Genomic DNA, 56925 nt, shown 5'->3' on the forward strand with positions numbered 1-56925 from the left:
CAGGAGGTGGGTCTCGTAGACCAGCGGGGCGAGCCCGGAGGCGGCGACGAGGCCGTGCAGATCGCGCCCGTAGAGCAGGTCGGGGACGCCGCGGCGCAGGATCTCGGCGCGCAGCCGGCGGGCCCGGAGCCAGACGCCGATCCCCGGTACCGAGGGCAGGGGGAGTGTGCGAATGGGGAAGCGGTTGCGGGTGCCGTAGTAGGCGTGGACGTCCTCCGCGGGGGCCGAGCCGGGCAGGGCGTACAGCTCGGTGTCGTGCCCGGCGTCGGCGAACGCGTCGCACATCCGCATCACGTGCACTCCGTTGGCATAGACGGAGGGAATGCTTCCAGAGTGCAGGTAGGCGATCCGCATGGCTGGGCGACCTCCGGAGCGGGCGTGGCGGCTGCCGGCGCGAACCGCCGGCCTCTCATTGCGCTCCGGGGGGCGCCGCTGCGGAAGACCGCGAACGAGCCAGCCTCACGAACGAGCCAGCTTCGTGATCGAGCCGGCCTCGTGATGAACCCGGCCCCGCGATGAAGCCGGCCCCGCGATGAGGCCGACCCCGCGATCAGGCCGGCCCCGCCCCGCGGTCACTCGCCCCGGAAGAGCTCCAGCAGGTCCTGCCGGCCGAACACGCCCGCGGCCTCGATGGCCGAGGGCGCCCCGGCGGCCGGGTCGGCACCGTGCGCCAGCAGCGTGCGGACGACCTCGTCCTCGCCCTTGAAGACGGCGCCCGCGAGGGGCGTCTGGCCGCGGTCGTTGGCCCGGTTCGGGTCCGCCCCGCGCTCCAGGAGGGCGAGGACGGCGGGGAGGTGGCCGTGGTAGGCCGCCAGCATCACCAGGGAGTCGCCGCGGTCGTTGGTGAGGTTGGCCGGCACGCCCGCGTCCACGTAGGCGGCGAGGGTGTCGGTGTCGCCGTGGCGCGCCAGGTCGAAGACCTTGGCCGCGAGCTGGAGCACCTCGGGGTCGTGGGCGGGCTCGGTCTCGGGGGTCTGCTCGGTCATGGTCTGCGGTCCTCCGGTTGGGCGCCTGGACAGCACGCGATGTCGGTGCAGCACCCACCCTATGTACGGTCACGGCACGGTGTCCGGCAGGCACGGACGCGCCCGTTCGGGTGAATCGGGAATCGCTCGCCCAGGGGCCGCCACCGCTGGCCGGTTTCGTTCCCCGGGATGCGGCCCGGGGCCGCGGGCAGGCGGTTTGTCCCTCCGCGGCGAAGATCCGCCCCTTGCCGATCAAGACTTCCGGCCGGTGATCGAACTGCGATGTCCTTCTTGTCGCATTAATACTTTCTGTGAGTCTTGAGGAGCTCATGGTGAACCCCTCGACCACTCAGGAGAACGTCATGATTCTGTCCATCTCCGGCGTCGTGCTGTTCGGCATCATCGTCTTCCTGTTCTTCCGCAAGGACAGCCTGAAGGCCAGCCACGCCATCGTCTGCGCCCTCTTCGGCTTCTACCTGTCGAGCACGGCCATCGCCCCCAGCATCAGGGCGGGCAGCGCGAGCCTCGCCGGCCTCCTGGGCGGCCTCAAGTTCTGACCCGCCCCGCATCCGCCGCACCGCCCGCAGGAGGAGACCGACGTGGACCCACGACAGCTCCCCCGCAGCCTGACCGACCGCCGGCCGATCGCCCGCGGGCAGGACCTCGCACGCTCGGCGGCCGACAGCGCGGCCGACATATTCCACCCGCTGATCATCATCGCGCGCGGGCTGCGCGCCCTGGCGGCCGGCGCGTGGCGCAGGTGGCTGGAGACGCCGGGCGACCGGCGCGGGCCCACCCTGCTGCTGGTGGGGTCGTGCATCGCCATCGTGGCGCTCCTGCCGTACGGGCCCGTGCTCGCCGGCATCACCCTGATGACGCTCGCCGCCTGGGCCGGGCGCGACCGCGACCCCGCGCACGAGACGGTGGTCCGCGAGGGCGAGGACGAGCGGCTCCAGGCCCTGTACGAGGCCCTGGTGCCCTACCTGTCCGTCCCGGAGGACCCCGCGCCGCTCTACGCGCACGACGGCGACCGGGAAGAGGCGTTCGTGGCCCACGCCTTCGACCACGGCGGCCGGCTCGTCTCCCTGGAGCTGCGCTATCCGGCCTACTTCACCGACGGCGAGCCGGAATCGCGGGCCAGGATCGAGCAGTTGCTGCAGATGAAGGCCGGGCGGGGGCGGGAGTACCGGTTCGACTGGTACGAGGAGGCCAACCGCCTCCACCTGCACGTCCTGCCCCCGCTGCCGACCGACGTCTTCGCCCAGCGGTTCGTGACCGCGCCCGGCGAGACCGTCCTGGGCTTCACCGACCCCGGCGCCGTGCACCGCACCCTGCCCGTCCTCCTCGACGACGCGGACTGCAGCGACGAGCCGCCGGTGCTGTGGCGTACGGGCCAGCGCTCCACCGAACCGCACCTGCTGGTCCTCGGCCGGCCCGCCGCCGGCACCAGCACGCTGCTGCGCTCGCTCGCGCTACAGGCCCTGCACCAGGGCGACATCCTGGCCGTCGACGGCAGCGGGTCCGGCGAGTTCGCCTTCCTGCGGGGCCGGGAGGGCGTCCTGGCCGTCGAGTCCTCGCCCGCCGGCGCCCTCGCCGCCCTGGAGTGGGCCTCCCACGAGACGGAGCGGCGCCTCCTCACGGCCAACCACGCCCGCCGACAGGGCCATCAGGCCCCCGAGGACGTCCGCCGCCCCCTGTGGATCGTCGTCGACCGGCCCACCGCGCTCAGCCACCTCGCCGCGGGCGAGGGCAGGACCGATCCCCAGGAGCTGCTGCAGGTGCCGCTGCGGCACGGGCGGATCGCGAACGTCACGGTCGTGGTGGGCGACCACCTGGACGACGCCGCGAGCACGTCCCAGCTCGCCGAGCCGGTGCTCACGCACACGCGCGCACGCGTGGTGCTCGGCGTCGTCACCGGCGAGCAGGTGCGGTCCGTGCTCGGCGCACCGCCGCAGAGCACGCCGCCGCCGGAGGCCCCGCCGGGGCGCGGCTACGCCCGCCTGGGCTCGGGCCCGGTACACCGGATACAGGTCCCGTCGACGCCCGACCCGTACGACGAGGACACCTCCGACCGCGAACGGCAGGCGATCCTGGAGCTCCTGCCCGGGGCGACGGGGACGACGGGGACGACCGGGGCAGCACCCACGGGGACGGCGCCCGACCCCTGGCCTGCGGCCGGCAACGACTGGGCCGACGACGAATACGCCGAGGCCCCCACACACCCGGGCGGCGAGAACGGCCCCCTGTCGATACAGCCCACGTAACCCACCTCGCACAACCCGCGCACGGCGCGCCCCGAAGAAGCCGCACGCCCCGGCCGGCCCGGCACCGCCGGACACCTCGTCGCCGGTTACTCACCGCCGCGACGGAAAGAGGCCGCAGGCCCGGCAGACCGCGCGCCACCCAACGAATCCCACAAGCGCCCACACCCATGACCCGCCACGGCGGAAAGAGGGCACCGGCCCGGCAGGCCGTCCGCCACCCGGCGTTCAAACACCCACCTCCTGCTTCCGCCGCGGCGGCGCCCAACCCCCACGGCGCAGTTCCGGCGGTGCCAGGCACACCCCAGGCCAGCCCGGCACCGCCGGACCCCTTGTCGCCAGTTGCTCGCCGCCGCGGCGGAAAGAAGGCACCAGCCCCGGCAGGCCGTCCGCCACCCGGCGGATTTCGCGGGCGCCCACGCTCATGGCCCCGCCGTGGCGGAAAGAGGCCGCGGGCAGAGCAGGCTGCTCGCCGCCCGGCGCTCAAAGCCCCCCGCTTCCGCCGCAACGGCGCTCAACCCCCGCGGCGCGGATCCGGCGGTGCCCGCACACGCCTCAAGCCGGTACGGCACCGCCGAACAGATCGTTGCGGGCCACCGGTGGGACGAAGGCGCCGGCCCGGCAGACCGGCGCCTTCAGGCGGGCGCCTTCACGCCACATACGTCCGCGGTGCCTCCACCGCGGCGGTCGCGCCGCTCGCCACCAGGCGGGCGGCCTCCGCCAGGCGGGAGGCGGCCTCCTCCGCGACCGCGCCGGTGACGGTGAACGGCAGCCGGACGTAGCCCTCGAAGGCGCCGTCGACGCCGAAGCGGGGGCCCGAGGGCACCCGTACGCCGAGGCGTTCGCCCGCCTCGGCGATCCGCGAACCGGACAGACCACCGGTGCGCACCCACAGGGTGAGCCCGCCGCGCGGCACGGTGAACTCCCACTCGGGCAGGTGGCGCCGGACCGCCGCGACGACGGCGTCGCGGCTCTCCCGCATCGTGGTGCGCCGTATGTCGAGGGCGGCGTCCCAGCCCTCGGTGGTCAGCAGCCAGTTGACGGCGAGCTGTTCGAGCACGGGCGTGCCGAGGTCGGCGTAGGCGCGGGCGGCGACCAGACTGCGGATGACCTCCGGCGCGGCCCGCACCCAGCCGATCCGCAGGCCCGCCCAGAAGGACTTGCTGGCGGACCCCACGGTGATGACGGCGTTGCCCGCGGGGTCGAAGGCGCAGACGGGGCGCGCCAGTTCCAGGCCCGGCTCCAGGCAGAGGTCGGCCATGGTCTCGTCGGCGACGAGCAGGGTGCCCGCGGCGCGCGCCGCTTCGACGAGCTGCCGTCGCTGCTCCTCGGTGGCGAGGGCACCGGTCGGGTTGTGGAAGTCGCCGATGACGTAGGCCATGCGGGGGGCGGCGTCGCGCAGCACCTGGCGCCAGGCGGGCAGGTCCCAGCTGCCGAGCCCGTCGGCCATCGCGACGGGCACGAGGCGGGCGCCGGCCTCGCGCATGAGCTGGAGGACGTTGGCGTACGAGGGCGAGTCGACGGCGACGCGCTCGCCGCGCCCGGCGATGAGCCGGCAGATGGCGGCGACGGCCCCCATGGCCCCCGTGGTGATCATGATCTGCTGGGGCATGGTGGGGACGCCGCGGGCGGTGTAGCGGTCGGCGATGGCCTGGCGCAGGGCGGGCAGGCCGGCGGGGTAGTCGCCGTGGGTGGCCGCATAGGGCGGCAGCTCCTCCAGCGCGCCCTGGACGGCGCGGCCGAGCCAGGGCTCGGGGGCGGGCAGGGTGGCGCAGCCGAGGTCGATGACCGAGCCGGCGGCCTCCGGGGGCAGCGGGTCCAGGGCGCGGGTGGGCAGCGGGTTGCCGGCGGGCACCGCGGTCCAGCTGCCGGCGCCGCGCCGGGACTCCAGGAAGCCCTCGCTGCGCAGGGCCTCGTAGGCCGCGGCGACGGTGGTGCGGCTGACGGAGAGCGCGGCGGCGAGCTCCCGCTCGGCGGGCAGCCGGGCGGCGACGGGGATGCGGCCTTCGAGGACGAGCAGGCGGATGCCGTCCGCGAGCGAGCGGTAGGCCGGGGCCCGGCGGCCGCCGAGCGGTGTGACGGTGCCGCGGCCGCCCTGCGTCTCGCGCTCGCGCTGCGAGCCGAGGAGACGGGCGAGCTTCTGCGCTCCCACCGAGGAGGTCCAATGACTCATTCGAATCGGTCCACCTTCCGAAGATTGGCCATGGATCTTGCGTCCACCTGTTGTCCAGACTGTCATGCGGCAGGCCACTTGCACCACTGCAGGTGGTCGCGACTTATGCCGTCCACACCGCCTTCGGGCCGTGCCGAGTGTCAGGAGAAACCGTTGTCCGCATCAGGGGGACCGTCGGAAGGACCGTCGGAAGGCGCGCCCGAGGGGGCGTCGGGAGAGGCGTCCGGAGGGGCGCCCGGGCGGACGCCCGCAGGGGCGTCCCTCGCCCGCCGGCTGCTGCAGCTCTACGTCGGACTCGCGCTGTACGGGGCGAGCGCGGGGCTGCAGCTGCGGGCAGGTCTGGGGCTCGCGCCGTGGGACGTACTGAACCAGGGCGTCGCGAAGCACATGGGGATGTCGATCGGCACGGCGTCGATCGCGATCGGCGCCCTGGTGCTGCTGCTGTGGATCCCGCTGCGGCAGCGCCCCGGCCTGGGCACGGTCTCCAACGTCCTGGTCATCGGCCTGGCCATGGACGCGACGCTGAGCCTGGTGCCCGACCCGCGGTCGCTGTGGATACGGATCCCGCTGCTGGCCTTCGCGGTGGCCCTGTGCGCGGTGGCGACCGGACTGTACATCTCGGCCAGGTTCGGCCCGGGCCCGCGCGACGGGCTGATGACGGGGCTGCACCGGCGGACGGGGCGCTCGGTGCGGCTGGTGCGGACGTGCATCGAGGTGGTCGTGCTGGCCACGGGGTTCGTGCTGGGCGGCTCGGTGGGCCTGGGCACGGTCTTCTACGCCCTGGCCATCGGCCCGCTGTCGCAGTTCTTCCTGCGCCTGTTCGCCCTTCCGGAGCCTGCCGCTCCGGCCCCCGTGCACCCGGCCGCGCACCCTCCCGTACGCCCGGCCGAGCGTGAAGTTCCGGACCTGGTTTAGGCCCGGACGAAGCGGGCCGGTAGTGTACGCCTTCGACCCACCGAACGAACCGTTACTGCACGCTAAAGCGACAGAAACACAGGGTGACATCCGTTGCCAGATGTGACAAAACGGGCGTTGGTGGGTACAACAAGGGGCGGCACGACGGGCGACGCATGTCCCTAAACGGGAATCTTCACCGCCGACCGGACGTTGACCGGATGACGACGACAGCGACACCTGTCCTGTGGGCGACTAAGCCCGGGAGGCACGATTCATGAGTGAGCGAGCTCTCCGCGGCACGCGACTTGTGGTTACCAGCTACGAGACCGACCGCGGCATCGATCTGGCCCCGCGCCAGGCGGTGGAGTACGCATGCCCGAACGGCCATCGATTCGAGATGCCGTTCTCGGTAGAGGCGGAGATTCCGCCGGAGTGGGAGTGCAAGGCGTGCGGCGCCGTGGCACTCCTGGTGGACGGCGATGGTCCTGAGGAGAAGAAGGGCAAGCCTGCGCGTACGCACTGGGACATGCTCATGGAGCGGCGTACTCGCGAGGAGCTGGAGGAGGTGCTGGCCGAACGGCTGGCGGTCCTGCGCTCCGGCGCAATGAACATTGCCGTTCATCCGCGGGACACCCGCAAGTCCGCCTGACCGGCGGGAGCGATTGCAGATTGCATTGACAAGGGCCCGGGCCACTGCTTCACGCAGTGGCCCGGGCCCTTGTCATGCGCCGGTGCGACCGGCGCGGGACGGGCTCGGGCCTTCCAGGCGCTCCGGCGGGCCGGCTAGCGGGGCAGCTGGGGGCCGCCGGGGTGCGGAGCCGGCGGCTCGTCGTCGCGGATGACCTCGCCCTGGACGACCTTGCCGCCGGGCCCTCCCGCACCTCCCGCGCCTCCCGGACCACCCATGCCGCCCATGCCGCCCAGATCGGCACTGCGGGCCTGCCGGAAGGCGTCCCCGAGGGTGCCGGGGGCCGCCGGGCGGTTGAGCCACCGCTCCCCCGTCTTGCGCAGCAGGGCGCGGGTGGGCGGGAAGAGGCACAGCAGGCCGGCCACGTCGGAGAGGAGCCCCGGCAGGATGATCAGCAGGCCACCGAGCATCGTGAGGGCGTTGCCGCCGTTCTCCTGGGCGCCGGGCTCGGCGGTCGCGCCGCCCGGCTGCAGGGAGACCGTGAGCCGCTTCCAGGCCCGCCGTCCCGCCCGCTTGATCACGTAGGAGCCGAGGACGACGCCGCCGGCCAGCAGGGCGAAGACGGTGAGCCCGCCGGCGGCGCCGGCCACCAGCGTGAGCAGCCAGATCTCCAGGACGACCCAGAGGGCCACTCCCAGGGGGATGAGCTTGCGGGCGCGCCGCCGCTGCGGCGGGCGGCCGTTCATCGTCTGCTGTGCTCCGAACGTCATGCCTCAAGTGTGCCTGGCCTGCGGCGGAACCCGGGGGCGGAGTTTATGGGGCGCTTACGGCGCCAGCCGGGCCGACCGGCCCGCCGGGCTACTTGCCGACCCGCCCGCCGGGCTACTTGCGGCCGAGCGCCTTGCCGACCCGGGAGCCGACGCCCCAGGAGGTGACCCGCCACAGGGCCTCGGCGACGATGTCGCGGCTCATCTTGCTGTCGCCGAGCTCGCGCTCGACGAAGGTGATGGGCACCTCCACGACGTGGAAGCCGGCTTTGACCGCGCGCCAGGCCAGGTCGACCTGGAAGCAGTAGCCCTGAGAGGCCACGTCCTCCATGCCGAGGCCCTCCAGCGTCTCCCGCCGGAAGGCCCGGAAGCCGCCGGTGACGTCGCGGATCGGCACGTCGAGGAGGAGCCGGGAGTAGGTGGAGCCGCCGCGGGAGAGGAACTCGCGCGACTTGGGCCAGTTCACCACCCGGCCGCCGGGCACCCAGCGCGAGCCGAGCACGAGGTCGGCGCCCTTGAGGGCGGTGAGCAGGCGGGGCAGCTCCTCCGGCTGGTGGGAGCCGTCGGCGTCCATCTCGACCAGGACGCCGTAGCCGTTGTCGAGGCCCCAGCGGAAGCCCGCCAGGTAGGCGGCGCCGAGCCCCTCCTTGCCCTTGCGGTGCAGCACCTTGACGTGGTCGTCCTCGCCCGCGAGCTCATCGGCGAGCTTGCCGGTGCCGTCGGGGCTGTTGTCGTCGGCGACGAGGACGTGCGCCTCCGGCACGGCCGACCGCACCCGGCCGACGATGCTCTTGATGTTCTCCGCCTCGTTGTAGGTCGGGATGATCACCAAGGTCGTGCCGAGCGGACCGTATCTGCGCTGCCCGTCGTCGTTCACTGCTGGCCCCTCTTATTCCGCTCGTCCGTACGTCCCTGTCCCCGACGGCCGATCAGGAGCGCGGCCGCGCAGGACAGAAGCCCCACCATAGCGAGCGCCCATTCGGGCCCCGCACCCACGCGGTCGGCAACGGTCGTCCCGTCCCTCAGGGGGATGGTCGCGCTGATGACGTCCTGGGTGAATTCCTCGCTCCGCTGCTGCACCGTGCCGTCCGGGGCGACCACGGCGCTGATGCCGCTCGTGGCGGCGGTGACCACGGCGCGGCCGTGCTCGACGGCCCGCAGCCGCGACATGGCCAGCTGCTGCTCCGGCTGGCCGGTGCGGCCGTAGGTGGCGTTGTTGGTCTGGACGACCAGGGCCCGGGCGCCGTCCTTGACGGTGTCGCGGACGATCTCGTCGTAGGCGACCTCGAAGCAGATGACGTCGCCGAGCCGGGCCGGGCCGGTCTGCATCACGCCGGTGTGATCGCCGGGGTAGAAGTCGCGCTGGACGCGCTGGAGGCGGGTGATGACCTTGCTCAGCGCGCTCCGGAAGGGCACGTACTCGCCGAAGGGCACGGGGTGCTGCTTGGCGTAGGAGGCGCCGGGGCCGGTCTTCGGGTCCCAGACGATGCCCTTGTTGTCGATGTAGCCGCTGCGGCCCGGGTGGTCCACGAGGGCGCCGACGAGCACCGGCACTCCTATGGCCTTGACCGCCTGGTCGATGCGGTCGTACGCCTGCGGGTACTGGAAGGGGTCGAGGTCGGAGGAGTTCTCCGGCCAGATGACGAGGTCGGGTCGCGGCACCTTGCCCGCCTTGACGTCGCGGGCCAGCTGAAGGGTGGCCTCGGCGTGGTTGTCGAGGATCATCATCGGGCGGCCGAGGAAGTCCATGCCCGCGTGCTGGACGTTGCCCTGGACGAGGGCCACCTTCACCTCGTCGTCGGCCTTCGTGGGCACGGGCACGGCGTATCCGGCGAGCAGGAGGGCGGCGGCCAGCGCGAGCGCCTCGACGCCCGGGAGGGCGGCGCGGACCGTGCGGGTGCCCGCCGGGCGCAGCCGCCACAGCGCGGCCACGGCGTACGCGAGGAGGCCGCCGGACAGGGCGACGGCGAAGGTCACCAGCGGGGCGCCGCCGAGCGCGGCGAGGGGCGTGAAGGGCGAGGCGGTGTTGGCGAAGGCCAGCCGGCCCCAGGGGAAGCCGCCGAGCGGCAGCCGGTCGCGGGCCAGCTCCTGCGCGACCCACAGGCAGGAGCCCCACAGCGGCCATGCGGGCAGCCGCGATACGAGGGCCAGGGCCGCGCCGAGCACGGCGATGAACAGGGCCTCGACCAGCGACAGGCCGAACACGGCGTCGTAGCCGACCACGTGCAGCCAGCGCAGCAGCACGAAGAAGAAGGGCAGCGCGAAGGCGAAACCGGTCCACGCCGCCTGGCGGGCGGTACGGCCGCGGGTCAGCAGGGCCAGCGCGGCGACGGCCGCGACCGACAGCGGCCAGACGTCGTACGGCGGGAAGGACAGCGCGAGCGCGACGCCGGCGAGCACGGCGGCGGCGGTGCGGGGGGCCTCGCGGCGCGCGAGCCGGGCCAGGCGCACGGCACGGCCGGGGCGCTCCTGCGGGGCGGACGCGTCCTCCGGGGTCTTTGGCGGGCGCTCCTCGCCGGCGGAGGCGGATGCCTCGTCGGCTCCGGCGGTGGTTTCGGGACCCGGGGGCACGGGCGAGCCTTCCTGCTGACTTGCGGTGATGAGCCCGACGGTACATCGCTCGGGGCATCATGCCCGCCCTGGGTACGCAGAGAAGGCCTGGGAAGGGGGTGGGGCGCATGGGGCGGGGCGAATGGGGGCCCGGCGTCCTTCGGGCCGACCCGGGACCCGCTGGCTGCGGGTCGACCTAGAGCCGTTGTCTACTGAACGTCCGGGCCCCACCCGGGTCGCACCTGCCGGCCCGGCAGCACCTCCCTCGCCCCCGTGCGCTGGAACCTGGCTGCCAGTGGCGGTGACCGCTCCCCGGCGCACCGCCCCATGGCCCAGCTGCGTTCGACGACTGTGTGGAAGTGCACCGGCCGGACGTCCTGTGGTGGACTCCGCAGAACCTACCGGCCGCCGCCCGCACCCTGTCAACACCTCCGCGACCTGGAGGTATGCACCAAATCAGCAGGTCAGTACGGCGAGTGATCACGGGCGGCGACAGGCCGGTCTCTCATCGTTCGGCGGTACGCGCCGGGTACGGAGTCACCCGTTCGGCCGCTCGTAGACGGTGTGCCCGCCCACGACGGTGCGCAGGCAGACGGGGAGCGGGCCGCCGGGGGTGAGGTCGGGCAGGCCCGGGGTGCCCGAGCGCGGGTCCGTGGACCAGCTCGAAACGCGCTCGTCCGGCACCTGCACCACGAGGTCGCCGGCCTGCCAGACCGCGTAGTCGGCGGGTGCGCCCGGCACGAGGACGCCGGCGTCGTCGCGGCCGATCGCCCGCCAGCCGCCGCGCGTGTGCGCGGTGAACGCGGCCCGGACGGAGATGCGGTGCCCCGGGGTGCGGTGGAAGGCGGCGGCGCGGACGGTGCCCCACGGGTCGAGCGGGGTGACCGGGCTGTCGGAGCCGAGGGCGAGCGGGACGCCGGCGCGCAGCAGGGCCGCGTACGGGTTGAGGGTGCGGGCCCGCTCGACGCCCAGGCGCTGGGCGTACATGGCCGTGTCACCGCCCCACGTGGCGTCGAAGGCCGGCTGCACGGAGGCCGTGAGGGCGAATTCGGCGAAGGCCGCGATGTGCTCGGGAGTGAGCATCTCGGCGTGCTCGACGCGGTGCCGGGCCGCGCGGACGCGGGCCAGGCCCAGCTTGTCCGCCGCGGCGCGGACGCCTTCCACGACGGCGGTCAGCGCGGCGTCGCCGATGGCATGGAAGCCAGCCTGGATGCCCGCCTCGGTGCACGCGGCGACGTGGGCGGCGACGGCCGCGGCGTCCAGGTGGGAGGTGCCCGTGCTGCCGGGCAGGTCGGCGTACGGCTCGTGGAGGCACGCGGTGTGCGAGCCGAGGGAGCCGTCCACGAAGAGGTCGCCGGCGGCGCCCAGCGCGCCGAGCTCGCGGATGCGCCCGGCTTCGTTCGCAGACGTGATGGCCTCGGCCCAGTAGCCGACGACGCGGGGGCCCGGCCGGCCGGCCGCCAGGCTCAGCAGCCCGGTGAGGTCCTCGGCGCTGGAGATCTGCGGCCCGGCGCACTCGTGCAGGGAGCCGATGCCGAGGGAGACGGCGCGGTCGAGCGCGGCGGCCTGGGCCTCGGCGCGCTGCGCGGGGGTGACCGCGTCGTACGCGGCGGCGCGCACGGCGTGGTGGGCGTCCCCCGTCAGCGGCCCGTCGGGGTGGTATCCGCCGAGGCCGGCGAGGCCCGGCACGAGGTCGAGCAGGGCCGTGGTGACGACGGCGGAGTGGACGTCGGAGCGGGTGAGGTAGAGCGGCCGGCCCCCGGTGGCCTCGTCCAGCTCGCGGCGGGCCGGGGGCCGCTGCTCGGGCCAGGCGCTGGCGTCCCAGCCGTGGCCGAGCAGGACGCGGTCGGCCGGGCGGGCGTCGGCGTGGGCCCGGATCCGGCCGAGCGCCTCGGCCAGGGAGGTGGCGCCGGTGAGGTCGAGACCGGTGAGCGCGAGGCCGGTCGCGGTGGTGTGCACGTGTGCGTCCGTGAACGCGGGGGTGACGAGCGCGCCCTGGAGGTCGACCACGTCGTCGACGCCGTCGGCGAAGGAGTCGGCGGCGCCTTCGGAGCCGACCCAGGCGACGGCGCCGCGCTCGACGACCATGGCCGTGGCGAACGGGTCGGCGGGGCTGTGCACGTCGCCGTTGCGCAGCAGAACGGTGCGCGGGGTGTCCTGGGATGCGTAGGGCTCGGTCATAGGGATCAGTCTCTCCCCTGGCCCGCCCCGTCCCCTACCCGGGGCTCCGCCCCGGACCCCGGTGTCCTCAATCGCCGGACGGGCTCCAAAACAAGGCCGTCAGCCGACGCGCGGCGGCCGCGCCTCGTACGGCGTGGACAGCACGATCGTGGTCCGCGTGGACACCCCGGCCAGCGACCGGATCCGCGCCAGCAGATGTTCCAGCTCCAGCGGCGTGGCGACGCGGACCTTGAGGATGTAGTTCTCGTCGCCGGCCACGCTGTGGCACGCCTCGATCTCGGGGATCTCGGCGAGGCGGTCCGCGATGTCGTCGGGAGCGCTGGGATCGAAGGGCTTCACCGAGATGAACGCGGTGAGCGGCAGCCCCACCGCCTCGGGGTCGACCACCGCCGCGTAGCCTCGGATGACGCCCCGCTGTTCGAGCCGGCGCACGCGCTGATGCACCGCCGAGGTGGACAGGCCCGTAGCCTTCCCCAGGTCGGTGTAGCTCATCCGCCCGTCCTTGACGAGCAGTTCCACGATTTCTCTGTCCAGCTCCTCCACGCGGATCAACCTACTGGGTTCCGGCCGGAGCGGCACAGTCGACGGCTCGATGGGGGCGCATGCCCACGCACAAAGACATGTGACGAACAACACAGATATGCACCCGTGTCCTCCGTGATGCGGCGATTACCCGGCTCGTGGCGCGGGAAGTGCTTGCTTTGGCCGAGGCCGCGACGCCTGGCCGGCCAATCCGAGGGGGAGAAAGACTATGCCCAGCCTGGAACGCCTGAACGACGGCGACGGCAGCCCGTACGAGCCCTATGAGGTCGATACCACCACGATGTTCCGGGTGACCTGCCCGGACTGCGCCCGCCCGATCGCCCTGCTCCCGGACGAGGACGTGCTCCCGGAGCACGCACTGTGCCCCTCGCCGTGGAATCCCTTCGGGCTCACCGTGTGCCCCGGCTCCGGCCGCGCCATGGAGGAGGCCCCCGCGGCGGACGAGTCGCTGGAGGGCCAGGAGTTCGACACGGCGCTGCTGCTCACTCTGCCGGAGAGCCTGGACTGGAGGACCCAGCCGTTCTCCCACATCGGGGGCCCCGGATCCCGCCCGGTCCGCGTCCCGGAGATGCGCCGCCCGTCCTGACGCCTCCACCCTGACGTCCCGCACCTGACGTCTCACGCCTGACGTCCATCCTGACGTCTGTCCTGACGCCCGACCTGACAGCGGGGCGTCTCCGGCGGGCGGGCCCCCGAGAGCCCGCCCGCCGCGCTGCCGCTCAGCGGCTCTCGGGCCCCGCCAGGTGACGGGCGATCACCATGCGCTGGATCTGGTTGGTGCCCTCGACGATCTGCAGGACCTTGGCCTCGCGCATGTAGCGCTCGGCGGGGAAGTCCGCGGTGTAGCCGTAGCCGCCGAGGAGCTGGACGGCGTCGACGGTCACCTTCATCGCCGCGTCCGTGCAGAAGAGCTTGGCCATCGCCGCCTGCCGGGAGAACGGCAGGCCGGCGTCGCGCAGCCGCGCCGCGGCGAGGTAGAGGGCGCGGCCCGCCTCGATCTGGGTGGCCATGTCGGCGAGCATGAAGCGCAGGCCCTGGAAGTCGGCGATCGGCCGGCCGAACTGCCGCCGCCCGGCGGTGAAGGCGAGCGCCTCGTCCAGCGCGGCCTGGGCCACGCCGATCGCGCAGGCGGCGATGCCCAGGCGCCCGGAGTCCAGCGCGGACAGCGCGATCGTGAAGCCCTGCCCCTCCTCGCCGATGCGGCGTGCGTCCGGCACCTGCACCCCGTCGAAGTGCAGCTGCGCCGTCGGCGAGCCCTTCATGCCCATCTTGCGCTCGGGCGGTGCGGCCGACAGCCCGGGGGCGTCGCCGGGGACGAGGAAGGCGGTGATGCCGTGGGCGCCCTCGCCTCCGGTACGGGCCAGGACGGTGTAGAAGTCCGCGACGCCGCCGTGGGTGATCCACGCCTTGGTGCCGTCGAGGGTCCAGGTGTCGCCGTCGCGGGTGGCGCGGGTGCGCAGCGAGGCCGCGTCGGAGCCGGAGGAGGGCTCGGAGAGGCAGTACGCCCCGAGGAGGCCGCCGCCGAGCATGCCGGGCAGGTGCTCGGCCTGCTGTTCCTTGGTGCCGAAGCCTGCGACGGCGTGGCAGGCGAGGGTGTGCACGCTGACGCCCAGGCCCACGGTGAGGCGGGCCGCCGCGAGCTCCTCCAGGACCTGGAGGTAGACCTCGTAGGGCTGGTCGCCGCCGCCGAACTCCTCGGCGTAGGGGAGGGCGAGCAGGCCCGAGGCGGACAGCAGCCGGAAGACCTCGCGGGGGAAGCGCCCGGCTTCCTCCTCCTCGGCCGCGACGGGTTCGATCTCCCGCTGCACCAGGTCGCGTACGAGCGCGAGCAGGTCGCGGGACTCCTCGGTGGGCAGCTGTCGCTCCACCGGCTGCGGGCCGTGGTCGGTCATGACGGCGCTCTCCTCCCTGTCAGGGCGCTGCGACGACGGGCGCGCAAGGGTGTGGCGCCGCCGTCGGGGGTGCCCCAGCCGATGCTCCCGCGCCGGGTCGCGGCACGGGATGACCTGCGGCTGTGGCGGCTTGGAGTATGCCCGATCGGCGGGCGGACGTCACGGGTTGACAAGTCGTGCACCAGGGACGACGTGCTCCTGACGGAGTTGTGAACGGGGTTGGTCCAAACCATTGACCCAACTGGTCTAGTCCTTCTATGGTCCTGCCACCGCTCAGCGCGTCCATGCCAATCGCTCATGTCCATCGCTGCTGCGGCGTGAACGCAGGCACGAGTGCAGGTCACCCCCCGAGAGCTCTCCCCACCCCACCGAGGAGAACCGATGCCCGCACGATCCCGCACCATCCGCAGAGCCCGCCCGCTCCTGGGCTCGGCCCGTACGCTCCTGGCCGCCTTCGCCGCCGCCGGGGCCCTGATCACCACCACGCTCCTCGGCGGACCGGCGTCCGCGTCGCCCGCAGCCGCGGATCCCGACGACACCGCCGCCGGAGGCAAGGTGGTCGGCTACTTCACCAACTGGGGCGTCTACGAGCGCAATTACCACGTCAAGAACATCGAGACGTCCGGCTCGGCCGCCAAACTCACCCACATCAACTACGCCTTCGGCAATGTGGCGGGCGGCAAGTGCACCATCGGCGACGCCTACGCCGACTACGACAAGGCCTACGACGCGGCCGGCAGCGTCGACGGCAAGGCCGACACCTGGGACGACGGCGCCCTGCGCGGCAACTTCAACCAGCTGCGCAAGCTCAAGAAGCTGCACCCCGGCCTCAAGGTGGTCTGGTCCTTCGGCGGCTGGACGTGGTCGGGCGGCTTCGGCGAGGCGGCCAGGAACCCGGCCGCGTTCGCCGAGTCCTGTTACGGCCTCGTCAAGGACCCGCGCTGGGCCGACGTCTTCGACGGCATCGACATCGACTGGGAGTACCCCAACGCCTGCGGCCTGACCTGCGACACGAGCGGCCGCGAGGGGTTCGTGAAGCTGATGGCCGCGCTGCGCGCGAAGTTCGGCACGCGCAACCTGGTCACGGCCGCCATCACCGCCGACGCATCGAACGGCGGCAAGATCGACGCCGTGGACTACGCGGGCGCGGCCCGCTACGTCGACTGGTACAACCCCATGACCTACGACTACTTCGGCGCCTGGGAGGCGAAGGGACCGACGGCCCCGCACTCCCCGCTGACCTCCTACAGCGGCATCCCCAAGGCCGGCTTCGACACCGACGCCACCATCACCAAGCTCAAGTCGCTCGGCGTCCCCTCCTCCAAGCTCCTGCTCGGCCTCGGCTTCTACGGCCGCGGCTGGACGGGCGTGACCCAGTCGGCCCCGGGCGGCACGGCGACCGGCCCGGCCAAGGGCACCTACGAGGACGGCTTCGAGGACTACAAGGTCCTCAAGACCAAGTGCCCGGCGAGCGGCACGGTGGCGGGCACGGCCTACGCCAAGTGCGGCAGCGACTGGTGGAGCTACGACACCCCGTCGACGATCGCCGCGAAGACGGCGTACAAGAACCAGCAGGGGCTGGGCGGCACCTTCTTCTGGGAGCTGAGCGGCGATACGGCGAACGGTGAGCTGATCAAGGCCATCCGCTGACGCCGGACACCCACGATCCCGCGGTCCGCCCCCCTTCTCCCGTGAGGGCGGACCGCGCTCTCGTAGACCGTGCTCAAGGAAAAGCCGTTGCCTGTCCGGCCGGGCGATACCTAAGATTCCCGCAACGACGGCGTGTAGATCAGTCAGTAGATCACCGGGCTCCTTACCCGGAGGGCGCAGGTGCGATCCCTGCCACGCCGGCTTATGAACGAGCAGGATGAGCGGCACGAGCCGAAGCAGACCGTAGACCTGGGCATCCACGCGGGCTACCCCACGGGCCAGTTGGCCCGGGCCTTCACCACCGCGGCCGCGCACGAGGACCCCGGGGCCCGCCGCCGCGCCGAGCGGCGGATCGGCCGCTGGCAGGACGTGCTGGCCGGCATGGCCGCCGGGACGCTGACCGTCGGATCACGCACCCCCGTCGCCGGACTGCCCGCCTGGGTCACCCCGGAGGTCGTCCGGGGCGGCTTCGCCACCGGCGCCGCGAGCGCCGGCGGCCCGCTCCTCCCCCACGAGACCGCCACCGCGCGGCGGGCCGGCGTGCGCGCCGACCGGGCCGCGCTGTTCGCGTACTGGCTGAGCGACGCCGGCCTCGCCGAGCTGACCGCGCTGCTCGACAGCGGGGCGTACGAGGTGGCCGTGCCCGAGGAGGCCGCGCTGCTCACCGTCGCGTGGCTGCTCCGCTCCGGGGACCGGCTCGGCGCGCTGCGCCTGCTGGAGACGCTGCAGCCGTTCGCCGGGCGGCTGCGCTTCGCGCCCCGGCCGGGCACCGCGCCCGCGCCCTCCGATGCGGCCGTCGCCCACCGCCTCACGGTCGGCGAGGCCGGCACGGCCGTCGGCCGGCGCCGCCCCAACCCGGGCGTCGAGGCCATGCGGGAGGCTCTGGCCGTCTGGAACCCGTTCTTCGACGAGATGCTCGCCCTCTGGCTGGAGACCGCCGCCGGGTCAGGAAGCGAAGGGTCCGGCACCGCAGGAGCCGACACCACAGGGGCCGACACCGCAGGGTCCGGGGACGCCGGCCGGGTCGGCCGCGTCCTGGCCCGCACGCCGGACAAGGACTGGCTGCGGCGCGCTGCCGCGATGCTCCGGCGGTACGAGCGGCTGGCCGCCCGGCACACGCTGTGCACCAAGCACCGCAAGGCCGGGGAGAATCCGCTCTCCCTGCGCCTCGCGCTGGAGGAGTACGTGACCCGCCGGGCGCTGGACCCGGCCCGCTTCGGGCGGCTCCAGCACGCCGTCGACTCCATGGTGCGGCGGCGCGGCCTGCCCGGCTCCGGGCGTCACCAGGAGCTGCGCGCACGTCAGGCGGCCGACGCCGCACGCCCCTCGCATCACGCCCTGGCCCAGCTCGTGGCCCGGCGCCTGTCCGTTCTCCCTCAGGACACCGGCACGCCCGACGTGGCACCCCTCGTCGCACCCGTCACCGACGAGGAGGCGCAGGCGAGCGGGCTGACCGCCGGCGCCGCGATACCGGAGGTGGTCCGGCGGACGGTCGAGTCCGCCCTGAGCGCCCCGCTCGCCACACTGGTCGCGCGCGGCGTCGTGCCCTCGGCGGAGGTCCTGGCCGGGCTCGTGCCGCAGCTCGTCGCCTCGACCACCGCCCTCGCCTACCCCGACGAGGCGCTGCGGACGCTGATGGCGGCCACCTACCGGGCCTTCCGCAACCGCCGCTCGCTGCTCCTGCTCAACCTCGAACGCCAGGTGCGCATCGAGGAGCTGCCGTGGGTCGCGGCGGTCGCCGGGCTGCGCCGGCAGGGCGAGGCGGGCCGCAGCGCCCGTACGGCGCTGGTGCACCTCGCGGAGGTCTCGCTGCAGGGCTTCCCCGCGACGATCCTGCCGAACCCGCTGGTCCGGGAGCTGTCCACGCTGGCCCGGCAGGCGGGCGAGGACGTGCCGTTCGTGGAGGAGCTCGCCGCCGACATCTTCATGGGGACCTTCTCCGGGAAGTTCCTCAAGGCGGCGGCGGGCGCCGGGCGGCTGCTCGGCGGCTCGCTCTACGAGCGGTACTACGGCCTCGACTACGAGCTGGTCGTGGCGCTGGAAGAGTCGGCGCACGGCCGCGGTCCCCTGGAGCCGGGAACGTCTGCGCAGTCCGCGCGGTCCGCGCAGCAGGACTTCGCGGACCTGTGCCACGCGTACGCCGGCGTCCGCCCGCGTACGTGGTCGGTGGCGGCCAACGGGAAGGTGATCGAGCAGGCCCAGATCCTGACCACCCACAACCTGGCCGCCGTCGCCGGCCCGCTCGGCGCCGCCCCGGCGCCGGGCTGGGCCGACCTGGCCCGGCGCTGCTTCACCACGGTGTGCAGGCTGACGGCGCAGGTCCCGTACAACCCGCGCCCGCTGCCCACGATCAAGGACGCGGCGTACGCGTGGCGGCAGATGCTCTTCCACCTGTCGCTGTGCGCGGCGGACGAGCGGGCCGCGGTGCTGGCGGCTCTGGACGGCGAGACGGCACGGCACCCGTCCCATGTCGCGGACCGCCTGGCGCCCGCGCTCGCCGGGCTGCGGCTGGTCGCCGCGGGCGGTTCCTTCGAGGCGGACGGCACGGCGGAAGGCGGTGCCGCGCGCCGCTTCCTGGGCTGGACGACGGAGCGCCACTGGCTGCGGGACGCGCCTCTCGGCTCACTCGGCTCACCGAAGGAACGTCAGCACCTCCTGTGACACGGCGTCGTCGCCGAGCAGGTCGTTGTGCTTGAGGCAGCCGGCCGCCCGGTGGTTGGCCGCGCCGTCGAGGGAGGTGCTCGACACGGGTGCGATCTGCTCGTCGCACGACGACCACCAGGTCGCGTAGCGCGTGGGGCCGGGGGTCTCGTCGCCCGCGTTGAGGTGCGACAGGACGTAGGAGCCCGGCGTCATGTCCTTGCACCCCTGGTCCCACAGCGCACACAGATAGGCCAGGTTCGTCCCGTGGTTGGGACCGCCGAGCGAGACCCAGTGCGCGACCTTGCCCGTACCGCCGCCGAACGCGAGGTACCAGCGTGTGGGCAGCGCGCCCAGGCTGTGGGTGACGACGTCGACCCGCGCCGCGCCGGTCCGGGCCAGAACACCGTCGACGTAGGCGGCGAACTGCCCCGCGAGGACTTCGTTGGACGACTTGCCCGTGTCGTACGACCAGGCGTACAACCGCTCCCGCGCATACCCCGCGGCAACGAAGTCGTCCTCCATCCCACCCCACACCCCGGGCCCGGCGTTCCGCCCGTGCACGAAGACGACGGGATCGGGCGGCGATCCGGCCCGGGCGGGGACGGGGGCGGCCCCGAGGGCGCCCGCGCCCAGGACGACCGCCAGTAAGACCAGAGCGAGCCGACGCATGGGGCCACCTCTCCACCGGACCGGACCGGACGGGAGCGGCACTATGGCAGATCCGGCTCGCACCCGGAACCCCTTGCTCACCACCCGCGCACCACCCGCGCCACGCGCCTCGATCGCCCCCGCCCCGGCTCCGGCCCCGGCCCCGAACCCGGCACTGACGCACGACCGGCGATCACACGGACGAGGCTCCCGCACTACGCTGAGGCGGGCCGGGTCCGTACCTGTGTGTCCATGCGTCAGCAGGCCTGCGCACCGGCGTACTTGCATGTCCTTGCGACGAGGAGCCACCGCACATGACCGTCCCGCTCGACCTGGACTTCTTCCGCCGCTTCCTCGATCGCGCCACGCGCGTGATCGTCGCGGAGTCCGCGTACCTGACCGACCTCGACGCCGCCATCGGCGACGCCGACCACGGGGCGAACCTCAAGCGCGGTTTCACCTCCGCCGCCGAGGCGGTGGCCGCGGAGCCGCCGGCCACGCCGGGGGCCCTGCTGACGGCGGTCGGTGTGCATCTGACGAACACCGTGGGCGGCGCGTCGGGGCCGTTGTACGGGACCGTGCTGCGGCGGATGGGCAAGGTTCTCGGCGAGGATCCTGTCGTCGAGCCGGAGACGCTGGGGCGTGCGCTCGGGGCCGCCGTGGCGAGCGTGCGGCGGCTCGGGGACTCGGCGCCCGGTGACAAGACGATGGTCGACGCGCTCCAGCCGGCCGCCGACGCGTACACGGCCGCCCTGCCGCAGGGCGTCGTGGCCGCACTCGACGCCGCCGCGCGGGCGGCCCGCGAAGGTGCCGGGGCGACGGTCCCGCTGCAGGCCCGCCGCGGCCGGGCGAGCTATCTGGGCGAGCGCAGCATCGGCCACCAGGACCCGGGCGCCACGTCGTCGGCGATGCTGGTGACGGCGCTGTACGAGGCGACCGACCCGGAGCTGTGCGCGGCGGCGCCGGAGCAGGAGCCCGCGGAAGCCGGCGTCGCGGCCGAGGCGGAGGCCGAGAGCAAGGCTCCCGAGGAGGCCGCGCCCGCCGGCCGGGTCGGCATCGTGCTCGTCTCGCACAGCCGCGAGGTGGCCGCTTCGACGGCCGAACTGGCGAAGGCTCTGGTCGGCACGGGCGACCCCGCTCCGGCCGCGCCGGCCGGCGGCCTGCCCGACGGCTCGGTGGGCACGAGCGCCGAGCTGGTGCGCCGGGCGGTCGCGGCGGCGGACCAGGGCGCGGGCGTGGCGGTCTTCTGCGACATGGGCAGCGCGGTGCTCACGGTCAAGGCGCTGCTGGCGGAGGGCTTCGGCGGCGCCGAGGTGCGCATCGCCGACGCCCCGTTCGTGGAGGGCGCGGTGACCGGCCTGGTGACGGCGTCCGCCGGCGGCGACCTCGCCGCCGTCCTCGCCGCGGCGGACGACGCCCGCACGTACCGCAAACTCTGAGTCAAGAGGCGGCGGCGCCAAGATCGCATCGATGGCCGAGAGGCGTCACCCATGCCAGGGTGTAATGGCACAAATGCCCCTATGAGCCTCGTTCCGGCGTGGAGGTCCCGCCACGGTGTCGTCGTCGCGCAGACTGCCCTTCGCGCTCGTCCTGGCCTACCTGGCGGGCATCGTGTGCGTCGACCTCATGACGCCGTCGAACCTGCGCCTCGACGTCTTCGCGGCCCTGGCCCCGATGACGGCCGCGGCGCTGTGCACGTACCGGCAGACGGTCTTCGTGGGCGTCCTCGACTTCTGCCTGATGGTGGCGCACCACGGCGTGGCCGACGGCGAGGTGGCGGTCAACCGGGTCGGCTCGTTCGTCGGCAACGCCCTGATGGTGGGCGCGAGCATCGCCGTGGCCCGGCTGCGGCGCGACGGAGACGCCCTGCTGGAGCGCGTACGGGCCACCGGGGAGGCCGCGCAGCGGGCGCTGCTGCGGCCGCTTCCGCTGCGTACGCGCAGTGTGGTCGTGGACGGCTTCTACGTGTCCTCGCAGCGGGAGGCCCTCGTCGGCGGCGATCTGTACGAGGTGGTCGACACGCCGTACGGCACGCGCGTGCTGATCGGTGACGTGCGGGGCAAGGGCCTGGGCACGCTGGGCGCGGGGGCTGCGGTGCTGACCGCCTTCCGCGAGGCGGCCTACCACCGGCGCGACCTGGAGAGCTCGGTGCGGGCGATGGAGCAGGGGCTCTACCGCTACCACCGGTCCGCGGAGTACCAGGCGCGGCTGCAGCCCGGCCGGCACGGCGGGCGGCCGGAGGACGCGCGGATGCGGGCGGCGGAGGAGTTCGTGACGGCGCTGGCCTTCGGCACCGAGGAGAGCTCCGAACGACCCGGACCCGGCGACGGGTCCGGGCCAGGGCCCGTTGCCGGCGACGGCCCGGTGCCCGTCGCGTTCGTGGACTGCGGGCACGTGGCGCCGTTCCTGATCGACGCGCAGGGCGGCGCCCGCGAACTGGAACCGGCCGACGCGGGCCTGCCGCTGGGCCTCGGCGACCTGGCCGCCTCGCCCCGGACCGTACAGCGCGTCGCCCTGCCGCCCGGCTGCCGGGTACTGGCCTGCACCGACGGCGTGACCGAGGCCCGGTCGCCGGACGGCGGCTTCTATCCGCTGGCGGAGCGGCTGGACGCGTGGGCCGCCCTGCCCACCCCCGAGCTGCTGGGACGGCTGCGCGCCGACCTCGACGCGCACACGGGCGGGCGGCTGCAGGACGACGTGGCGGTACTGGTGATGGAACGGGCGTCGGAGTACCACGGGACGCGCGACGAGGCGGCTTGCCCGGAGGGGGCGGCGGAGGGGGTCCCGGTGGCGTAGGACCGTAGGACGGGGGCGGGTCCGCAGGGCAGGTCCGCAGGGCCCGCCCCGCCGCCCCTCCCTGCCGTCCCTCCCTGCCGTCCCTCCCTGCCGTCCCTCCCTGCCGTCAGCGGTTGAAGAGCTCGAAGGCGACGCCCGGCCGGCCGCCGAACCGCGCCGCGACGCCCTGCATGGCGCCCTCCAGGAACGTGCGGCAGTACGTCTCCGGGTCCTCCTTCGTCAGCGCCTCGATGTACGTGCGGTGGCAGAGGAGGGACGCGACGGCCCGGTCGAGGCCGCTGCTCGCGTCGACGGCGTGCGTGGGCTGCGGGGAGCCGGCCACCGCCACGTAGCGCACGCCGTCCCAGGGCAGGAGCCCTTCCTCGGCCAGCTCGGGGAAGATCCAGCGGTTGCCGGCGTCGCCGACGGCGTCGAGCACGGCCCGGCCGACGTTGCGGTGGTCGGGGGTGTTCCAGTAGGTGCCGCCCCAGGTGTCGTGGTGGTTGAGCGTCAGGACGAGCTCGGGCCGGTGGCGCCGGATGGCGGCGGCGAAGTCGCGGCGCAGGGCCGTGCCGTATTCGATGACGCCGTCGGGGTGGCCGAGGAACTCGACGGTCTCCACGCCGACCGCGGCCGCACTGGCCCGCTGCTCGCGCTCGCGCAGCGGCCCGGCCTCGGTGGGGGCGAGGGTGTCGATGCCGGCCTCGCCGACGCTGGCCAGAAGGTAGACGCACTCGCGGCCGTCGTCCAGCCAGGTGGCGACGGCGGCGGAGGCGCCGTACTCGAGGTCGTCGGGGTGGGCGACGATCGCGAGGGCGCGCCGCCAGTCGGTGGGCATCTCCTTGAGCTGATCGCGGGGATGCGACTGCGGCTGCGGCTGCTCTCCGGGCTGCCCGGCCGCGGCCGTCGCCGCATCCGTCGCCGCATCCGCCGTGCCCGTCACATCCGCCGTCACGTCCGCCGTAGCGCCGGTCGTCGCGCCCGTCGTCGCATTCGCCGCATTCTTCATATTCGTCGCATCCGCCATCACGGTCTCCTTCACCTGCCGGATCCGCCTCCGCCCGCGGGCCGCGCGCCGCGTGCCGTCGGCGGGGCGTTCGATGCAGCCTACGTCGCACTTCTTCGCGACACGCGGGAACCCGGCGGGCCTGCGGTCCGACTACCTGATCCGGACCCGCACCGGCGGGCCCGTGGCGAACCGAAATTCCTGGAGTTGTCTGATGCGCCCTCGTGCGTGGTGCGGTGTACTGGCCGCTGTGGCCCTGTCGGCGACGGCCTGCGGCGGCGGTGGCGGCGGTGACGCGAAGAAGTCCGATGACGCCGCGGCCGGCGAGCGCTCCGGCTTTCCGGTGAGCGTCACGGACTGCATGGGCGCGAAGACCACCTTCGAGTCGGCGCCGAAGCGGATCGTCACCAGCAATGCGGCGAGCCTGGAGCTGCTGATGTGGCTGGGCGCGGGCGACAAGGTGGCCGGCACGGGCTTCCCGCCCGGCAAGGGCGCCCTGCCGGGGCAGTACGCGGACCGCGCGGCGAAGGTGCCGGTGCTGGGGAAGACGGCGATCCCCAAGGAGAAGCTGCTGGGCTCGGGCGCGGACCTGTACGTCGACGCCTTCTCGTCCATGAAGAACATGGGCAAGATGGGTGACGCGCCGACGGCCAAGGAGTTCGAGACCGCCGGGATCAAGCACGTCTTCCTGAAGTCGACGGCCTGCGCCGCGATGAGCAAGACGCCGCGTACGGACCTGTCGGGCGTCGAGGCGGACATCGAGGAGCTGGGCAAGGTCACCGGCACGTCCGCGCGCGCCGCCGAGCTCGTCCAGGAGATGCGGAAGAAGACGGGCGCGGTGCAGGACGCCCTCAAGGACGTCCCCCAGGACAAGCGCCCCTCGTACTTCTTCTTCGACTACGACGCCGGCACCAAGCAGCCGATGGCCGTGTGCAACCGGCAGGTCGCCAACGCCGTGATCGGCATGGCCGGCGGCCGCAACGTCTTCGACGGCTGCGACGGCGACTTCAAGCCCGTGGGCTGGGAGGACGTCGTCGCCAAGAACCCGGACTGGATCCAGCTGGGCGTCCGCAACCGGGGCAGCGAGGAAGCGAACGCCAAGGCGTTCGACGAGGCCGCGGAGTTCCTGAAGAACTTCCCCGCCACGAAGGACCTCACGGCCGTCAAGGAGGGCCGCTTCCTGCGCATCGGCTCCGAGCGGACCACGATCGGGGGCGTGCGCAGCGCGGACACCGTGCGCGAGATCGCGCACACGCTGCACCCGGACCGGGTCAAGTAGATGGGTCCGGTGGGGGCGCCCGCCGCGGTCACCGCGGAACGGGCGGAGGAGCGCGAGCCGGGGGCGCGCGCGCCGTGGGTGGCGGCGGCACTCGCCGCCGCCCTGCTGGTCGCGCTGACCGCTTCCGTGTGCCTCGGCTCCTCGGACGTGCCGCTCGGCGAGGTGTGGTCCTCGGTGGCGCGCGGGATCAGCGGGCAGGAGCCGGTGCCGGGCACCCGGGACCTGATCGTGTGGCAGCTGCGGGTGCCGCGGGCGCTGCTCGCGGCCGTGGTGGGCGCGGGCCTGGGCCTGGTCGGCACGGCCGTCCAGGCCCTCGTCCGCAATCCGCTCGCGGACCCGTATCTGCTGGGCATCTCCAGCGGGGCCTCGCTCGGCGCGGTCGCGGCGATCGTGCTGGGGGCGGGCGCGGGCGGGATGCTCGGGCTGGGGCTGTCGGCGGCGGCGTTCGCCGGTGCCCTCGCCTCGTTCGCGCTGGTGTGGGCGATGGCCCGGCGCGGGGGCGGCTTCTCGCCGCTGCGGCTGGTGCTGGCGGGGGTGGGGATCGGGCAGTTCCTGTCGGGCTTCACCCACTACCTGGTGCTGCAGGCCGGTGACGACCAGCAGACGCACGGCGTGCTGTTCTGGCTGATGGGATCCCTCGGCGGCGCCCAGTGGTCGACGCTCGGCGTGCCCGTGGCCGCGGTGCTCCTGGGCCTGGCCGCGCTGCTCGCGCGCGCCCGTGCCCTCGACGCCGTGCTGATGGGCGACGAGACCGCGGCCGGGCTGGGCGTGGACGTCGCACGGCTGCGGCGCGAGCTGTTCGTGGTGACGAGCGTGCTCACCGGGGTGCTGGTGTCGGTCTCCGGGGCGATCGGCTTCGTGGGGCTGATGGTGCCGCACGTGTGCCGGATGGTCGTGGGCGGCGCACACCGCGTGCTGCTGCCGGTGGCGGCGCTGTTCGGCGCCGTCCTGCTCGTCGTGGTCGACCTGGTGGCCCGTACGGCGCTGCCGGACCAGGAGCTTCCGGTGGGCGTGGTCACGGCGCTGATCGGTGCGCCGACGCTGCTGTACCTGCTGGACCGCCGCCTGGAGAGGGGCTAGGGGAGATGCGGATCGCCATCGAGGATCTCGACGTGACGCTGTCGGGCCGGACGGTCGTGTCCGGGGTGCACCTCGTCGCGGAGGACGGGGAGATCGCCGGGCTGGTCGGGCCCAACGGCAGCGGCAAGTCGACGGTCCTGCGCACCGTCTACCGCTACCTGCGGCCGCACGCCGGCCGGGTGCTGGTCGGCGGTACGGACATCAGGTCGCTGACCGCCCCCGAGGCGGCTCGCCGGGTGGCGGCGCTCCCCCAGGAGCGCGGCAGCGACTTCGAGTTGTCCGTACGGGCGGTCGTGGCCATGGGCCGTACCCCGTACAAGCGGGCGTTCTCGGGCGAGGACCCCGCCGACAGGGACATCGTGGCGGCGGCGCTGGCGGGGGTGGGGCTCGCCGGGGCGGAGAAGCGGCGCTTCTCGGCGCTTTCGGGCGGCGAGCGGCAGCGGGTGCTGCTGGCCCGGGCGCTGGCCCAGGACCCGAAGGTCCTGGTCCTGGACGAGCCGACGAACCACCTGGACGTCCTGCACCAGGTGGAACTCCTGGCCCTGCTGCGGGCCCAGCGCCGTACGACGCTGCTGTCCCTGCACGACCTGAACGCGGCGGCGTCCCTGTGCGACCGTCTCCACGTCCTCCACGACGGCCACGTGGTGGCCTCGGGCCCGCCGCGCCAAGTCCTGACCCCGGAACTGCTGGCGGACGTCTTCGGCGTCCGGGCGGCGGTCATCGACCACCCGCTGACGGGCGACCCGCTGATCGCCTTCGACCACCGGTCGCCTGCGGCGGCGTTGCCTCAGGCGACGGTGCCGCTCACTGCAGACCGGTAGGCGGGGCGGGTCGGACCGTGCCGGGCACCCCCAATGGGGGTGCCCGGTACGCCCGCTTGTTCGGTACCGCCGAACAGGCTCGAGCCGGCCTTCCTGCCTCAGGCAGAAAACTCCGCCGCAAGGGCGCTCCACCCCCACCGGGGTGACCGGCGGTGCCGAACCGGCCGATGGGCCCGGCACCATGCCGCATGCCGCCCCAGGGGCGGGGACGGCCTACCCCCACTCCTCGAAGTGGCTCGGGCGTCCCGCACGGAGTACGAGGCGCCCCCGCGACTCCGCCTCCGCCCGGTGCATCAGCCGCGCCTCTCCCCCGCGCCCCCGCAGCACCGCCGTATGCCACGGCGTGGACCACGCGTCCGCCGCGTCCAGCAGCCGGATGCCGAACTTCTCCGCGCCCGGCCGCTGCGGATGGATGGACAGCCGTACGGACCTCGGATGGCAGTCGGCGATGAGGTCGCCCCAGGCGCGGCTGCGCGCGATGACCCCGTACGCGCGGACCCGGCACTCGCGCTGCAGCGCGGACCGCGTGCCGCCGAAGTCCGCGGTGTCCTCGACGAGGAAGCGGGTGATGCCGCGGTAGAGCCGCGCGGTCTCCTCGTCGCTGCGGACGAGGGCACGCAGCGCCTCCACCGACGGCGCGTAGGCCTCCGTCACGAGCCGGCGCTTGGTGTCGTGGTCGAGGTCCCCGTGAACGTCGCGCAGGTCGAATGTGTCGAGGCGGCCGAGCCCCTCCCCGGCGATCAGGTCGCGGAGCGCGTCACCGTAGGCGTCGATGTGCTCGTCCGGTACGTGGATGAGGTCGCCGAAGATGTGCCCGTCGGAGCAGATGAGGATGCGTGCGCCGGGCGCGTAGACCTCGCCGATGCGCGAGCAGAGCCGGTCGAGGAAGGCGAGGGAGAGCCGCTCGCCCTCGTCGGGGAGGTGACCGAGGACCTTGGCGGGGTTGGGCGACTTGCAGGGGAACCCGGGGAGGGTGAAGAGGACCGGCTCACCGGCGTCCGTGAACTGTCGTATCTGGCACAGCTGCTCGGGGAAGTCGGCGGGATCCGCGGACCTCGCGCCGGTGGTGCGGTGGTACGGCAGGAGGAGGCGGAGGATGCGGGCCTCGACGGAGGTCGCGGGAGCCACGGAGGTGACGGGAGCCGCGGCGGCGTCCGGATGCGCGGCGGCGTCCGGAGCGGGGGTTACGGGAGGGGTCAGCGTGGCGTGGGACATGTGCACTCACCCACGGCCGCGAGGGCAGACGGCCAGGCCGGCAGCCGGGTCGGCAACGCCGTCGGCAGCCCGGTCGAAGGCGACCGGCAGTGCGGCGGTGCCGCGGCCGAGGACGGCCGGGATCCAGGGGAGCTCCTCGTCGGGCACGGCCAGCCGCAGGCCGGGCAGCCGGGTGAGCAAGGTCCCGAGGGCCACCTGGAGTTCGATACGGGCGAGCGCCGCGCCGGGGCAGAAGTGGATGCCGTGGCCGAAGGCCAGGTGGGGCCCCTGGGCGCGGTCGAGGTCGAGCGTGCCGGGGTCCGGGAAGCGCTCGGGGTCGCGGTTGGCGGCGCACAGCGAGACGATCACGGAGTCGCCGGCGGGCACGCGCGTGCCGTGCAGGTCGGCGTCCTCGGCGAGGAAGCGCCAGGTGGTCAGCTCGAAGGCGCTGTCGAGGCGCATGAGTTCCTCGACGGCGGCCGGCATGAGCTCCGGCTCGTCCCGCAGCCGCGCCAGGGCCTCGGGGTGGCGGAGCAGGTTCACCATGGCGGTGGTGATCTGGTTGGTGACGGGCTCCTGGCCGGCCACCAGCAGCTGGAAGATCATGGAGTCGAGCTCTTCCGGGGTCAGTTCGCCCGCGTCGCGGGCGGCGACCAGCCGGCTGAGCAGCCCGTCGCCGGGTGCCCGGCGCCGGTCGGCGACGACCTCGGCGATGTAGCCCTGGAGTTCGCGCAGGAGCGCTTCGTAGGCGGGTCGTCCGGGGTCCGTCGGCCCGACGGGCGCGACGACCTTGCCCCACTCGCGGCGGAAGCGCCCGGCCAGGTGCGGCGGCAGGCCGATGACCTCGGCGAGCACCTGGAAGGGGAAGCGGGCGGCGAAGCACTGCACGAGGTCGGCGGAGTCGACGGAATTGGCGGAGTCCGCGGAGTTGGCGGAGTTGGCGGGGTCCGCGGCCGCCGGCATCGCGTCCACGAGTGCGTCGGCCATCTCCTGGAAGCGTGCCCGCATCCCCTCGACGCGCCGCGGTGCGAACGCGTCGGTCACCAGGCGGCGCATGGCCGTGTGCTTGGGCGGGTCCTGGTGGAGGAGGTGGACCTGCAGCTGCGAGTGCTGCGGCTCGGGCATGATCGAGGCGCGGGCGCGCCAGCGGTCGTTGCCGCGGTCGTGGTTCTTGCCGAGCCGGGGGTCGGCGAGGGTCTTCTGGGCGGCCTCGTGCCCGGTGACCAGCCAGGCGGTGACCCCGCTGGGGAAGAGGACCCGGTGGATCGGGCCCGCCTCCCGCATCCGCGCGTACAGCGGGTAGGGGTCCCGCTTGTACTCGGGCCCGTAGAGGGGGACGGGGTCGGGCAGCTCGGACGGCTCGGGCTGGGACACGGTGAGGGCTCCTCGCGAAGTCGTGGACCCCTGAGAAGTCGGACGGAGGGCGGGGTGAGTTCCCGCCGACCGGGGGCTTGTTCGCACGGATTTACGGACGACGGCGGGGGTGGCTCCCCCGTCCGAGCCCTCTCGCACAGGTTCCGTATCACCAGGTAGTCGGCTGGCAAGGGCCTCTGGTTCCCGCGGACACAAGGGACAATCCTCACGCGCCGGGAGCGGGCGGAAGGCGGCCGAACCGGCCCTGCAGCGTGCCACGATGCGCAGATGACCGCTCGTCGCTCGCTCTCTCCATCTCCAGATCCAGCTCCACCTCCATCTCCATCCGGAAGCCGGTCCGGAAGTCGGTCTGGAAGTCCGTACGGCAGTCCGTACGGCAGTCCGTACGCGACCCTGATCGGTTTCGTCCTGCTCCTGGCCGCCCTCTTCGGCGTCGCGTACGCCGCCGGCTCGGCCGCCGGTCCGGCGGCTCCCGGGATACACCGCACCGGTGGATCCGGATCCGGTTCGGGCTCGGGTTCGGGCTCCGGCGGAGGGATGGGCGGCATGGATGGCATGAACGGCATGGACGGTATGCACGGCATGGGTGGACGATGAGCACGACGACCGGCTCCGCGGCCGACACCGGCTCCGCCGCCGCGACGGTGGCCGCGACCACAGAACTGATCGTCGGCGGTATGACCTGCGCCGCCTGCGTGGCGCGCGTGGAGAAGAAGCTCGGCCGGCTGGACGGCGTGAGCGCGACCGTCAACCTGGCCACCGGCCGGGCCCGTGTCTCCCACCCCGCCGAGGTCACCCCCGACGAGCTGATGGCGGTCGTCGAGGGCGCCGGCTTCACGGCGGCGCTGCCCGAGCCCGACCCCGCGCCGGGGTCCGAGGGGGGCAAGGGCGGCGAGGAGGGCGAGGCGGCCACGGGCGCCGCCCTGACCCGGCTGCTGATCACGGCCGTGCTGTCCGTCCCCGTACTGGTGCTGTCCATGGCCCCCGGCCTGCAGTTCCGCAACTGGCAGTGGCTGTGCTTCGTCCTCGCGACACCGGTCGCCGTCTGGGGCGCGTGGCCCTTCCACGAGCGTGCGCTGCGCGGGCTGCGGCACTCCGCCGCGACGATGGACACGCTCGTCTCGCTCGGCGTCATCGCCTCCTACTCCTGGTCCGCGTACGCCCTCTTCTTCGGCGGCGCCGGACGGCCGGACATGCGGATGCCGTTCACGCTGGTGCCCTCCATGACGGCCGGCACGGCGGACGTCTACCTCGAAGCGGTCGTGGGCGTTCCCCTGTTCGTGCTGATCGGCAGGCTGTTGGAGGCGCGGGCCCGGCACAGCACGGGCTCGGCGCTGCGGGCCCTCGCCTCGCTCGCCGCGAAGGACGTGCTCGTGCGGGGCGCGGACGGTACGGAGCGCCGGGTGCCGATCGAGCAGCTGCGCGTCGGCGACCGCTTCCTCGTGCGGCCCGGTGAGCGCGTCGCCACCGACGGCGTCGTCGTCGCGGGCAGTTCGGCGCTGGACCTGTCCCTGGTGACGGGCGAGAGCGCGCCCGTGGAGGCCGGTCCGGGCTCGTCCGTCGTCGGTGGCGCCGTCAACTCCGGCGGTCTGCTGGAGGTACGGGCCGAGGCGGTCGGCGCCGACACCCGGCTCGCCCGGATCGCCAAGCTGGTGGAGGAGGCGCAGGCGGGCAAGGCGAAGGCGCAGCGCGTGGCCGACGCCGTCGCCGGGGTCTTCGTACCGGCCGTGCTGGCCGTCGCCGTGACGGTCCTCGGCTTCTGGCTCGGCGCGGGCGCCTCCTCGCAGGCGGCGGTCACCGCCGCGGTGGCCGTCCTCGTCGTCGCCTGCCCCTGCGCGCTCGGCCTGGCCACGCCCACGGCCCTGCTGGCGGCCACGGGCCGCGGCGCCGGCCTGGGCATCCTGGTCAGCGGGCCGCAGGCGCTGGAGGGGCTGCGGCGCGTGGACACGGTCGTCCTGGACAAGACGGGCACGCTGACGACGGGTTCGATGACGGTGACGGGCGTGACGGCCCGTCCGGGCGGCATCGGCGAGGCGGCGGCGCTGCGGCTGGCCGCGGCGGCGGAGCAGGGGTCGGAGCATCCGGTGGGCCGGGCGGTCTGCGCGTATGTGCGGGGCGCGGACGGCACGGCAGGGCCGGAGATTGCGGAGCCGGGAATGCCGGGGGCGGCGGAGACACCGGGGGCGTCCGCTGCCGCGGCAGCGGCTTCGGAGCCCGCGGCATCGGCGGCGGCCGAGACGCCGCGGGCGAAGGCCCCGGGAGCGGGCGCTCCTGCAGCCGAGGCCCCGGAGGCGCCGGACGCCGCAGCTCCCGCCCCGCGTCTCCCGGAGGTCACTGATTTCACAGCCACCCCGGGCAAGGGCGTCGCCGGACGGGTCGAGGGACGGCTCGTGGAGGTCGTACGCCCGGACACCACGGGCGAGCGGGCACCACGGACACCACGGACACCACGCGCGGCGCGTACGAAGGGCAGCCGTTCCACCACGGCGGCGCCCCCGCTCCCCGAAGCGCTGGCCTCCGCCGTGCGCGACGCCGAGCGGGACGGGCGCACCGCGGTCCTGGTCCGCGTGGACGACACGCCGGAGGCGGTGATCGTCCTCGGCGACACCGTGCGCTCCGGTTCCTACCGCGCCGTCGACCACCTCAAGCGGCTCGGCCTGCGACCCGTCCTCGCGACGGGCGACAGCGAGGGCGCGGCGCGCGCCGTCGCCGCGGAGCTCGGCATCACCGAGGTCCACGCGCGGGCCACGCCCGAGGACAAGGCGGAGCTCGTACGAGAGCTCCGCGCCCAGGGCCGCCGGGTGGCGGTCATCGGCGACGGCGTCAACGACACGGCGGCGCTGGCCGGCGCGGACCTCGGCATCGCGATGGGCGGCGGCACGGACGCGGCCATCGGCGCCGCGGACGTCACACTGGTCCGCGAGGACATGGGCGCCCTGGCGGACGCCGTCCGGCTGGCCCGGCGCACGTCGGCGACGGTGCGCACCAACCTCGCCTGGGCGTTCGGCTACAACCTGGTGACGCTGCCGCTTGCGGCGGTGGGCCTGCTGAGCCCGATGGTCGCCGCGGCGGCGATGTCCGTCAGCTCGGTGCTGGTCGTCGCGAACAGCCTGCGGCTGCGGGGCTGGCAGCCGGTGCCGTCGCGGACGTCGACGGGACGGCGCCCGCACGGTAGGCCCGCATCTTCTGTTTCCACCGGCCGACGCCCCGGCGCCGCCTTGGCTCCGCGAGGTGACGCATGAAGAAGATCACGAAGAACATCACGGCTCTCGCCGCTGCCGGGCGCGCGGCGCTCGTCCCCGTCCTCGCGTGCGCCGTGACCCTCGGCGGGCTCGGCGCGTGGACCGCTTCGGGCGCGGCGGGCCGTCCCCCGGCCGTCACGGTCGAGAACGCGCGCGTGCTGCTGCCGTTCGGCCGGGACGACACGGCCGCGTTCTTCCGGGTACGGAACGAGGGCGACGTGGACGACGAGCTCGTCGGCGTCGACGCTCCGACGGCCGGCGGCGCGATGCTCAGCCGCACCGTGGTCAAGAAGGGCGCGGGCTCCATGCAGATGGTGCGGTCGGCGAGGGTGCCGGCCGGCGGCACGCTGGAGATGTCCCCGCACGGCGTGGACGTCATGATCTCGGCCCCGCCGCGACTGAAGCTCGGCGACCGGCTGCCCGTCGTGCTGCGGTTCCGCGGGGCGGGCACGGTGCAGGTGGAGGCGGAGGTCGTCAGGCCGGGGAACTGACAGGCGAGTGAAACGCGTGAAAACGTGAAAAAGGGGCTGGGGAGGCCGGGCACATGCCCGGCCTCCCCAGCCCTTACTTACGTGTACTTACACGTACTTCTGCCTGTCTACGCCGCGACCGGTATGCGCACGGCATCCCGCTCGGCCGTCTCCAGCTGGCAGATCAGCGCCTCGCGGGCCCGCGCCACGCGCGACCGCACCGTACCGACGGGGCAGCCCGCGACGACGGCCGCCTCCGCGTACGGCAGGCCCAGCATCTGGGTCAGCACGAACGCCTCGCGGCGCTCGTAGGGCAGGCGGTCCAGCAGCTGCGACAGCGCGACGCCCTCGTCGAAGCCGGGCAGCTGGGCCGTCTGGGCCCGCTCGGCGGCCGACTGCCAGTCGTCCGTGTCGGACAGACGGGGGCGGGCGGCGTTGAAGCGCAGCCGGTCGACGACGGTGCGCCGGGCGATGGACAGCAGCCACGTACGGGCGGAGGAGCGGCCCTCGAAGCGCTCCAGCGAGCGCAGGGCCCGCAGGTAGGTCTCCTGGACGAGGTCGTCCGCGCCCTGCGGGTCGTTGCTGAGGCGGGCCACGTAGCGGCGTACGTCGCTCTGCGTCGCGCGGATGAAGCGCTCGATGGCGTCGGCGTCACCGCTGCGGGCGGCGAGGGCCCATGTGGTCACGGCTTCGTCGTCACGCACGGCGGCCTCCCTGGCGGGAGGTGAGGGTAAGGGAGCGGGGGGTGAGGGAGCGGGGGGTGAGGGAGCGGGGGGTGATGCACCGGGCAAAAGCGGCACCGGGGACGATGGCAGGGTGCAGCACTGCAGTGAATTCCGTACCGCCATATCCGCCGGCATCGACGGCGAGGACCTGCCGCCGGGCGTGACCGGCGCGGCCCTCGACGCGCATCTGCGCGGATGCGCCGAGTGCCACGCGTGGGGCGAGCGGGCGCGCCGGCTGAGAGTGCTGGCGGCGGGCCTCGGCATGGACTGAGGAGACGGCCGAAAACGAGGCCGGCGAAACGGCCGGCGAAACGGCCGCCGAAACAGCTGGAATCGCGGGGACGGCGTGCCGGCGTGGCACGACCCGCGTACGGGCAGGGGTCATCGCCCTGTGTCCTTCCTGGAATCCGGGCAGCCCGAGGAGCGGGCGGGCCCGGTGACGTGGTTCGGCGCGGGAGGTCGCCGTCAGCCGAAGGCGACGGCGGTGCGGGCCGGTGGACCACGTGTGGCGAGGACGTGCGCGTACAGCAGCTGCCGCAGGCGCTGCGCGGCGCGGCTCCGGTCGGCGCGGATGCGCGGCGGACCGGAGGGCGCCGCCCCCGTGCGGAAGAGGACGAGGAGCGGGGTGAAGAACCGGCTGTGCAGGGTGCGGGCGACCCGGAAGGCCGCCTGCTCGCCGCCGGCGAGCCACATGCCGCAGATGACGGCGACGAGGACGTGCGCGGACCACATGCCGAGCGCGCCGTGGCCGGCGTGCATGGAGGACATGGAGTGCATGGAGGACATGGAGTGGCCGGCCATGTCACCCATGGAGCCCATATCCATGGAACCGGTGCCCATGGAGCCGGTGGAGCCCATGTCCATGGGCATGTCGCCCATGGAAGCCATGGAGTGCCCGGCGGGCGCTTCCATCGGCATGGCGGGATCCAGGCCGAGGCGGGCGGCCCGCGCCGCGTTCACGACGACGTTCTGGGCGAGACCGAAAAAGAAATGCAGCCCGGTCTGGGCGCCGACCGTGGCGAGCGTGATCAGCAGCGGGCCGCGCTCGCGTCCCGCCAGGAACCACGCCCCGCTGCCCGTACCGCACAGCGCGACGGCGACGGCCCACCAGGGGACGGTCGTCCCGGACATGACCGCGTGGCCCAGGGCAGCGAGCAGCACACAGACCGCTGCGAACACTGCGGCTCGCAGCGCTCGCGGTCCCTGTTCCGGCTGCGGCCCTGCTCTCATGACGACCACATCGTTGCACCCGCGCCGCGCGACGCGACGGCGGGGTACGCGGAGACGCCCGTACGACCCCCCGCTCGGGCGCACGGGACCGCCCCGTACCGTCCGCCCGGCGGTACGAGGCGGTGGGTCGCCGGCTCGGGGGAAGGACCGACGGCCCGGGTCCCGTCGCTCCATTGGGACTCGCAGAAACGAGTCAAGCGCGCGGGGGGCGGGTGCGGGAGCGTGTGCGCGGGGGCGACCGTGGGTGCGCGGCTCACACCCCGTGTGAATGATCAGCCTCCGGCGTGAGGCTTACGGGTGCGCGTACGGCTGCTGCTGCCTTCGCCGCTGCCGCCGCTGCCGCGCTCGGGCAGCCAGGCAGCACTGCCCTTGTCACCGAAGCGGGTGCCTATCGCGCCCTTGATGACGGAGAGGGCGGCGGGCAGCGCGGCGATCGCCGCGGCTTTGAGCGCGGAGACGTCGGTGAGGTCGAACCCGTCGGCGAGGAGGAGACCGAGGAAGGTGGTGACGTACGCGGCGGCGGTGCGCTCGAGGATGTCGAGCAGAACTTTGGGCATGACTGTTTCTTCGTCTCTTCCGTTCGTGTCCGATGGGTAAGGGAAGCGTCGTGGCGGAACGGCGCGCACCGCAAGCCCCGTAAGGCTCGGAAGAACGCGGAAGGACTCGGAAGGACTCGGAGGGCGGAGGATCCACGTGGTCGATGTGGTCGATGTGGTCGATACGGCTGAAGCGGCTGAAGCGGCTGAAGCGGTCAATCCCTGGCTGGCGATGGCAGGCGGCGAGGACCCGGCCGAGCGGAGCCGTACGGTCCGCGGGGCGCACGAGGAGTTCGTGACCGGGGGGAGAGTGAGCCCGCGGGTCCGGGCGGTGGTCGCCGACTCGTGGCGGCGGTCGGCGGCCGCGCTGCCCGCGGCGGACTTCCTCGCGCCGGTCGACCTGGCCGACGCGGAACTGGAGGAGTACCGCGGTACGCACCCGCTGGCATCCGTGATGCCGCTCTTCAGGGAGCTGCTGGGCACGATCGCGGACGACGGGGCGCACCTGCTCGCGGTGTGCGACGCGTCCGGCCGGATGCTGTGGGTCGAGGGGCACCGGGGGGTGCGGAGCCGGGCCGAGGCCATGAATTTCGTCGCCGGTGCCCGCTGGGACGAGCGGCACGCGGGCACGAACGCACCCGGCACGGCGCTCGCGCTGGACCACGCCGTGCAGATCTTCGCCACCGAGCACTACAACCGCGCGGTCCAGCCCTGGACGTGCGCGGCCGCGCCGGTGCACGACCCGCGGACCGGCCGGCTGCTGGGCGCGGTGGACCTCACGGGCGGCGACCACCTGGCGGCGCCGCACAGCCTGGCCCTGGTGCGGGCGACGGCGCTGGCGGCGGAGGCGCGGCTGGCGGAGGGGTTCCGGGGCCCGGGAGGAGTCCGCGCCCACGAGCTGACGGCCCTGGGCCAGGACGAAGCGACGCTGACGACGCCGGACGGCTGCCGAAGCCGCCGAATACGCCTGGGAAGACGGCACAGCGAAATCCTGGTGTTGCTGGCCGGCCACCCCGAGGGGCTGACAGGGGATCAGCTGGCGACGGCGCTGTACGGAGATCGCCCGGTGCCGCCGGTGACGCTGCGGGCCGAGCTGTCGCGACTGCGGCGACTGGTGGGCCCGCTGCTCGCCTCCCGCCCGTACCGGCTGTGCGCACCGGTCGAGACGGATGTCGCCCGGGTGGAGCGCGAGCTGGAGGCGGGTGACGTACGCGGCGCACTGCGCACGTACGCCGGTCCGCTGCTGCCCTCGTCGGAGGCACCGGGGGTGTGCCGGGTACGGCGGCTGGTGGAGGGGCGGCTGCGGCGGGCGGTGCTCGGCGGCGGGGACGCGTGGGCGCTGCAGCTGTGGGCGGACAGCCGGTGGGGCGAGGAGGACCTGGAGGTGTGGGAGAGGCTGCTGGCGGCGCTGCCGGCGAGTGCGCCGCAGCGGGCGGGGGTGGCGGCGGAGGCGAGGAGGTTACGGGAGACGTACGCGCGGGGCCTGCACAACCCGGGCCGGGCAACGTTGGCGCAACGTACACAGCCCTAACGTCCGACCGGTCGCTGTCGGCTCTGGAAGCGACGAAACGACGAGCGACCGAAATCCCGGAAACCCGGAAACTCAGTCACCGGAAGGGCAGGCGCCCTGATGCCTCGCTACGCGAACCCCGGCTCCCCCGACGCGGTGGTCTCGTACCGCCCGCGGTACGACCACTGGATCGGCGGCGAGTACGTACCGCCGAAGCAGGGCGGCTACTTCGAGAACCCGACACCGGTGAACGGGCAGCCGTTCACCGAGATCGCCCGCGGCACCGCCGAGGACGTGGAACGCGCGCTGGACGCGGCGCACGCGGCGGCTCCGGCCTGGGGCCGCACCTCCCCGGCCGAGCGGGCGGCCGTACTGAACCGCATAGCGGACCGCATGGAGGAGAACCTGGAAAAGCTGGCGGTCGCCGAGTCCTGGGAGAACGGCAAGCCGGTCCGCGAGACCCTCGCCGCCGACATCCCGCTCGCGATCGACCACTTCCGCTACTTCGCGGGCGCGATCCGCGCCCAGGAGGGCGGCCTCTCGGAAATCGACCAGGACACCGTCGCGTACCACTTCCACGAGCCGCTGGGCGTGGTGGCCCAGATCATCCCGTGGAACTTCCCGATCCTGATGGCGGCGTGGAAACTGGCTCCGGCGCTGGCAGCAGGCAACGCGGTGGTGTTGAAGCCGGCAGAACAAACCCCGGCGTCGATCCACATCTGGCTGGACCTGGTGGCGGACCTCATTCCCCCGGGCGTGGTGAACGTCGTCAACGGCTTCGGTGTGGAAGCGGGAAAGCCGCTGGCGGCAAACCCCCGAGTATCCAAGATCTCGTTCACGGGCGAGACGACCACGGGCCGCCTGATCATGCAGTACGCATCGGAGAACCTGAAGCCGGTCACTCTCGAACTCGGCGGCAAGAGCCCGAACATCTTCTTCGACGACGTCTCGGCGGCGGACGACGATTTCCTCGACAAGGCCCTCGAAGGCTTTACCATGTTCGCCCTCAACCAGGGCGAAGTCTGCACGTGCCCGTCCCGGGCCCTGATCCAACAGGGCCACTATGCAACGTTCATGGAAGCGGCAACCGCCCGCACCGAACAAATCCTCCCGGGCCACCCCCTCGACACGGCCACAATGATCGGCGCCCAGGCCTCCAACGACCAACTGGAGAAGATCCTCTCCTACCTCGACATCGGCCGCCAGGAAGGCGCCCGCACCCTCACCGGCGGCCACCGCGCCGACCTCGGCGGCGACTTGGCGGGCGGCTACTACGTCCAGCCCACCATCCTCGAAGGCCGCAACAACATGCGCGTCTTCCAGGAGGAAATCTTCGGCCCGGTCGTAGCGGTAACCCCCTTCACCGACTTCGACGACGCCATCACCCTCGCCAACGACACCCTCTACGGCCTGGGCGCCGGCGTCTGGACCCGCAACGGCACCACGGCCTACCGAGCCGGCCGAGCCATCCAGGCAGGCCGAGTCTGGACAAACTGCTACCACGCCTACCCGGCCCACGCAGCCTTCGGCGGCTACAAGCAGTCAGGCATAGGCAGGGAAACCCACAAAATGATGCTGACCCACTACCAGCAGACGAAGAACCTCCTCGTCTCGTACTCCCCGAAGAAGCTGGGCTTCTTCTAGTTCCAGTGACCGCAGAAGGGGTCTCTGAGCTGCGGAAAAGCAGGCCAGAGACCCCTTCCGCGACGATCTGAACACCTCCGGCGAAGCAGACCGGCGATGCGGCAAGAGGGGCCTGAAACCGACGGCCTTCATGTGCCATTAACGCAGCGTGCCCTGGCCGCACTTGACCGTAGTCGACCGACGGCGATTGACTTCTGCTCGCTTACCTCCAGCAGCGTCGTCCCCCTGCTCACCCGACGCGCGAGTGCACCCATGTCCCGTGACCTCGGAGACCCCGTGACCTCTGAAGCGACCCCCGAACTGCTCTCCCCGCTCGACCTCGCCTTCTGGAACATCGAGTCCGCCGGCCATCCTCTGCACATGGGTGGGCTCTTCATCTTCGACGCCGGCAGCCCGGACGCCGCCCAGTGTGCCGCCCGGCTGCTCGCCGCTCGCGCCGCCCGCATACCGGGCCTGAACACCCGCATCCGCCCCGTCTGGCTCCCCGTCGGCGCTGCCGCCCGCCATGTCGACCCCGGCTACGACCCGTTGGACCACGTACACCTCGCCGCGCCCGTACGGGACTTCTACGCGGCCGCCGGGGTCCTGATGCAACAGCCTCTGGAGCGGGGGCGGCCGCCGTGGGCCGCGCATGTGCTGCCCGGCGCGGACGGCACTTCCTTCGCTGTCCTGTTCACGTTCCACCACGCCCACGCGGACGGCATGCGCGCGGCGTCGTACGCCCTGTCGCTCCTGGACCCCGGCGCCGTCGACGGGACACCCGCTCCGGCCGATGCGCCACGGCCGCAGAAGAACGATCCCGGCCTGCGTCTGCCCGATCCGCGCAAGCTGCCTGGCCTGGTCCGTTCCGCCGTCACCGACGCCGGACGGGCCTTGTCCATCGGCTCCGCCATGGCCCGCGCCGCCTGGGGCGTGCGCTCCTCGCCCGCCCTCACCTCCCGCGCCACCGGCGCTCGCCGCGCCGACGGCGCGATCGTCAACCTACGCGACGTGAACCGCGTCCGTGAGGCCACAGGCGGCACCGTCAACGACGTCCTGCTCGCCGTGGTCGCGGGCGGCCTGCGGCACTGGCTCGACAAGCGCGGCGACGGCAGCGACGGCGTCAGCCCCCGCGCCCTCGTCCCCGTATCGCTGCGCGACCCGAGCGACCCGAGTGCCTCGGGCAACCGGCTCTCCGGCTACCTGGCCCGGCTCCCCGTCGACGAGGCCGAGCCCCTCGCCCGCCTGCGCGCGGTGCACGAGGTCATGGAGCGCAACAAGGAGGCGGGGCCCGCCGACGGCCCGGGCGCCGCCGCGCTGCTTGCCGACGTCATCCCGCCCCTCGGCCACCGCTTCGGCGGCGGCTTGATCGCCCGCTCGGGCCGCCTCTTCTACGACCTGCTCATCTCCAGCGTCCCGCTGCGCGGCATCCACGGCCTCACGCTCGCGGACAGCCCCGTCCGCGAGGCCTGCCCACTCGCCCCGCTCGCGCCCGGGCAGTCCCTCGCCGTGGGCATCACCACGTACGAGGACCGCGTCTACTACGGCCTGCTCGCCGACGCCGTCGCCGTGCCCGACCTGGACCTGCTCGCCCGGTCGATCACGGAGGAGGCCGCCGAGCTGGTCGCCGCCTGCGGCACCTGAGCCATTCCTGCCTCCGGCACTTGGGCCGCCCCGACCTCGGAGCGGCCCAAGGACCTTCTCGACGTCGTGCGGCCGACGGCAAGGCCGGTGACGGTGCAAATCGAGCGAACTTGCCGGTAGGCGTGCCAGGTGGTGAGCGGCTGACGGGTCAGATGTCGTCAAGGACTTCCCTGCGGGCAGCCTCATCCTTGCGATTGAGGGCGCTGGTCATCCGCACGGCCGCGAGGGTGGCCAGGATGCCGAGGCCAAGGAACAACGCCTCGGTGATGGCACTGACAACTGCGATGTCCCGGGTGGCGTTTGCGATGACCGCCATGACGATCCCGCCAGAGACCCAGGCGCACCAGATCTGGCGCTTCTCGGCCCGGACGGCCTTCTGCACGTCGCTGTAACCAGACATCGCTTCCCCCTACGGTGGTCGATGCAGGGCATCATGCCGTGAGGTGTGGGCATGCCGCAGCTAGACCACTCCTCCGGCCGGCCGTCAGCACCGAGAAAACCACTTCCCGAGCGGCTGCCCGAGTTTCGTCGGCGATGCGCGATTTCACCTTCGACTGATCGATTACCCGAATCACCTTAGCCGCAGCCGTATAGACTTCATGCAATTGAGTGATCCGAGCATCCCTCTCCCTGTCGCCGGTTATATCGAGATCGTCTATGACGGCGTTCAATCTCCGCAGCCACATCTTCTCTTCTTCTTGGCCCTGGCGGCACATGGAATCAAATTCCCTGAACCCGATAACCTCGAACTGCCGCTGCCCCGCATGCCGCGGTTGAGCACCCGCATCTTGGTTCTTGACACACCTGCCCAGGGGATCGCCGCTCGGCTGGTGGCGACCGATCGGCCGGCGAAGCCGTGACAGGCATCGACGCCCGGCTCAGCGGTGCCGGGACGCCGGGTGCGGTTTCTTTGAGAGGGCCACGACGTATCCCACGACGAGCCCGAGCCCCAGCGTCCCGATGGCGATGAACCCCAGAATGCCGAGTGCCCCGGTGCCGTCGGAGACGCCGCCGACGGTTCCCACGACTCCCGCGAGCGTTGCCAGAATTCCCAGGATGAGCGTTCGGTGGTTTCCGAAGAGCTCATGCGCGACCGGCACCCGGTCACGCCCCGGCGTGTCTCCCTGCCGCATCTCTCCGCGCCTCACTTTCAGTCCACTCGCCCGCGATCCTTGAGAGCCATGATTCTCGCATCGGGCGCTCAGAGCCGTCCCGGGCGTGGTGGGGTCAAGTTGCCTGCAAACAGGGGACCTGGACTGCTGATGGGGCGTTCAGGTCCCCTGCTTCGGCCGACCGGGCTCGTTCCGGGAGAGGTCCGTGCAGGATCAGGCCTTTTCGAGGAGGTACGTGCCCGTGCCGTCCGGCTTGCCCAGGCTGTATTGGCGCATCGGCTGGTTGTCGGAGATGCGTTCCTGACCGATCATGAAGCCGCTTTGTTTGTTCTGGATGTCGATCTTGTTGGAGCCCGGGACGTCCCGGTAGATGTAGAAGGGCTGGAGGTTGTCCGCGGTCTTGCAGGCGGCCTGCTGGACCTCGCCGCCTTCGGTGGATGCGGTGTCCTCCACGACGTTCAGGCATTTGCCGGTCGCGCGGTTGATGAGGACCTGTTCGGCGATTCCGGTGTCCTCCGGGCCGCGGCATACGCGCCACTCGAGGGCGTGTCGCAGGTGAAGCCCGGAGGGAGCGTGCCGGGGTCCAGGGGGCCGAACTTCGACGGGGTCACGGCCGGCTTCAGCGCCTTACGGGCCGACTTGTCCGACGGTGCGATCTTGCAGCCCAGGTGTTCCTGCGCCTTTCTCATGATGCTGTCCGCCGGCACCGTGTCCTCGCATCGCACCGCGCCCTCCTCGATCGTGGAGAAGGTCGTGTACGTGCTGCCGGGGCGCTCGACCCACTGGGTGCTGACCGTGCCGCTGCTCTGCACGACGCGGTTGCAGTTGAGGCTCGCGTACTCGCCGGTGATCTTGCGCGTGCCCTGGTAGAGGCCGTAGTGGCCGGGGTTGCGGAAGTCCCAGGTGATCGTCTGGGTCTCGGAGCTCGTCGCGGAAGCGGTCGTCTTCACGCTCAGGCCCACGCTCGCCCCGACCTTGCCGAGCAGCTCGCTGCCGAATTCGGCCGAGAGCTTGACGTCCAGGCCCACCTCGACCGTGATCGTGGTCTCGTTCTTGACCGTGACGGTCTGGCTGCCGGTCGATCCTGCGGTGATGTAGTAGCCCTTGAAGTGTGTGATCGTCGGTTCCACGAACGCGGTCTTGACGACCGGGCGTCGCTTGCCGAGATCGGCGGACGTACAGAAGTCCCCCGCCTTCGGACCGGTCGCCGCGGCGGCGGACCCGGCCATGGTGGTCACACCGGCGAACACCGAGGTGGTGGCCAGCGCGAGGGTCAGGGCCCCTCTCGTCCAACGGCCGGGCTCCGGACGTGGGTCGAAAAGCCGGAGCCCGGTACTGACTGGTCAGTCACTGGTGCCTGATTGCCGGAAACATAGCGGCACCGTCGAACGCACAGCCATGACGGAATCGGTCACGAGGAGCGGCCGGAATACGAACCAGAGGGGAGGCCTGCGTTTCCGTATAGGCCTCCCCCGCGTCAGTTGTCGGTGCCCGGCAGGGCTATCAGGGACTTCTGGCGGCGTTCCACTTTCCTGCCCTTGGTCTCCGAGACGTAACCCGCCGAGAGGTAGAGGGACTTGCCGTGGGCCACGGGGTAGGGGTCGGAGCCTATCCAGGCCGTGGTGGGGGTGGCGCGGTAGGTGCGGACGGTCTTCCGGGATCCCGTCGCCGGGTCGAAGCGGACCAGGGTGGCCGGGTCGTGGATGTTGCCCGCCGAGTAGGCCAGGACGGCGTCGGTGTCCGCCGGCGACGAGACCAGGTGGAACGTCTGCAGGTAGCCCGTCGCGCGCTGTTCCCACAGGCGCTTTCCCGTGGTCAGGGACCAGGCGGTCAGCTGGTTGTTGTCGTCGGAGTCCTTCTCCTCGCGAGCCGTCGCCATGACCAGCTTGTCGCCCGCGATCCGGACGTCCGGAGCCGGGGCGCTGCCGTCGCCGCGGGTGAGGCCGAAGCGGCGCTTGGGTGTGCCTTCGAGGCGGGTGCGGAGTTTGCCGTCGTCGTCGAGGACGCTCACGCGCATACGGCCCTCGTAGGGCTGGTCGGGGTCGTCGACGACGATCGGGGAGGTCGCGAGGACCTGCCCGTGCGTGCCGTACTCGCCGAGGCGGTACTTCCACTTCTCATGGCCGGTGGCCGGGTCGACCGAGGCGAGGTACGTGCCCGGGTCCTTGCTGCCGAGGAGGCAGTGCCGGATACGGAGGAGCTGCTTGCCTCCGGTGTAGCCCTCGCCCCTGCAGGTGTCCCCGTCCTCGGCGCCCTCGTACAGGCCCTTGTCGTCGTCCTTCCACAGCTGCTTTCCGTCGCTCACCCGGAACGCGGTGGTGAGGTGGTTGTCCGCCGAGACGACCACGACGTCGCCGCTGCGGGCGATCCGGGGGCCGTTGGAGGGTGCCCACTCGTCGGCGTCGACGGAGTGCTCCCAGAGCGTCTTGCCCGACGTCAGGTCGACGGCGTAGAACGTGTGGCACGCCGCCCCGGAGCCGCGGGCGAGGACCGCGATGCCCGCCGTGGAGTCGGCCGACGCCTGGCACAGGACGCTGCCCGAGCCGGGGGTCGGAGCCTCCCAGCGCTGCTTGCCTGTCTTCGGGTCGAGGGCGACCACGCGGTCCGGCAGGGCCTTGACCACGCTCTTGTCGGTGAACCAGACGCCACGGATCATCGTGGGGTGCTCAAGCCCGGACCTGGTGTACGGAAGGCTCCACGACACGGTCGCCCGGCTTCCACCGGAGCCTGCCTTGCCGGATCCGCCCCTTGCCCCGCCGTCCGGCAGCAGCATCCAGACGCCCGCCCCCAGCGCGACGACGAGGACCAGTCCCACGGCCACCGCGAGGGCTATCAGCCCTTTGCGCGTGGGGCGGTCGGGGACCATACGGGGTGCTCCCGGTATACCCGGTGCATACACCGGTGCATACATGGGCGGCGGGACTTGGCCCGTTGCGTAGGGAGGTGCTGCACCGTACGACGGTGCCGGTCCGTACGCCGGTACCGGTCCGTACGACGGTGCCGCCGCTTCCCCCGGTGCCGGCGGCGTCGGCGGCGTCGGCGGCGTCGGCGGTCGCGTCGGGTCCGGCGGCGCGATGACGTAGTCGTCCCCGCCGTTCTCGTTCAAGGGCTCGCCCATTCGGCCTCGAATCTCCTTCTCTCCCTCGTAAGGGACTAGTCATACCAAGTCGGATTCCCCGGCGGCCCGCCGGGCGGCTTGCGGGCGCCGGGTGCGGGTACGGCAGATGCAGCCTGTACGACAGGTGCGGCCCGGGCCTACGACGCGTTCCTGCGCATCGGCGCGAGCAGCGTCAGATGGGCGCCCGAGCGGGTGCCGGAGCGGCCGTCGCGGCGGCCGTTGGTGGTGCGGTAGACGTCGACGGGGCCGGCGGGGCGCCAGTGTTCGCCGAGTCGCTTGGCGGTGTACATCGCCTCGTCCGCACCCCGGAGCAGGTCCGAGAGGGCGGCGCCGGGCCGGTGGCTGGTGCGGCAGATGCCTATGGAGGCCCGCGGGGAGAGAGTGACGCTGCCGGTCTCCAGCGGTGCCGAGAGACGGGCGGAGAGGCTGCACGTCAGCTCGGAGTCCAGGTCGGCGTCCGGCGCGAGGCGCACCACGGCGGTGAACTCGTCGCCGCCCAGCCGCGCCGCGAAACCGCCCCGCTCCCGGCACCACGCGGCCAGGCGCCGGCCGACCGCCGCGATGACCTGGTCGCCGACGGCGTGCCCGTGCGTGTCGTTGATCTGCTTGAAGCCGTTGAGGTCGAGCAGCAGGACGGCGGCGTGCGGCCGCTTCACCGCCCGCTGCGCCCGGCTGGTGAACTCCTCGCGGCACATGAGGCCGGTGAGCGGGTCGGTGCGGGCGGTGCGCAGGCGGCGGACGAGGAAGAGGGCGTGGGCGGCCCATCCGATGGTGGGGGCGGCGATCGGTAAGGCCTGGATCAGGAGGTTCATCGGGCACCTTCCGGAACAGAGAGGTGGCCCGTCGCTTCCCTCGCCGTGGACGCCATGAGCGCGCGTTGAGGCGCGAGTACGCCGTCGCGGTGGGGCGCGAGCGGGCCGGTGGGTGGGTCCGGTCATGCTGGAGATCCCCCGTTTCCCCGGGCCCCGCCCGTGGCCGTGCCCACGGCCCCACCCGTTCCGCACCCGTCCGCGCCTACCTCTGGCCCACGGCCGCGGATCGCGGCAGGCTGGGCAATCCGACAGAGATCCGGCGGAAAGGGAGATCAACGGTGAGTCCACAGAAGACCGGCCGCCCCGAAGCCCCCCTCTCGCGCGTCGCCCTCACCCCCGCCGCCGCGCGCCTCCTCCGCCTGCTGCGCGAGCGGCACGGCCCCCTGATGTTCCATCAGTCCGGCGGCTGCTGCGACGGCAGTTCGCCGATGTGCTATCCGGACGGCGAGTTCCGTACGGGCGCCTCGGACGTCCTGCTCGCCGAGCTGACGGTCGAAGGCGTCGCGGAACCGGTCGGCTTCTGGATGTCGGCCGACCAGTTCGAGCGCTGGCGCCACACCCACCTCACGGTGGACGTGGTGCCCGGCCGCGGCAGCGGTTTCTCCCTTGAGGCGCCGGAGGGGCAGCGCTTCCTGCTGCGGTCACGGCTCCTCACGGATGACGAGGCGCGGCAGCTCGGCTGAGAAGCCCCCATACGGTGCCGACGCCTACACCTGCGCCGACGCCTACACCTACGCCTGCACCTACACCTGCGCCTACGACGCCGCGTCCACCAGCGACAGCGTGTGCAGCCGCTCCGGCGGGCCCGGCCGCGCGTAGTACCAGCCCTGGGCCGTGTCGCATCCCAGCACCCTCAGGTGCTCCGCCTGCGTGCCCGTCTCCACCCCTTCGACCGTCACCGACAGGTCCAGGGTGTGGGCGAGCGAGACGATCCCCTCGACGATCTTCACGTCGACGGGATCGGCGGGCGCGCGCTGCATGCCGCGCGTGAAGGAACGGTCCAGCTTGAGCGTGCTGACGGGCAGTCTGCGCAGGTAGGAGAGGTTGGAGTAGCCGGTACCGAAGTCGTCCAGGGCGATGTCCACGCCCAGGTCGGCGAGCTGGCGCAGCGGCCGCAGCTCCTCCTCGTCGGCCCCGATGAGGGCGTTCTCGGTGACCTCCAGGCACAGGGCCGACGGGTCCAGGCCCGAGCTGTCGAGGACGGCCACCGTGTCGGCGACGAGCGAGGGGTGGCGCAGCTGGGACGGCGAGAGGTTGACGTTGACCCGCATCGGGCCCTCGTTCGTGCCCTCGGACCGCCAGGCGCGCGCCTGCCGCGCGGCCTCCTGCAGCACCCAGCGCCCCAGGGGCACGATCAGGCCGGTGCTCTCGGCGAGCGGGATGAACTGGTCCGGCCCCAGGACGCCGTGGACGGGGTGCAGCCAGCGTACGAGGGCCTCCGCGCCCCGCACCGTGCCGTCGTTGAGCCGGACGAGCGGCTGGTACTCGATGAAGAACTCGCCGTTGTCGAGCGCCGCCGGCAGGCAGTTGGTCAGGCTGTGCCGGGCGATGACGCGGGCGTCGGAGTCCGCGTCGGCGAGCTCGTAGCGGTTTCCGCCCGCGGCCTTGGCGCGGTACATGGTGATGTCCGCGCTGCGCAGCACCTCCGCGGCGCCGCTCTCGCCGGACGCGCCGTCCACGATGCCGATGCTGGCCCGTACGGACAGGTCGCGGCCGTCGAGGCGTACGGGCTCGGCGAGCGCGGCCAGCATCCGGCGGGCGAGGGCGGCCGCGTCCTCCTGCGCGGTGGGGCCGGTCAGCAGGGCCACGAACTCGTCGCCGCCGAGGCGGGCGACGAGCTCCGCGGGCTCCTCGGCGCACGAGCGCAGCCGCTCGGCGACGGCGACGAGCAGCCGGTCGCCCACGGCGTGGCCCAGGCTGTCGTTGACGGCCTTGAAGCCGTCGAGGTCGAGGTAGCAGACGCCGAAGCGGTCTTCGCCGGGGGCGAGGGCGCGGTCGAGCCGCTCGAAGAACAGCGTGCGGTTGGGCAGGCCGGTGAGGGCGTCGTGCGTGGCCTCGTAGCGCAGCTGCTCGTGCAGCAGGCGGCGCTCGGTGATGTCCTCCATCAGCGCGAGCTGGTACTGGGGGCGGCCGTGCGCGTCGCGCAGCAGGGCGACGGACAGGTCGGTCCACAGCACGCTGCCGTCGCCGCGGTAGTACGCCTTCTCGACGCGGTAGTAGTCGCGTTCGCCGCGGACGAGCTCGCTGTAGAGGCCCCAGACGTCGGGCGAGTCGTCGGGGTGGACCATCTCGCCGACGTTGCGGCCGGTGACCTCGGCGGCGTTGGTGCCGAACATGCGGCTGAGGGCGTCGTTGACGTCCATGATGCGGCCCTCGACGTCCGCTATGCCGACCCCGATGGCGGCGCCCTCGAACACGGCGCGGAAGCGCTCCTCGCTGGTGTGCAGCGCCCGTTCCGTCTCGGCCTGTGCGGCGAGGGCGGCGCGGGAGAGGGCCTCCTGCTCGGCGAGGGTCCGCTCGCGCAGGGCGCGGGCGAAGCCGGCGGCGACGGTGTGCTGCAGGCGCGAGCAGCGGGCGCGGGTCTCCTCGTCCGAAAGGTTCCGGTCCGGCGGGCAGTACAGGACGAGGTAGGAGTCGACCGCGCCCAGGATCAGCGACAGGGCGTCCGGGTCGGTGCAGTGCGCGCGGACGAGCGCGGCGCCGACCTCGGCCGCGGGCTCGGGGTCGAAGGGCTGCGAGCGGAGGGCGGTACGCAGGAGGGCGGCGAGCGGGACGAGGTAGTCCTCGAACTCGGCGCGGGTCATGGAGGTGGCGGTCGCGGGGTAGACGGCCCGGCTCCAGACGGCTGCGAAGCGGCGAAGGGCGTCTTGCCCTCCGGGCAGATGGGCGTCTTGCCCTCCGGGCAGGGGCAAGGGGCGCTCGTGCGGGGGGCCGCCCGGCCCTCGTACGTCGTGGTCCATCTGGGCGTGGGCGTTCAGCGCCCCGGGGCGGTCCGTCCCGAGACAGTCCGTGCCCAACCGGTCCGTCCCAGGATGGTCCGTGCCCAACCGGTCCGTCCCGGGCCCGGCCGTCCCCGGCGTGCCGGCCGGAGTCCCGCTCCGATCCCGGTCGCCCTCCCCGGCTCCGGCACCGTCACCGTCCCGCCCGCAACGGCCCGCCGTTCTGCCCGCGGCCGCCGTGTCCAGTGGCGACAACGCCCCGCTCCCGATACCCACCCCGACCTCGGTTCCGCTTCCGCTTTCGATTCCGTTTCTGGTTCCGCTTGTGCCCTCGGTCCCGGCCTCGCTCCCCTTGCGAGGCCTTGTGACTTCTGCCCCGGCAGGGCCACCGGTAACCGGCCCTGCCGTTCCGTCTCCGGATCCGCTCGGCTCCTCGCCGCGCGGCTTTCGGGTCATGGCTTGCGCCCCACGCCCGCGAAGCCGACATACATGGCGGGGTCGTCGTCCGCTCCGCCGGCGCTCTTCACCGGGTCGGGCCGCCAGTCGGGCATGGCCACGAGCCCCGGCTCGACCATGTCGAAGCCGTCGAAGAAGCGCGCCACTTCCGGGCGCGAGCGCATCAGCAGCGGCGAGCCCACGTTGCGGTAGACGCCCTCCACTCCCTGCCCCTCCTCCGGCCTGATCGGACCGGTCTCGGTCGTCGCATGCGTGAGGACCAGCAGGCTCCCCGGCGCGAGCGCGTCGCGCAGCTCGGCCACCGCCGCCCACGGGTCGTCCTGGTCCTCCACGAAGTGGAGGACGGCCACCAGCAGCAGGGCGACCGGCCGGTCAAGGTCGAGGAGCCTGCCGACCTCGTCACTGGTCAGGATGTCATGGGGCTTGCGCAGATCCGCGGGCAGGACGGCGGAGCGCGGGTCGCCCTCCAGGACGGCCCGGCCGTGGGCGACGGCCACCGGGTCGTGGTCGACGTAGACGACGTGCGAGCGCGGGTCCGCGGCCTGCGCTATCTCGTGGACGTTGCCGAAGGTCGGGATGCCCGAGCCGATGTCGAGGAACTGGGTGACGCCCTCGCCGACGGCGTAGCGCACGGCGCGCCGCATGAAGGCCCGGTTCGACTGCATGATCTTCGGCAGTCCGGGAAAGGCCTCCATGGCCCGTCGGCCGGCCTCCCGGTCGACCTCGAAGTTGTGCGAGCCGCCCAGGTAGTAGTCGTAGATCCGGGACACGCTCGGCACGGAAAGGTCGATGCCCTGGGGGGCCCAGGTGGGACGCTCCATCAGTCTCTTGCTCCAGCTCGTCTCGGGGACATGTGAGCAGAGGCTACTGATCGTTCGTTCGAATGGAAGCGGCAAGCGGAAATCAGCGATCCGCATTCAGCTCTCATTCACCCTCGTCCGCACGGCTTCGATCACGCCAATGGTTGATCATGCCAATAAATGACCAAGAGGGGAAATATGTCCTGATGCCGTCGCCGCCGCCGTCCCGGGAGCGATCCCAGGACGGCTCGCTCCTGCGTGGCGTCAGCCCCGCGGCTCCCGCCACATCGGCCACATCCGCGGCCCGCCGTCCGGCAGATCGATGGGCGTACCGGTGAAGGCGAAGCCGAGGCGCTCGTAGAGCCCCTTGCTCCGGGCGCTGCTCGCCTCCAGATAGGCGGGCATCCCCTCCGCGTCACACCGGTCGAGGACGGTCGTCAGGAGCGCCCTGCCCCGGCCCTCGCTGCGCCGGCCGGGGGCGGCGACGATCGTCGGCAGGTAGTAGTGCGCGCGGTCCCCGGGGTGGGCCGCCTCCGTCAGCTCGGCGACGATCCGGGCGCGGTCGTTCCCGGGATCCGCCATCGCCAGCTGCTCGCTGAGCTCGTCGTCGCCATCGGCCTCGGTAGCGGCAGCGGCGTCGGCAGCACCGTCGCCGGCACCACCCGCCTGCACCGGTATCCACAGCGCCGCCGCCGAGAGGTCGTCCATCACGTCGACCCAGCCGTCGCGCAGCGCCGCGTCCAGGAACACCCCGAAGAACCCGGGGTGGGCGGCGCGGCGGTGCGCCTCGTCCGGAAAGACCCAGCCGCTGACCGGGTCCTCCATGAAGGCCTCCCCCAGCAGCAGGCTGATCGCGTCCCGCTCCTCCTGCCGGGCCCGGCGGATCTCCGGTACGACGGTGGTGGTGCTGGCGGCGGTGGCGGTGCCAGCGGCAGCAGTGGCAGTGGCAGTGGCAGTGGCAGCGACTCTCTGATGCACAGTCATGGTTCCTTCCGTACGGCGTACGACGCTCACGTCCTGTCCGCGCCCGATCGTACGGAGGCCACTCCTCCACCCGTCAGCGGATCCCCAGCTCCCGCAGCACCCGCCGCTGCCGCTCCTCCGGCCGCACGGGGAAGTAGAGGTAGCAGACGCCGCCCGAACCCCCCTTGACCTGCCCCTGGGCGTTGTAGCGCTTGGTCCTCAGCCAGATGTTCTCGAACTGGCGGCGCTTGTAGACCCGCCGGACCGCCGCGTTCGACGGGCTCGCCGGGTCGTTGGCGACCACGTCGCCCTGCCGGGTGAACCCGACCACGCACATCAGGTGCCCGGCCGTTCCGTAGCCCGCCCCGTCGAGCTCGGAGGCGAGGAAGGACTGGGAGGTGATGACGGGGATCCGCGCGCGGATCAGCTTCTCGACGTCGCCGAGCGAGCGCAGCCGGGTGATCACCGCCTGCATGTCGCGGTACGTCGACGCGTAGGCCGCGTTGAAGGGCCAGTTGCCGCACCCCTTGTACTGGTGGTCGTAGGTGAAGCGGGCGGCGTGGCAGACCTGGGGGTCGGCGTAGTCGCGGTTCACCCAGGCGAGTTCCCGGGCGGTGGGCACCCGGCCCCAGTACTCGAGGACCATCTGCGACGAGGTCGGGCTGCACCACGCCTCGCCGCCGTTGTCGTACTCCGGGTACTGCCCCTTGTGGATCTCCTGCGAGTAGCGCGGCACGCGCAGCTCGTGGCCCGCGCCGGCCCCCGGCGCGGAGGCGGGCACGGTGAAGCGGTCGGGGATGTCCGAGCCCATCGCGCCGAGCCTCCACACGGTGGGCGTGAGGTGGTGGCTCCCGGCCCTGCGGCAGAGGGTCAGGCGCAGTTCGTACGAGGCGATGCGCAGGCCGGAGGCGGGGTTGTCGACGGCGAGGGTGTCGGTGGAGACGTTGCTGCGGCCGTCGCCCTGGCCGTCTACGGAGGTGCGGCGGATGTCGTCGGGGCCGTCGCCGGCCGTCCAGCGGCCCATGACGTACCACGGGGTCCGGGTGCGGTCGGTGTACGTGCCGCGCGCCTCCGCCTGGATCCAGGTGCCGGCGGGCGCGTGGGCGTTCCAGGAGGCGATGACCTCGCTCGCGGGGACGGGAGGCGTACGGACCGGTGAGGTCCACGTGGCGTACTCCCACGAGGTCTTGGTGCCGGTGTGCGGGTCGGCGTACTCCAGCGTGCCGGCGGGCCGGTCGATGACCAGGCCGTCGCGCCGCCCGGTACGGATGCGGGTGCCGCCGGCGGTGCCCTGCCGCCAGTCGCCGGCCGAGGTCCAGGCGTAGTAGTCGACGGCTGCGCTCCCGGAGACGGAGGAGAACGAGGAAGAGGAGATCGAAGAGACGGAGGAAGAAGAGAGGGACACGGGGCCGGAAGGTCCGGAGGGGCCGGAAGGTCCGGAGGAGCCGGAGGAGCCGGAGGAGCCGAAAGTGCCGGAGGAGCCGGAGGAGCCCGATCCGGGCGGCAAGGACACGGCCGCCGCGGCGCCCAGGGCGGCGGCGAGCACGGTACGGCGCGGGGTGGGTCTGCTGGGCGTGCTACTGGACATGGCGCTGGTCCCCCAGTCGTCTGCGGATCGCGGATGGGCTTGCGGATGGGTTTGCGCATGGGCTTGCAGATGGGTTTGCGGATGGGGCGCACGCACGGACACCGCGCGCCGGGTGTGCCAGTGATTCCCCGTCCTGCCGGTCCCGATACCGGCAGGACGGGGGAAGGGTGGTCAACCCGACGCCACCCGTCCCCTCCCCAGGGAGTGACCCACCTAGGCTGGTCTGGTGAACGCCCCCCTCCGCAACGGCCCGGCCTCCTTCGGCTTCGACGGCCTCGCCCCCTGGCTGCTGACGCTCCCTCCGTCCCTCGGCCCCGTCCGCCTGGTCGCCGTCGACGGACACGCGGGGTCCGGGAAGACCACCTTCAGCGCACGCCTCGCGGCAGCACTCGGCGGTGCGCCCGTACTGCATCTGGATGACGTCGCGACGCACGAGGAGCTGTTCGAGTGGACCGGGCGGCTGCACGAGCAGGTGCTCGCCCCTCTCGGCCGCGGGGAGACGGCGCGCTTCCGCGCGTACGACTGGGTGGCCCGCCGGTTCGCCGACGCGCGGGAGATCGGGCCGGAGCCGGTCGTGCTCGTGGAGGGGGTCGGGGCGGGGCGCCGCGCGCTGCGGCCTCATCTCTCGTGTCTGCTGTGGATGGAGTTGCCTCATGAGCATTCCTGGGAAAGGGGTCAACTCCGTGACGGCGCAGAGCTGTCCGATTTCTGGGACGGCTGGATGCGAGCGGAGCGCGAACATTTCGCCGCCGACCCGACGCGCCCGTACGCAGAACTGCTGATTCTTCAGCGCGGCGGGGGGTACGAGGTGCTGCCGGGGCCGTGCAGGACGGCCATACCCCCCTCCTGACGACCCTGATCATCACACTCCGTGATCGACCATGGGCGGTCCGGCCGGTCTCGCCGTCCGATCCCCGCCGACTGCGCCAACTACGCTTGACCGACGGGGCGTACAGGACTTACGTTCTCATTGTGCGGCCGGTGCAGGCCGCCTGCGGACGCGAAGCCCCCGGTTGTTCCCCCGTGATCGGGGGCTTCGTACCACCCCGCTCTTCTCCTTTTGGGCGCTTTGCTCCGCCGCATTCCTCACCCTGGGTGACCATCCCCCGGAGCGGACCGCCGGCCGCCGGGGATCGCTTTTCCGCCGCGAACGGCGGTGCGGCACCCTTCGGCCCGGACCAACGGCGCAGGTACGATGCGACTCGGTGCACCTATCGGCGGGTGCACTGGCACACACTGGTCAACTCCCGTCCACAGCACAGCGGTTCGGCAAGGCGCGCCTGGCACTCGCCGGGCAGCACGCTACGGGGGCACGGTTTGTGGGGGACGTGATGGATTTCGGCATGCAGGGCCCACCCGCCCCGGCCGATCTCGCCTGGCTGCGCGCCGTCGACGCCTACACCATGGGCGCGTACGCACAGGCCGAGGAGGAGTTCCGGGCGGCGGTCCGGGTGGACCCCGGCATGGCCGACGCATGGCTGGGCCTGCACGCGCTGCGCGCGGACACCACCACCGCGCTGCTGCGCATGTACCGCCACCGGGACCGCTTCGGCGAGCAGCGCACGCGCCACCGGCGCACCCTCAACTCCTGGTACTGGCTGGGCTGGTGGGTCCAGCCCGTCCTGGAGACCGGCCGGGACCTGCTGCTCGCGCACGCCTCGCACTGGCTCGACGGCCGTCACGTCCCCGAGCTGGACCGCGCCCTGGCCGGCTGCCCGCCCGTCGAGACCGACCCTCAGGCCCGCTTCCTGCACGCCTGCCGCGCCTACCTCGTCAAGGACTGGGAGCAGCTCGTCCGGCACACCGAGCCGCTGCTGGAGGATCCCCTGCTCGGCATCGAGGCCGGGCTGTTCGGCGGCATGGCCCGGGTGCGGCTGGAGATGTACGGGCAGGCCGAGCCGCTGCTGGCCGCGGCGCTGATGCGCTGCCGCAGCGAGCAGCCCCAGCGCAAGGAGCTGCGCTACTGGCTCGCGCGCGCCCACGAGGGCACCGGCCGCAGCGCCGCCGCGCTCCCCCTCTACCGCGCCGTGCACCGCGTCGACCCGTCCTTCATGGACACCTCCGCCCGGCTCACCGCCATCGCCGACGGCGACGGCCTCGACGACGGCCTGGGCCTCGCCCCGGTGCCGCTCGGCGGGCCCGGCGAGGAGCCGGCAGGCACGCCCCCGCCCGCCGCCTGCGCCGATGCACCCGCGGCCGCCCCGGACGTCCTCGACACCCTCGACGGCCGGGATGTGCTGACCGGCACCGATCCCGAGCCCGCCGGCACCCTGCAGACGGACACCGACACCGGGCCCGACGACGTCCGCCGCAAGGTCCGCGTCCCCGCCCAGTCCACCGGCAAGCCCCTGCCCGGCCCCTCCGACCCCGTCCTGCTGGCCAAGGCCCTCGCGGAGCTGGAGCGGATGGTCGGCCTCGAACCCGTCAAACGGCAGGTGCGGGCGCTCTCCGCCCAGCTGCACATGGCCCGGCTGCGGGCCGGCCAGGGCCTGCCCGTACAGCCCCCCAAGCGCCACTTCGTCTTCTCCGGCCCCTCGGGCACCGGCAAGACCACCGTCGCCCGGATCCTCGGCCGGGTCTTCTACGCCCTCGGGCTGCTCGGCGGCGACCATCTGGTCGAGGCCCAGCGCGCCGATCTGGTCGGCGAATTCCTGGGCCAGACGGCCGTGAAGGCCAATGAGCTGATCGACTCCGCGCTCGGCGGGGTGCTCTTCGTCGACGAGGCCTACAGCCTCTCCAACTCCGGCTACTCCAAGGGCGACGCCTACGGGGACGAGGCCCTGCAGGTGCTGCTCAAACGCGCGGAGGACAACCGCGACCGGCTCGTGGTGATCCTCGCCGGCTATCCCGAGGGCATGGACCGGCTGCTGGCCACCAACCCCGGCCTCGGCTCCCGCTTCACCACACGCGTCGACTTCCCCAGTTACCGCCCCTCCGAACTCACCAGCATCGGCGAGGTGCTGGCCGCAGAGAACGGCGACAGCTGGGACGAGGAGGCGCTGGAGGAGCTGCGCAGCATCAGCGCCCACGTCGTCGCGCAGGGCTGGATCGACGAGCTGGGCAACGGCCGTTTCCTGCGCACCCTGTACGAGAAGAGCTGCGCGTACCGCGATCTGCGGCTGTCCGGCTACCCCGGCACCCCGACCCGCGACGACCTGGCGACGCTGCGCCTGCCGGATCTGATGCAGGCCTACGGGGAGGTGCTGGCGGGGCCGGGCTGGGGCGCCCGGCGCGACGGCTCGCGCGATCCGCAGGACCCGTCAACGTAACGGCTTCGGCCGCCTCGCATTCCGCCGGAACGGCCTTACCCCGCGCCCTTCTCCCCCGCGGCAGCGGACCCGGCAGCGGACTCCGCCTCGGCGTCGTAGCTGCTCGTCCCCTCGTCCAGCAGGGGTTCCTGCGTCTTGAGGTGGGCCGGGGCCAGGGCGCGCAGGACGTGGTAGCCGGAGAGGACCACGATCGTGCCCAGGGCGATGCCGCTGAGCTCGAAGTTCTGACTGATCTTCAGGCTGACGCCGCCGATGCCGATGATGACGCCCGCGGCGACGGGCACGAGGTTCAGCGGGTTGCGCAGGTCGACCTTGTTGTGGACCCAGATCTGCGCGCCGAGCAGGCCGATCATGCCGTAGAGGATGACGGTGATGCCGCCCAGCACGCCTCCGGGGATCGCGGCGACGACGGCGCCGAACTTCGGGCAGACGCCGAAGAGAAGGGCGAAGCCGGCCGCGGCCCAGTAGGCGGCGGTGGAGTAGACGCGGGTGGCCGCCATGACGCCGATGTTCTCGGAGTAGGTGGTGTTGGCGGGGCCGCCGACGGCGGTGGAGAGCATCGTCGCCACGCCGTCCGCGGAGATCGCGGTGCCCAGCTGGTCGTCCAGCCGGTCACCGGTCATCTCGCCGACGGCCTTGACGTGACCCGCGTTCTCGGCGATCAGCGCGATGACGACCGGCAGCGCCACCAGGGCCGCGGACCAGCCGAAACTCGGGGCGTGCAGCGAGGGCAGGCCGATCCAGTCGGCCTTGGAGACCCCGGACAGGTCCAGGCGCCAGTGGTCGACGGCCTCGGGGCCGCCGTTCACCGAGTGGATCTTGCCGAAGAGGCGGTCGAAGAGCCACGAGATCGCGTAGCCGAAGACCAGGCCGAGGAAGATCGCGACGCGCGACCAGAAGCCGCGCAGGCACACCACCGCCAGGCCGGTGAAGAGCATCGTCAGCAGCGCCGTCCACTGGTCCTGCGGCCAGTACGTCCGGGCCGTGACCGGCGCGAGGTTGAAGCCGATCAGCATGACCACGGCACCGGTGACCACCGGCGGCATCGCCGCGTGGATGATCTTCGCGCCGAACTTCTGTACGACCAGGCCGCTCAGCAGGAGGGCCGCGCCGACCACGAAGATCGCGCCGGTGACGGCCGCACTGCCGCCGCCCTGCGCCCGGATGATCGCGGCGACGCCGACGAAGGAGAGGCTGCAGCCCAGGTAGCTGGGCACCCGGCCGCGCGTCGCGAGGAGGAACAGGATCGTGGCGACGCCCGACATCATGATCGCCAGGTTGGGGTCCAGGCCCATGAGGACCGGGGCCACGAAGGACGCGCCGAACATGGCGACCACGTGCTGCGCGCCGAGGCCGGCGGTCCGCGGCCACGAGAGCCGCTCGTCGGGCCGGACGACGGCCCCAGGGGCGGGGGTGCGCCCGTCACCGTGCAGGGTCCAGCGCACGCCGAGGCCCATGGAAGCTCCCGAAAGGTCGTGTGGGGGGTGATGATCCGGTTCATGCTAAGCCGGACCGGGCGGTGCTCCGGTCCACCCGCCGCCGTCCGCCCGCTCCACCCGGC

At 73.0% G+C, this 56925-nt stretch carries 49 protein-coding genes, 1 tRNA gene and 1 pseudogene (1 of these 51 running past the window's edge); 24 read left to right on the forward strand and 27 right to left on the reverse strand.

All coding sequences use genetic code 11. The annotated features are described in order from the left end of the window. Together IE241_RS28320 and IE241_RS28325 are read right to left on the reverse strand one after the other, a co-directional pair. Positions 1-354, reverse strand: partial view of a glycosyltransferase family 4 protein gene (locus tag IE241_RS28320; protein WP_190024704.1) — the 5' portion only. Its footprint begins 822 nt before the window's first position; only the first 354 of its 1176 coding nucleotides appear in the window; its start codon is at positions 352-354; its stop codon lies off the left edge, out of view. A 218-nt stretch (positions 355-572) separates the two neighbouring features. After that, complete coding sequence (locus tag IE241_RS28325; RefSeq protein WP_190024705.1) at positions 573-986, reverse strand: ankyrin repeat domain-containing protein; 414 nt, start codon at positions 984-986, stop codon at positions 573-575. A 341-nt stretch (positions 987-1327) separates the two neighbouring features. On the opposite strand from IE241_RS28325, the gene IE241_RS28330 reads away from it, so the two are divergent. Then, the gene (locus tag IE241_RS28330; protein WP_058047788.1) at positions 1328-1522 is read left to right on the forward strand and encodes a hypothetical protein; all 195 of its coding nucleotides are present in this window, start codon (positions 1328-1330) and stop codon (positions 1520-1522) included. 42 nt (positions 1523-1564) lie between these two features. Beyond that, a complete protein-coding gene (locus tag IE241_RS28335) occupies positions 1565-3229 on the forward strand; it encodes a hypothetical protein (protein WP_190024706.1) in 1665 nt (554 codons plus the stop codon). Between the two features lie 646 nt (positions 3230-3875). On the opposite strand, the gene IE241_RS28340 is transcribed toward IE241_RS28335, so the two are convergent. Then, a complete protein-coding gene (locus tag IE241_RS28340; protein WP_190024707.1) occupies positions 3876-5399 on the reverse strand; it encodes an SCO1417 family PLP biosynthesis transcription factor in 1524 nt (507 codons plus the stop codon). 273 nt (positions 5400-5672) lie between these two features. Here IE241_RS28340 and yczE point away from each other — a divergent pair, with 273 nt between their 5' ends. Continuing rightward, a complete protein-coding gene (yczE, locus tag IE241_RS28345; protein WP_190024779.1) occupies positions 5673-6314 on the forward strand; it encodes a membrane protein YczE in 642 nt (213 codons plus the stop codon). A 256-nt stretch (positions 6315-6570) separates the two neighbouring features. Continuing rightward, positions 6571-6945 (forward strand): RNA polymerase-binding protein RbpA, encoded by a 375-nt coding sequence (locus IE241_RS28350; RefSeq protein WP_004948858.1) that lies wholly within the window; start codon positions 6571-6573, stop codon positions 6943-6945. 134 nt (positions 6946-7079) lie between these two features. On the opposite strand, the gene fxsA is transcribed toward IE241_RS28350, so the two are convergent. The 5 genes from fxsA to IE241_RS28375 all read right to left on the reverse strand — a co-directional run bounded on the left by fxsA (position 7080) and on the right by IE241_RS28375 (position 12965). Further along, on the reverse strand, positions 7080-7694 hold the full coding sequence (gene fxsA, locus IE241_RS28355) for an FxsA family membrane protein (protein ID WP_190024708.1): 615 nt from the start codon (positions 7692-7694) through the stop codon (positions 7080-7082). 112 nt (positions 7695-7806) lie between these two features. Then, positions 7807-8568 carry a polyprenol monophosphomannose synthase gene (locus IE241_RS28360; protein ID WP_190024709.1) on the reverse strand — a complete coding sequence of 254 codons (762 nt, stop codon included), beginning with the start codon at positions 8566-8568 and terminating at the stop codon, positions 7807-7809. Continuing rightward, positions 8565-10262 (reverse strand): apolipoprotein N-acyltransferase, encoded by a 1698-nt coding sequence (lnt, locus tag IE241_RS28365; protein WP_190024710.1) that lies wholly within the window; start codon positions 10260-10262, stop codon positions 8565-8567. Before lnt ends, IE241_RS28360 begins: the two co-directional genes overlap by 4 nt. A 516-nt stretch (positions 10263-10778) precedes the next feature. After that, on the reverse strand, positions 10779-12422 hold the full coding sequence (locus tag IE241_RS28370) for an amidohydrolase (protein ID WP_190024711.1): 1644 nt from the start codon (positions 12420-12422) through the stop codon (positions 10779-10781). Positions 12423-12521: 99 nt separating this feature from the next. Beyond that, positions 12522-12965, reverse strand: coding sequence for an Lrp/AsnC family transcriptional regulator (locus tag IE241_RS28375; RefSeq protein ID WP_030365423.1), 444 nt, complete (start codon positions 12963-12965; stop codon positions 12522-12524). A gap of 208 nt (positions 12966-13173) precedes the next feature. Here IE241_RS28375 and IE241_RS28380 point away from each other — a divergent pair, with 208 nt between their 5' ends. Next, entirely contained in the window at positions 13174-13551 is a 378-nt protein-coding gene (locus IE241_RS28380; protein WP_190024712.1) for a hypothetical protein, read from the forward strand. A gap of 133 nt (positions 13552-13684) precedes the next feature. Here the strand turns inward: IE241_RS28380 and IE241_RS28385 are convergent, their stop codons facing one another. Beyond that, positions 13685-14857, reverse strand: coding sequence for an acyl-CoA dehydrogenase family protein (locus IE241_RS28385; RefSeq protein ID WP_190024713.1), 1173 nt, complete (start codon positions 14855-14857; stop codon positions 13685-13687). Positions 14858-15238: 381 nt separating this feature from the next. On the opposite strand from IE241_RS28385, the gene IE241_RS28390 reads away from it, so the two are divergent. The 3 genes from IE241_RS28390 (at position 15239) to IE241_RS28400 (ending at position 19168) form a co-directional block, all read left to right on the forward strand. Then, on the forward strand, positions 15239-16507 hold the full coding sequence (locus IE241_RS28390; protein ID WP_190024714.1) for a glycoside hydrolase family 18 protein: 1269 nt from the start codon (positions 15239-15241) through the stop codon (positions 16505-16507). 128 nt (positions 16508-16635) lie between these two features. Then, positions 16636-16708 (forward strand) — tRNA-Arg (locus IE241_RS28395). Between the two features lie 3 nt (positions 16709-16711). Then, positions 16712-19168 (forward strand): hypothetical protein, encoded by a 2457-nt coding sequence (locus tag IE241_RS28400; protein ID WP_229899925.1) that lies wholly within the window; start codon positions 16712-16714, stop codon positions 19166-19168. On the opposite strand, the gene IE241_RS28405 is transcribed toward IE241_RS28400, so the two are convergent. After that, on the reverse strand, positions 19139-19819 hold the full coding sequence (locus tag IE241_RS28405; RefSeq protein ID WP_190024715.1) for an esterase/lipase family protein: 681 nt from the start codon (positions 19817-19819) through the stop codon (positions 19139-19141). The genes IE241_RS28400 and IE241_RS28405 overlap by 30 nt on opposite strands. A 293-nt stretch (positions 19820-20112) precedes the next feature. Between IE241_RS28405 and dhaL the strand changes: the two are divergent. From dhaL to IE241_RS28415, 3 genes and pseudogenes are all read left to right on the forward strand, one after another. Beyond that, positions 20113-20739, forward strand: a pseudogene (dhaL, locus tag IE241_RS34400) (dihydroxyacetone kinase subunit DhaL); the annotation flags it as partial. Between the two features lie 117 nt (positions 20740-20856). Next, on the forward strand, positions 20857-21237 hold the full coding sequence (locus IE241_RS34405) for a PTS-dependent dihydroxyacetone kinase phosphotransferase subunit DhaM (RefSeq protein WP_373300792.1): 381 nt from the start codon (positions 20857-20859) through the stop codon (positions 21235-21237). Between the two features lie 115 nt (positions 21238-21352). Further along, positions 21353-22594: a PP2C family protein-serine/threonine phosphatase gene (locus IE241_RS28415; protein WP_190024717.1), complete on the forward strand. Its 1242-nt coding sequence runs from the start codon at positions 21353-21355 to the stop codon at positions 22592-22594. Positions 22595-22700: 106 nt separating this feature from the next. Here IE241_RS28415 and IE241_RS28420 read toward each other — a convergent pair whose 3' ends face one another. Then, positions 22701-23411, reverse strand: a complete 711-nt coding sequence (locus IE241_RS28420) for a PIG-L deacetylase family protein (protein WP_229899953.1) — start codon at positions 23409-23411, stop codon at positions 22701-22703. A gap of 382 nt (positions 23412-23793) precedes the next feature. Between IE241_RS28420 and IE241_RS28425 the strand changes: the two genes are divergently transcribed. From IE241_RS28425 to IE241_RS28435, 3 genes are read left to right on the forward strand one after another with little or no spacing between them, the layout of a single operon-like run. Next, positions 23794-24858 carry an ABC transporter substrate-binding protein gene (locus IE241_RS28425; RefSeq protein ID WP_190024718.1) on the forward strand — a complete coding sequence of 355 codons (1065 nt, stop codon included), beginning with the start codon at positions 23794-23796 and terminating at the stop codon, positions 24856-24858. Next, positions 24859-25938, forward strand: coding sequence for a FecCD family ABC transporter permease (locus IE241_RS28430; protein WP_190024719.1), 1080 nt, complete (start codon positions 24859-24861; stop codon positions 25936-25938). A gap of 5 nt (positions 25939-25943) precedes the next feature. Next, positions 25944-26759, forward strand: a complete 816-nt coding sequence (locus IE241_RS28435; protein ID WP_190024720.1) for an ABC transporter ATP-binding protein — start codon at positions 25944-25946, stop codon at positions 26757-26759. 213 nt (positions 26760-26972) lie between these two features. On the opposite strand, the gene IE241_RS28440 is transcribed toward IE241_RS28435, so the two are convergent. Together IE241_RS28440 and IE241_RS28445 are read right to left on the reverse strand one after the other, a co-directional pair. Next, positions 26973-27974: an L-tyrosine/L-tryptophan isonitrile synthase family protein gene (locus tag IE241_RS28440; RefSeq protein ID WP_190024721.1), complete on the reverse strand. Its 1002-nt coding sequence runs from the start codon at positions 27972-27974 to the stop codon at positions 26973-26975. Between the two features lie 6 nt (positions 27975-27980). Continuing rightward, on the reverse strand, positions 27981-29327 hold the full coding sequence (locus tag IE241_RS28445) for a cytochrome P450 family protein (RefSeq protein ID WP_190024722.1): 1347 nt from the start codon (positions 29325-29327) through the stop codon (positions 27981-27983). Between the two features lie 593 nt (positions 29328-29920). On the opposite strand from IE241_RS28445, the gene IE241_RS28450 reads away from it, so the two are divergent. Then, on the forward strand, positions 29921-32569 hold the full coding sequence (locus IE241_RS28450) for a heavy metal translocating P-type ATPase (protein ID WP_190024723.1): 2649 nt from the start codon (positions 29921-29923) through the stop codon (positions 32567-32569). Continuing rightward, complete coding sequence (locus IE241_RS28455; protein WP_190024724.1) at positions 32566-33060, forward strand: copper chaperone PCu(A)C; 495 nt, start codon at positions 32566-32568, stop codon at positions 33058-33060. The genes IE241_RS28450 and IE241_RS28455 overlap by 4 nt, the downstream gene beginning before the upstream one ends. 107 nt (positions 33061-33167) lie before the next feature. On the opposite strand, the gene IE241_RS28460 is transcribed toward IE241_RS28455, so the two are convergent. Next, positions 33168-33743 (reverse strand): sigma-70 family RNA polymerase sigma factor, encoded by a 576-nt coding sequence (locus tag IE241_RS28460; RefSeq protein ID WP_190024725.1) that lies wholly within the window; start codon positions 33741-33743, stop codon positions 33168-33170. Positions 33744-33855: 112 nt separating this feature from the next. On the opposite strand from IE241_RS28460, the gene IE241_RS28465 reads away from it, so the two are divergent. Further along, the gene (locus IE241_RS28465) at positions 33856-34035 is read left to right on the forward strand and encodes a zf-HC2 domain-containing protein (protein ID WP_190024726.1); all 180 of its coding nucleotides are present in this window, start codon (positions 33856-33858) and stop codon (positions 34033-34035) included. A 194-nt stretch (positions 34036-34229) separates the two neighbouring features. On the opposite strand, the gene IE241_RS28470 is transcribed toward IE241_RS28465, so the two are convergent. Next, on the reverse strand, positions 34230-34943 hold the full coding sequence (locus IE241_RS28470) for a hypothetical protein (RefSeq protein WP_190024727.1): 714 nt from the start codon (positions 34941-34943) through the stop codon (positions 34230-34232). Between the two features lie 323 nt (positions 34944-35266). After that, complete coding sequence (locus IE241_RS28475; RefSeq protein WP_190024728.1) at positions 35267-35551, reverse strand: holin; 285 nt, start codon at positions 35549-35551, stop codon at positions 35267-35269. Between the two features lie 211 nt (positions 35552-35762). On the opposite strand from IE241_RS28475, the gene IE241_RS28480 reads away from it, so the two are divergent. From IE241_RS28480 to IE241_RS28490, 3 genes are all read left to right on the forward strand, one after another. Then, complete coding sequence (locus tag IE241_RS28480) at positions 35763-37061, forward strand: helix-turn-helix domain-containing protein (protein ID WP_190024782.1); 1299 nt, start codon at positions 35763-35765, stop codon at positions 37059-37061. A gap of 99 nt (positions 37062-37160) precedes the next feature. After that, entirely contained in the window at positions 37161-38684 is a 1524-nt protein-coding gene (gene exaC / locus IE241_RS28485; protein ID WP_190024729.1) for an acetaldehyde dehydrogenase ExaC, read from the forward strand. Between the two features lie 276 nt (positions 38685-38960). Further along, positions 38961-40307, forward strand: a complete 1347-nt coding sequence (locus tag IE241_RS28490; protein ID WP_229899927.1) for a wax ester/triacylglycerol synthase family O-acyltransferase — start codon at positions 38961-38963, stop codon at positions 40305-40307. 148 nt (positions 40308-40455) lie between these two features. Here the strand turns inward: IE241_RS28490 and IE241_RS28495 are convergent, their stop codons facing one another. Next, entirely contained in the window at positions 40456-40707 is a 252-nt protein-coding gene (locus IE241_RS28495; protein ID WP_190024731.1) for a hypothetical protein, read from the reverse strand. Between the two features lie 205 nt (positions 40708-40912). Between IE241_RS28495 and IE241_RS28500 the strand changes: the two genes are divergently transcribed. Beyond that, the gene (locus IE241_RS28500) at positions 40913-41167 is read left to right on the forward strand and encodes a hypothetical protein (RefSeq protein WP_190024732.1); all 255 of its coding nucleotides are present in this window, start codon (positions 40913-40915) and stop codon (positions 41165-41167) included. An 18-nt stretch (positions 41168-41185) separates the two neighbouring features. On the opposite strand, the gene IE241_RS28505 is transcribed toward IE241_RS28500, so the two are convergent. The 5 genes from IE241_RS28505 to IE241_RS28525 form a co-directional block, all read right to left on the reverse strand. Next, complete coding sequence (locus IE241_RS28505) at positions 41186-41440, reverse strand: hypothetical protein (RefSeq protein WP_190024733.1); 255 nt, start codon at positions 41438-41440, stop codon at positions 41186-41188. A 192-nt stretch (positions 41441-41632) separates the two neighbouring features. After that, positions 41633-41974, reverse strand: a complete 342-nt coding sequence (locus IE241_RS28510) for an RICIN domain-containing protein (protein ID WP_190024783.1) — start codon at positions 41972-41974, stop codon at positions 41633-41635. After that, the gene (locus IE241_RS28515) at positions 41878-42648 is read right to left on the reverse strand and encodes a hypothetical protein (RefSeq protein ID WP_190024734.1); all 771 of its coding nucleotides are present in this window, start codon (positions 42646-42648) and stop codon (positions 41878-41880) included. The genes IE241_RS28510 and IE241_RS28515 overlap by 97 nt, the downstream gene beginning before the upstream one ends. Before the next feature lie 248 nt (positions 42649-42896). Next, positions 42897-44285, reverse strand: a complete 1389-nt coding sequence (locus IE241_RS28520) for an outer membrane protein assembly factor BamB family protein (RefSeq protein ID WP_190024735.1) — start codon at positions 44283-44285, stop codon at positions 42897-42899. 389 nt (positions 44286-44674) lie between these two features. After that, entirely contained in the window at positions 44675-45349 is a 675-nt protein-coding gene (locus IE241_RS28525) for a GGDEF domain-containing protein (RefSeq protein WP_190024736.1), read from the reverse strand. 278 nt (positions 45350-45627) lie between these two features. Between IE241_RS28525 and IE241_RS28530 the strand changes: the two genes are divergently transcribed. Further along, positions 45628-46032 carry a DUF779 domain-containing protein gene (locus IE241_RS28530; protein WP_190024737.1) on the forward strand — a complete coding sequence of 135 codons (405 nt, stop codon included), beginning with the start codon at positions 45628-45630 and terminating at the stop codon, positions 46030-46032. 72 nt (positions 46033-46104) lie between these two features. Here the strand turns inward: IE241_RS28530 and IE241_RS28535 are convergent, their stop codons facing one another. From IE241_RS28535 to IE241_RS28550, 4 genes are all read right to left on the reverse strand, one after another. After that, positions 46105-48153, reverse strand: coding sequence for a putative bifunctional diguanylate cyclase/phosphodiesterase (locus IE241_RS28535; protein WP_308433758.1), 2049 nt, complete (start codon positions 48151-48153; stop codon positions 46105-46107). 587 nt (positions 48154-48740) lie between these two features. Beyond that, positions 48741-49565, reverse strand: a complete 825-nt coding sequence (locus IE241_RS28540; protein WP_190024738.1) for an SAM-dependent methyltransferase — start codon at positions 49563-49565, stop codon at positions 48741-48743. Between the two features lie 243 nt (positions 49566-49808). Next, a complete protein-coding gene (locus IE241_RS28545; protein ID WP_373300793.1) occupies positions 49809-50369 on the reverse strand; it encodes a GNAT family N-acetyltransferase in 561 nt (186 codons plus the stop codon). Between the two features lie 232 nt (positions 50370-50601). Further along, on the reverse strand, positions 50602-52095 hold the full coding sequence (locus IE241_RS28550) for a C39 family peptidase (protein ID WP_190024740.1): 1494 nt from the start codon (positions 52093-52095) through the stop codon (positions 50602-50604). A gap of 226 nt (positions 52096-52321) precedes the next feature. Between IE241_RS28550 and IE241_RS28555 the strand changes: the two genes are divergently transcribed. Both IE241_RS28555 and IE241_RS28560 read left to right on the forward strand, forming a co-directional pair. Next, positions 52322-52945, forward strand: coding sequence for a uridine kinase family protein (locus IE241_RS28555; RefSeq protein ID WP_373300791.1), 624 nt, complete (start codon positions 52322-52324; stop codon positions 52943-52945). A gap of 481 nt (positions 52946-53426) precedes the next feature. After that, entirely contained in the window at positions 53427-55364 is a 1938-nt protein-coding gene (locus tag IE241_RS28560; RefSeq protein WP_190024741.1) for an AAA family ATPase, read from the forward strand. Positions 55365-55399: 35 nt separating this feature from the next. Here the strand turns inward: IE241_RS28560 and IE241_RS28565 are convergent, their stop codons facing one another. After that, the gene (locus IE241_RS28565) at positions 55400-56821 is read right to left on the reverse strand and encodes a uracil-xanthine permease family protein (protein WP_190024742.1); all 1422 of its coding nucleotides are present in this window, start codon (positions 56819-56821) and stop codon (positions 55400-55402) included. Between the last annotated feature and the right edge of the window lie 104 nt (positions 56822-56925).

This window comes from Streptomyces hiroshimensis, assembly GCF_014650335.1.
GTDB lineage: Bacteria > Actinomycetota > Actinomycetes > Streptomycetales > Streptomycetaceae > Streptomyces > Streptomyces hiroshimensis.

Bases quoted from the DNA above. Each gene is read 5' to 3' on its own strand.
- IE241_RS28325 (WP_190024705.1), bottom strand. From the start codon at position 986: ATGACCGAGCAGACCCCCGAGACCGAGCCCGCCCACGACCCCGAGGTG.
- IE241_RS28560 (WP_190024741.1), top strand. From the start codon at position 53,427: ATGGATTTCGGCATGCAGGGCCCACCCGCCCCGGCCGATCTCGCCTGG.
- IE241_RS28450 (WP_190024723.1), top strand. From the start codon at position 29,921: ATGAGCACGACGACCGGCTCCGCGGCCGACACCGGCTCCGCCGCCGCG.
- IE241_RS28545 (WP_373300793.1), bottom strand. From the start codon at position 50,369: ATGGAGGACCCGGTCAGCGGCTGGGTCTTTCCGGACGAGGCGCACCGC.
- IE241_RS28430 (WP_190024719.1), top strand. From the start codon at position 24,859: ATGGGTCCGGTGGGGGCGCCCGCCGCGGTCACCGCGGAACGGGCGGAG.
- exaC (WP_190024729.1), top strand. From the start codon at position 37,161: ATGCCTCGCTACGCGAACCCCGGCTCCCCCGACGCGGTGGTCTCGTAC.
- IE241_RS28385 (WP_190024713.1), bottom strand. From the start codon at position 14,857: ATGACCGACCACGGCCCGCAGCCGGTGGAGCGACAGCTGCCCACCGAG.
- IE241_RS28515 (WP_190024734.1), bottom strand. From the start codon at position 42,648: ATGGCCGGGTCCGCCGCCGCGGCGACCGGTCCGAAGGCGGGGGACTTC.
- IE241_RS28380 (WP_190024712.1), top strand. From the start codon at position 13,174: ATGCCCAGCCTGGAACGCCTGAACGACGGCGACGGCAGCCCGTACGAG.
- IE241_RS28505 (WP_190024733.1), bottom strand. From the start codon at position 41,440: ATGCGGCAGGGAGACACGCCGGGGCGTGACCGGGTGCCGGTCGCGCAT.
- IE241_RS28525 (WP_190024736.1), bottom strand. From the start codon at position 45,349: ATGAACCTCCTGATCCAGGCCTTACCGATCGCCGCCCCCACCATCGGA.
- IE241_RS28495 (WP_190024731.1), bottom strand. From the start codon at position 40,707: ATGTCTGGTTACAGCGACGTGCAGAAGGCCGTCCGGGCCGAGAAGCGC.
- IE241_RS28550 (WP_190024740.1), bottom strand. From the start codon at position 52,095: ATGTCCAGTAGCACGCCCAGCAGACCCACCCCGCGCCGTACCGTGCTC.
- IE241_RS28540 (WP_190024738.1), bottom strand. From the start codon at position 49,565: ATGGAGCGTCCCACCTGGGCCCCCCAGGGCATCGACCTTTCCGTGCCG.
- IE241_RS28475 (WP_190024728.1), bottom strand. From the start codon at position 35,551: ATGCCCAAAGTTCTGCTCGACATCCTCGAGCGCACCGCCGCCGCGTAC.
- IE241_RS28440 (WP_190024721.1), bottom strand. From the start codon at position 27,974: ATGTCCCACGCCACGCTGACCCCTCCCGTAACCCCCGCTCCGGACGCC.
- IE241_RS28405 (WP_190024715.1), bottom strand. From the start codon at position 19,819: ATGCGTCGGCTCGCTCTGGTCTTACTGGCGGTCGTCCTGGGCGCGGGC.
- IE241_RS28565 (WP_190024742.1), bottom strand. From the start codon at position 56,821: ATGGGCCTCGGCGTGCGCTGGACCCTGCACGGTGACGGGCGCACCCCC.
- IE241_RS28435 (WP_190024720.1), top strand. From the start codon at position 25,944: ATGCGGATCGCCATCGAGGATCTCGACGTGACGCTGTCGGGCCGGACG.
- IE241_RS28425 (WP_190024718.1), top strand. From the start codon at position 23,794: ATGCGCCCTCGTGCGTGGTGCGGTGTACTGGCCGCTGTGGCCCTGTCG.
- IE241_RS28390 (WP_190024714.1), top strand. From the start codon at position 15,239: ATGCCCGCACGATCCCGCACCATCCGCAGAGCCCGCCCGCTCCTGGGC.
- fxsA (WP_190024708.1), bottom strand. From the start codon at position 7,694: ATGACGTTCGGAGCACAGCAGACGATGAACGGCCGCCCGCCGCAGCGG.
- IE241_RS28420 (WP_229899953.1), bottom strand. From the start codon at position 23,411: ATGCCCACCGACTGGCGGCGCGCCCTCGCGATCGTCGCCCACCCCGAC.
- IE241_RS28330 (WP_058047788.1), top strand. From the start codon at position 1,328: ATGATTCTGTCCATCTCCGGCGTCGTGCTGTTCGGCATCATCGTCTTC.
- IE241_RS28350 (WP_004948858.1), top strand. From the start codon at position 6,571: ATGAGTGAGCGAGCTCTCCGCGGCACGCGACTTGTGGTTACCAGCTAC.
- IE241_RS28480 (WP_190024782.1), top strand. From the start codon at position 35,763: ATGGCAGGCGGCGAGGACCCGGCCGAGCGGAGCCGTACGGTCCGCGGG.
- IE241_RS28455 (WP_190024724.1), top strand. From the start codon at position 32,566: ATGAAGAAGATCACGAAGAACATCACGGCTCTCGCCGCTGCCGGGCGC.
- IE241_RS28340 (WP_190024707.1), bottom strand. From the start codon at position 5,399: ATGAGTCATTGGACCTCCTCGGTGGGAGCGCAGAAGCTCGCCCGTCTC.
- IE241_RS28400 (WP_229899925.1), top strand. From the start codon at position 16,712: ATGAACGAGCAGGATGAGCGGCACGAGCCGAAGCAGACCGTAGACCTG.
- IE241_RS28535 (WP_308433758.1), bottom strand. From the start codon at position 48,153: ATGACCCGCGCCGAGTTCGAGGACTACCTCGTCCCGCTCGCCGCCCTC.
- IE241_RS28520 (WP_190024735.1), bottom strand. From the start codon at position 44,285: ATGGTCCCCGACCGCCCCACGCGCAAAGGGCTGATAGCCCTCGCGGTG.
- IE241_RS28370 (WP_190024711.1), bottom strand. From the start codon at position 12,422: ATGACCGAGCCCTACGCATCCCAGGACACCCCGCGCACCGTTCTGCTG.